Annotated in this window: 56 protein-coding genes (1 of these 56 running past the window's edge); 23 read left to right on the forward strand and 33 right to left on the reverse strand. The window is 73.1% G+C overall.

Going from position 1 to position 55,562, the window contains the following annotated elements; genetic code table 11:
* Positions 1 to 132 precede the first annotated feature (132 nt).
* The 5 genes from ACFWIA_RS07410 to afsQ1 form a co-directional block, all read right to left on the reverse strand.
* Positions 133 to 339 carry a PspC domain-containing protein gene (locus tag ACFWIA_RS07410; RefSeq protein ID WP_387001327.1) on the reverse strand — a complete coding sequence of 69 codons (207 nt, stop codon included), beginning with the start codon at positions 337 to 339 and terminating at the stop codon, positions 133 to 135.
* An 80-nt stretch (positions 340 to 419) separates the two neighbouring features.
* Positions 420 to 1,007 carry a VanZ family protein gene (locus ACFWIA_RS07415; RefSeq protein WP_387001328.1) on the reverse strand — a complete coding sequence of 196 codons (588 nt, stop codon included), beginning with the start codon at positions 1,005 to 1,007 and terminating at the stop codon, positions 420 to 422.
* A 461-nt stretch (positions 1,008 to 1,468) separates the two neighbouring features.
* Positions 1,469 to 2,089: a hypothetical protein gene (locus tag ACFWIA_RS07420; RefSeq protein ID WP_387001330.1), complete on the reverse strand. Its 621-nt coding sequence runs from the start codon at positions 2,087 to 2,089 to the stop codon at positions 1,469 to 1,471.
* A complete protein-coding gene (locus ACFWIA_RS07425; RefSeq protein ID WP_387001332.1) occupies positions 2,086 to 3,822 on the reverse strand; it encodes an ATP-binding protein in 1,737 nt (578 codons plus the stop codon). Before ACFWIA_RS07425 ends, ACFWIA_RS07420 begins: the two co-directional genes overlap by 4 nt.
* Entirely contained in the window at positions 3,819 to 4,496 is a 678-nt protein-coding gene (afsQ1, locus tag ACFWIA_RS07430; RefSeq protein ID WP_385486319.1) for a two-component system response regulator AfsQ1, read from the reverse strand. The genes ACFWIA_RS07425 and afsQ1 overlap by 4 nt, the downstream gene beginning before the upstream one ends.
* Positions 4,497 to 4,677: 181 nt before the next feature.
* On the opposite strand from afsQ1, the gene ACFWIA_RS07435 reads away from it, so the two are divergent.
* Positions 4,678 to 5,427 (forward strand): SigE family RNA polymerase sigma factor, encoded by a 750-nt coding sequence (locus ACFWIA_RS07435; protein WP_387001335.1) that lies wholly within the window; start codon positions 4,678 to 4,680, stop codon positions 5,425 to 5,427.
* Between the two features lie 317 nt (positions 5,428 to 5,744).
* On the opposite strand, the gene ACFWIA_RS07440 is transcribed toward ACFWIA_RS07435, so the two are convergent.
* Entirely contained in the window at positions 5,745 to 6,383 is a 639-nt protein-coding gene (locus ACFWIA_RS07440; protein ID WP_387001337.1) for a uridine kinase, read from the reverse strand.
* A gap of 127 nt (positions 6,384 to 6,510) precedes the next feature.
* Between ACFWIA_RS07440 and ACFWIA_RS07445 the strand changes: the two genes are divergently transcribed.
* Complete coding sequence (locus ACFWIA_RS07445) at positions 6,511 to 6,915, forward strand: hypothetical protein (RefSeq protein WP_387001339.1); 405 nt, start codon at positions 6,511 to 6,513, stop codon at positions 6,913 to 6,915.
* A gap of 396 nt (positions 6,916 to 7,311) precedes the next feature.
* Here the strand turns inward: ACFWIA_RS07445 and ACFWIA_RS07450 are convergent, their stop codons facing one another.
* From ACFWIA_RS07450 to ACFWIA_RS07475, 6 genes are all read right to left on the reverse strand, one after another.
* A complete protein-coding gene (locus ACFWIA_RS07450) occupies positions 7,312 to 8,202 on the reverse strand; it encodes an aldehyde dehydrogenase family protein (protein ID WP_387001341.1) in 891 nt (296 codons plus the stop codon).
* On the reverse strand, positions 8,195 to 9,631 hold the full coding sequence (locus tag ACFWIA_RS07455) for an aldehyde dehydrogenase family protein (RefSeq protein ID WP_387001343.1): 1,437 nt from the start codon (positions 9,629 to 9,631) through the stop codon (positions 8,195 to 8,197). The genes ACFWIA_RS07450 and ACFWIA_RS07455 overlap by 8 nt, the downstream gene beginning before the upstream one ends.
* A gap of 5 nt (positions 9,632 to 9,636) precedes the next feature.
* Entirely contained in the window at positions 9,637 to 10,650 is a 1,014-nt protein-coding gene (gene deoC, locus ACFWIA_RS07460) for a deoxyribose-phosphate aldolase (protein WP_387001633.1), read from the reverse strand.
* Positions 10,651 to 10,782: 132 nt separating this feature from the next.
* On the reverse strand, positions 10,783 to 11,421 hold the full coding sequence (locus tag ACFWIA_RS07465) for a beta-glucanase (RefSeq protein ID WP_387001635.1): 639 nt from the start codon (positions 11,419 to 11,421) through the stop codon (positions 10,783 to 10,785).
* A gap of 254 nt (positions 11,422 to 11,675) precedes the next feature.
* The gene (locus tag ACFWIA_RS07470) at positions 11,676 to 12,326 is read right to left on the reverse strand and encodes a PH domain-containing protein (RefSeq protein WP_387001345.1); all 651 of its coding nucleotides are present in this window, start codon (positions 12,324 to 12,326) and stop codon (positions 11,676 to 11,678) included.
* Between the two features lie 69 nt (positions 12,327 to 12,395).
* Positions 12,396 to 12,806, reverse strand: coding sequence for a hypothetical protein (locus ACFWIA_RS07475; protein WP_387001346.1), 411 nt, complete (start codon positions 12,804 to 12,806; stop codon positions 12,396 to 12,398).
* Positions 12,807 to 12,977: 171 nt separating this feature from the next.
* Between ACFWIA_RS07475 and ACFWIA_RS07480 the strand changes: the two genes are divergently transcribed.
* Positions 12,978 to 13,955 (forward strand): NAD(P)-dependent oxidoreductase, encoded by a 978-nt coding sequence (locus ACFWIA_RS07480; protein ID WP_387001349.1) that lies wholly within the window; start codon positions 12,978 to 12,980, stop codon positions 13,953 to 13,955.
* Positions 13,956 to 14,007: 52 nt separating this feature from the next.
* On the opposite strand, the gene ACFWIA_RS07485 is transcribed toward ACFWIA_RS07480, so the two are convergent.
* From ACFWIA_RS07485 to ACFWIA_RS07495, 3 genes are all read right to left on the reverse strand, one after another.
* Positions 14,008 to 15,669: a phospho-sugar mutase gene (locus ACFWIA_RS07485; RefSeq protein WP_387001351.1), complete on the reverse strand. Its 1,662-nt coding sequence runs from the start codon at positions 15,667 to 15,669 to the stop codon at positions 14,008 to 14,010.
* Between the two features lie 42 nt (positions 15,670 to 15,711).
* The gene (locus ACFWIA_RS07490; RefSeq protein WP_387001352.1) at positions 15,712 to 16,536 is read right to left on the reverse strand and encodes a purine-nucleoside phosphorylase; all 825 of its coding nucleotides are present in this window, start codon (positions 16,534 to 16,536) and stop codon (positions 15,712 to 15,714) included.
* Between the two features lie 464 nt (positions 16,537 to 17,000).
* Positions 17,001 to 17,438, reverse strand: a complete 438-nt coding sequence (locus ACFWIA_RS07495) for a gamma-glutamylcyclotransferase (protein ID WP_351240199.1) — start codon at positions 17,436 to 17,438, stop codon at positions 17,001 to 17,003.
* Between the two features lie 118 nt (positions 17,439 to 17,556).
* On the opposite strand from ACFWIA_RS07495, the gene ACFWIA_RS07500 reads away from it, so the two are divergent.
* Complete coding sequence (locus tag ACFWIA_RS07500) at positions 17,557 to 19,005, forward strand: NAD(P)H-quinone dehydrogenase (protein ID WP_387001354.1); 1,449 nt, start codon at positions 17,557 to 17,559, stop codon at positions 19,003 to 19,005.
* 122 nt (positions 19,006 to 19,127) lie between these two features.
* A complete protein-coding gene (locus ACFWIA_RS07505; protein WP_387001356.1) occupies positions 19,128 to 20,108 on the forward strand; it encodes a DeoR/GlpR family DNA-binding transcription regulator in 981 nt (326 codons plus the stop codon).
* 39 nt (positions 20,109 to 20,147) lie between these two features.
* Here ACFWIA_RS07505 and ACFWIA_RS07510 read toward each other — a convergent pair whose 3' ends face one another.
* The 3 genes from ACFWIA_RS07510 to ACFWIA_RS07520 all read right to left on the reverse strand — a co-directional run bounded on the left by ACFWIA_RS07510 (position 20,148) and on the right by ACFWIA_RS07520 (position 23,949).
* Positions 20,148 to 20,693: a TetR/AcrR family transcriptional regulator gene (locus ACFWIA_RS07510; RefSeq protein ID WP_387001636.1), complete on the reverse strand. Its 546-nt coding sequence runs from the start codon at positions 20,691 to 20,693 to the stop codon at positions 20,148 to 20,150.
* 222 nt (positions 20,694 to 20,915) lie between these two features.
* A complete protein-coding gene (locus ACFWIA_RS07515) occupies positions 20,916 to 22,670 on the reverse strand; it encodes an acetyl/propionyl/methylcrotonyl-CoA carboxylase subunit alpha (RefSeq protein ID WP_387001358.1) in 1,755 nt (584 codons plus the stop codon).
* A 487-nt stretch (positions 22,671 to 23,157) separates the two neighbouring features.
* Positions 23,158 to 23,949 (reverse strand): hypothetical protein, encoded by a 792-nt coding sequence (locus ACFWIA_RS07520; protein ID WP_387001360.1) that lies wholly within the window; start codon positions 23,947 to 23,949, stop codon positions 23,158 to 23,160.
* 101 nt (positions 23,950 to 24,050) lie between these two features.
* Between ACFWIA_RS07520 and ACFWIA_RS07525 the strand changes: the two genes are divergently transcribed.
* A complete protein-coding gene (locus ACFWIA_RS07525; protein WP_387001362.1) occupies positions 24,051 to 24,857 on the forward strand; it encodes a nucleotidyltransferase in 807 nt (268 codons plus the stop codon).
* Positions 24,858 to 24,871: 14 nt separating this feature from the next.
* Here ACFWIA_RS07525 and ACFWIA_RS07530 read toward each other — a convergent pair whose 3' ends face one another.
* From ACFWIA_RS07530 to ACFWIA_RS07545, 4 genes are all read right to left on the reverse strand, one after another.
* On the reverse strand, positions 24,872 to 25,492 hold the full coding sequence (locus ACFWIA_RS07530) for a nucleoside triphosphate pyrophosphatase (RefSeq protein WP_387001363.1): 621 nt from the start codon (positions 25,490 to 25,492) through the stop codon (positions 24,872 to 24,874).
* Positions 25,493 to 25,556: 64 nt separating this feature from the next.
* A complete protein-coding gene (gene mmpB, locus ACFWIA_RS07535; protein ID WP_385486289.1) occupies positions 25,557 to 25,685 on the reverse strand; it encodes a morphogenic membrane protein MmpB in 129 nt (42 codons plus the stop codon).
* Between the two features lie 81 nt (positions 25,686 to 25,766).
* Positions 25,767 to 25,976, reverse strand: coding sequence for an acyl-CoA carboxylase epsilon subunit (locus ACFWIA_RS07540; protein ID WP_387001365.1), 210 nt, complete (start codon positions 25,974 to 25,976; stop codon positions 25,767 to 25,769).
* A 28-nt stretch (positions 25,977 to 26,004) separates the two neighbouring features.
* Positions 26,005 to 27,639 (reverse strand): acyl-CoA carboxylase subunit beta, encoded by a 1,635-nt coding sequence (locus ACFWIA_RS07545; protein WP_387001367.1) that lies wholly within the window; start codon positions 27,637 to 27,639, stop codon positions 26,005 to 26,007.
* 165 nt (positions 27,640 to 27,804) lie between these two features.
* Between ACFWIA_RS07545 and ACFWIA_RS07550 the strand changes: the two genes are divergently transcribed.
* From ACFWIA_RS07550 to ACFWIA_RS07565, 4 genes are all read left to right on the forward strand, one after another.
* A complete protein-coding gene (locus ACFWIA_RS07550) occupies positions 27,805 to 28,689 on the forward strand; it encodes a biotin--[acetyl-CoA-carboxylase] ligase (RefSeq protein ID WP_387001369.1) in 885 nt (294 codons plus the stop codon).
* Between the two features lie 153 nt (positions 28,690 to 28,842).
* Positions 28,843 to 30,024, forward strand: coding sequence for an adenylate/guanylate cyclase domain-containing protein (locus ACFWIA_RS07555; protein ID WP_387001371.1), 1,182 nt, complete (start codon positions 28,843 to 28,845; stop codon positions 30,022 to 30,024).
* Positions 30,025 to 30,160: 136 nt separating this feature from the next.
* A complete protein-coding gene (locus tag ACFWIA_RS07560; protein WP_387001373.1) occupies positions 30,161 to 30,961 on the forward strand; it encodes an enoyl-CoA hydratase/isomerase family protein in 801 nt (266 codons plus the stop codon).
* Between the two features lie 77 nt (positions 30,962 to 31,038).
* Entirely contained in the window at positions 31,039 to 32,202 is a 1,164-nt protein-coding gene (locus ACFWIA_RS07565; RefSeq protein ID WP_387001375.1) for a diguanylate cyclase domain-containing protein, read from the forward strand.
* A gap of 40 nt (positions 32,203 to 32,242) precedes the next feature.
* Here the strand turns inward: ACFWIA_RS07565 and ACFWIA_RS07570 are convergent, their stop codons facing one another.
* Complete coding sequence (locus ACFWIA_RS07570) at positions 32,243 to 33,013, reverse strand: class I SAM-dependent methyltransferase (RefSeq protein ID WP_387001377.1); 771 nt, start codon at positions 33,011 to 33,013, stop codon at positions 32,243 to 32,245.
* 279 nt (positions 33,014 to 33,292) lie between these two features.
* On the opposite strand from ACFWIA_RS07570, the gene ACFWIA_RS07575 reads away from it, so the two are divergent.
* Positions 33,293 to 33,505, forward strand: coding sequence for a DUF4287 domain-containing protein (locus tag ACFWIA_RS07575; RefSeq protein WP_387001379.1), 213 nt, complete (start codon positions 33,293 to 33,295; stop codon positions 33,503 to 33,505).
* Positions 33,506 to 34,180: 675 nt separating this feature from the next.
* Entirely contained in the window at positions 34,181 to 35,719 is a 1,539-nt protein-coding gene (gene hutH, locus ACFWIA_RS07580; protein ID WP_387001638.1) for a histidine ammonia-lyase, read from the forward strand.
* Positions 35,720 to 35,747: 28 nt separating this feature from the next.
* On the opposite strand, the gene ACFWIA_RS07585 is transcribed toward hutH, so the two are convergent.
* Both ACFWIA_RS07585 and ACFWIA_RS07590 read right to left on the reverse strand, forming a co-directional pair.
* Positions 35,748 to 36,143 (reverse strand): MBL fold metallo-hydrolase, encoded by a 396-nt coding sequence (locus tag ACFWIA_RS07585; RefSeq protein ID WP_387001381.1) that lies wholly within the window; start codon positions 36,141 to 36,143, stop codon positions 35,748 to 35,750.
* A 106-nt stretch (positions 36,144 to 36,249) separates the two neighbouring features.
* Entirely contained in the window at positions 36,250 to 36,579 is a 330-nt protein-coding gene (locus ACFWIA_RS07590; RefSeq protein ID WP_387001383.1) for a hypothetical protein, read from the reverse strand.
* 110 nt (positions 36,580 to 36,689) lie between these two features.
* On the opposite strand from ACFWIA_RS07590, the gene ACFWIA_RS07595 reads away from it, so the two are divergent.
* From ACFWIA_RS07595 to ACFWIA_RS07615, 5 genes are all read left to right on the forward strand, one after another.
* A complete protein-coding gene (locus tag ACFWIA_RS07595; RefSeq protein ID WP_385486271.1) occupies positions 36,690 to 37,043 on the forward strand; it encodes a hypothetical protein in 354 nt (117 codons plus the stop codon).
* A 299-nt stretch (positions 37,044 to 37,342) separates the two neighbouring features.
* Positions 37,343 to 38,605 carry an Ig-like domain-containing protein gene (locus tag ACFWIA_RS07600; RefSeq protein WP_387001384.1) on the forward strand — a complete coding sequence of 421 codons (1,263 nt, stop codon included), beginning with the start codon at positions 37,343 to 37,345 and terminating at the stop codon, positions 38,603 to 38,605.
* Positions 38,606 to 38,799: 194 nt separating this feature from the next.
* Positions 38,800 to 42,159, forward strand: a complete 3,360-nt coding sequence (locus ACFWIA_RS07605) for a S8 family serine peptidase (RefSeq protein ID WP_387001386.1) — start codon at positions 38,800 to 38,802, stop codon at positions 42,157 to 42,159.
* A 229-nt stretch (positions 42,160 to 42,388) separates the two neighbouring features.
* Positions 42,389 to 43,429: an NAD(P)-dependent alcohol dehydrogenase gene (locus ACFWIA_RS07610; RefSeq protein WP_385486267.1), complete on the forward strand. Its 1,041-nt coding sequence runs from the start codon at positions 42,389 to 42,391 to the stop codon at positions 43,427 to 43,429.
* A gap of 141 nt (positions 43,430 to 43,570) precedes the next feature.
* A complete protein-coding gene (locus tag ACFWIA_RS07615; RefSeq protein ID WP_387001389.1) occupies positions 43,571 to 43,933 on the forward strand; it encodes a DUF1330 domain-containing protein in 363 nt (120 codons plus the stop codon).
* A 5-nt stretch (positions 43,934 to 43,938) separates the two neighbouring features.
* Here ACFWIA_RS07615 and ACFWIA_RS07620 read toward each other — a convergent pair whose 3' ends face one another.
* Positions 43,939 to 44,823 (reverse strand): helix-turn-helix domain-containing protein, encoded by an 885-nt coding sequence (locus tag ACFWIA_RS07620; protein ID WP_387001391.1) that lies wholly within the window; start codon positions 44,821 to 44,823, stop codon positions 43,939 to 43,941.
* Between the two features lie 77 nt (positions 44,824 to 44,900).
* Between ACFWIA_RS07620 and ACFWIA_RS07625 the strand changes: the two genes are divergently transcribed.
* Positions 44,901 to 45,353, forward strand: a complete 453-nt coding sequence (locus tag ACFWIA_RS07625; RefSeq protein WP_387001393.1) for a hypothetical protein — start codon at positions 44,901 to 44,903, stop codon at positions 45,351 to 45,353.
* Between the two features lie 26 nt (positions 45,354 to 45,379).
* On the opposite strand, the gene ACFWIA_RS07630 is transcribed toward ACFWIA_RS07625, so the two are convergent.
* From ACFWIA_RS07630 to ACFWIA_RS07640, 3 genes are all read right to left on the reverse strand, one after another.
* On the reverse strand, positions 45,380 to 45,655 hold the full coding sequence (locus ACFWIA_RS07630) for a hypothetical protein (RefSeq protein WP_387001395.1): 276 nt from the start codon (positions 45,653 to 45,655) through the stop codon (positions 45,380 to 45,382).
* A 143-nt stretch (positions 45,656 to 45,798) separates the two neighbouring features.
* Positions 45,799 to 46,464, reverse strand: coding sequence for a peptide-methionine (S)-S-oxide reductase MsrA (msrA, locus tag ACFWIA_RS07635; RefSeq protein WP_387001397.1), 666 nt, complete (start codon positions 46,462 to 46,464; stop codon positions 45,799 to 45,801).
* A gap of 435 nt (positions 46,465 to 46,899) precedes the next feature.
* Positions 46,900 to 48,027: a hypothetical protein gene (locus ACFWIA_RS07640; protein ID WP_387001399.1), complete on the reverse strand. Its 1,128-nt coding sequence runs from the start codon at positions 48,025 to 48,027 to the stop codon at positions 46,900 to 46,902.
* A 103-nt stretch (positions 48,028 to 48,130) separates the two neighbouring features.
* Here ACFWIA_RS07640 and ACFWIA_RS07645 point away from each other — a divergent pair, with 103 nt between their 5' ends.
* The gene (locus tag ACFWIA_RS07645; protein ID WP_387001401.1) at positions 48,131 to 49,285 is read left to right on the forward strand and encodes a cystathionine gamma-synthase; all 1,155 of its coding nucleotides are present in this window, start codon (positions 48,131 to 48,133) and stop codon (positions 49,283 to 49,285) included.
* A 70-nt stretch (positions 49,286 to 49,355) separates the two neighbouring features.
* Here ACFWIA_RS07645 and ACFWIA_RS07650 read toward each other — a convergent pair whose 3' ends face one another.
* From ACFWIA_RS07650 to ACFWIA_RS07660, 3 genes are all read right to left on the reverse strand, one after another.
* Positions 49,356 to 49,607, reverse strand: coding sequence for a hypothetical protein (locus ACFWIA_RS07650; protein WP_387001402.1), 252 nt, complete (start codon positions 49,605 to 49,607; stop codon positions 49,356 to 49,358).
* Positions 49,608 to 49,623: 16 nt separating this feature from the next.
* Entirely contained in the window at positions 49,624 to 50,133 is a 510-nt protein-coding gene (locus ACFWIA_RS07655; RefSeq protein WP_387001404.1) for a sigma factor-like helix-turn-helix DNA-binding protein, read from the reverse strand.
* A 284-nt stretch (positions 50,134 to 50,417) separates the two neighbouring features.
* Positions 50,418 to 50,921 (reverse strand): MarR family winged helix-turn-helix transcriptional regulator, encoded by a 504-nt coding sequence (locus ACFWIA_RS07660; protein WP_385486726.1) that lies wholly within the window; start codon positions 50,919 to 50,921, stop codon positions 50,418 to 50,420.
* Positions 50,922 to 51,072: 151 nt separating this feature from the next.
* Here ACFWIA_RS07660 and ilvA point away from each other — a divergent pair, with 151 nt between their 5' ends.
* The gene (gene ilvA, locus ACFWIA_RS07665; RefSeq protein WP_387001406.1) at positions 51,073 to 52,314 is read left to right on the forward strand and encodes a threonine ammonia-lyase; all 1,242 of its coding nucleotides are present in this window, start codon (positions 51,073 to 51,075) and stop codon (positions 52,312 to 52,314) included.
* 68 nt (positions 52,315 to 52,382) lie between these two features.
* Here the strand turns inward: ilvA and ACFWIA_RS07670 are convergent, their stop codons facing one another.
* A complete protein-coding gene (locus ACFWIA_RS07670; RefSeq protein WP_387001408.1) occupies positions 52,383 to 52,793 on the reverse strand; it encodes a VOC family protein in 411 nt (136 codons plus the stop codon).
* 180 nt (positions 52,794 to 52,973) lie between these two features.
* Here ACFWIA_RS07670 and ACFWIA_RS07675 point away from each other — a divergent pair, with 180 nt between their 5' ends.
* The 3 genes from ACFWIA_RS07675 to ACFWIA_RS07685 form a co-directional block, all read left to right on the forward strand.
* Entirely contained in the window at positions 52,974 to 53,438 is a 465-nt protein-coding gene (locus ACFWIA_RS07675; protein ID WP_387001410.1) for a DUF1801 domain-containing protein, read from the forward strand.
* Between the two features lie 335 nt (positions 53,439 to 53,773).
* Positions 53,774 to 54,742 (forward strand): ATP-binding cassette domain-containing protein, encoded by a 969-nt coding sequence (locus ACFWIA_RS07680; RefSeq protein WP_387001412.1) that lies wholly within the window; start codon positions 53,774 to 53,776, stop codon positions 54,740 to 54,742.
* Positions 54,739 to 55,562, forward strand: the 5' portion of a protein-coding gene (locus ACFWIA_RS07685) for an ABC transporter permease (RefSeq protein WP_387001414.1). It continues 28 nt past the right edge of the window; only the first 824 of its 852 coding nucleotides appear in the window; its start codon is at positions 54,739 to 54,741; its stop codon lies beyond the right edge, outside the window. Before ACFWIA_RS07680 ends, ACFWIA_RS07685 begins: the two co-directional genes overlap by 4 nt.

A 55,562-nucleotide genomic window follows, 5' to 3' on the forward strand; every position in this document is an offset into this window, starting at 1 on the left:
CCCGGCCCGCCCGGGGGGGGGGGCCCCCCGGGGGGGCCGGCGGCACCCGGGTACCCGGGGGGGCGCCCCCCCCCCCCCCCCCCCGCGCCCCCCCCCCCCCCGCGGCGGGGGCCCGGGTCGTGCGCTACGGGGCTACCAGGAGGTACGGGCGGCGGCGGCCTTCTCGCTCGGCAGGAAGAACCACAGGGCCAGGTAGAGCAGGAACTGCGGGCCCGGCAGCAGGCACGAGACCACGAAGAACACGCGCATCGTCATCGCGGAGGTGCCGAAGCGCCGAGCCAGCGCCGCGCACACTCCGCCGATCATCCGTCCGTTGGTGGGGCGGGCCAGGGCGGTCATGGGGGGCTCCTTCACGAGGTGTGACGGTCAGGGCCGGCGCGCCGGGTGACTCTCCACCCTGGCGGCCGATGTCCTCCACGCTACGGACGGGAAGCGGGCAAAACATCACTCTGCGGGGCGATACCGACCCTGGTAATCGTCGGGGTCACCCCCTGGGACCGCTCCCCCCGGCAGGTCGACGGGGCGGGGACGGCGGCGGGCGCGGGCGCCCGACGGGGTCGCCGCGCCCGGCGGCGGAGCCCGGCCCGGACGGCCGGCACCACGGCGAGGTGCGTCAGGGCGACGCCCGTCGTGTTCAACAGGAGCGAGTCGATGTCCACGACCTGGCCCGGAACCCCCGTCTGGAACATCTCGATGCCCAAGGACAGCAGTCCCGCCGCGGTCACCGTCCGGAGCAGCGACCACCAAAGGGAAACGTTCAACCTGCCACCCACGGCAGGGAGCAGCACACCCAGCGGAGCCAACAGGGCCAGCGCCTCGCCGATCCGTCGCAGTGCCGCCCGCGGGCCCAGCGCGAGGTCCGCCTCGATGCCCGCCAGGGGGCGGAAGTTCGGTGCGCTGACCCAGGGGACGTCGAGGGGGCGCAGCGTGACCCACCCCACGAGGAGGAGGTGGGCCAGCAGGAGGGTCCCCCCTGCCGCGCGGATGTGGAAGCCTTTGCGCTGCACGCAACCAAGGACGACACCTGCCCGCTCGTCGGTTCCGTCGAGCGGGACGCCCACACCGTGGCCCCCGTCACCCCCTTCGCCGGGTGGCGGGTACGCGGTGGTCACCCGCGCAGTTCCCCGCGCCCCTATCGGGGCCCGTCCCGGCTCGGGTGCGCAGTCGGTTTCGCGCAGTTCCCCGCGCCCCTTATCGGGGCCCGTACGGGCTACGGCCGGTGGCACAGCGCACCCGCACCAGGGGGCGCCCCGTCAGGGGCGCGGGGAACTGCGCGAGCAACCACCGCGCGCCCGCAGGTGACCGGGGTCGAGCGGTGCGCACCGCGCAGTGCAGCGCACCCGCACCAGGGCGCCCCGATAGGGGCGCGGGGAACGGCGCGAGCAACCACAGCGCACCCGCAGAGCACCGCGGTCCGCAGGCCACCGCGGCACAAGCGGATCGCACGCACCCCCCTCCGGACCCCCCGTCAGGGACCGGGCATCAGCACCGTACTCGGCGGCTCATGAGCCGCCGGCCGCGCCCGAACCTCCGGCGTGCACTCGTACGCACGCAACGGCTCGACCCCGGGCCCACCCAGAATCACCCGCCCGTCCCGCGACGCAGCCGCCGAGTTGGCCAACGTGCACACGAGCTGCGCCAGCGCGAACGCCGACAGGTCCTCCGCCGGCGCACTGAGCCGCAACGCGTCGTCGGGGTCACCACTGCGCGGCCCGGACGCGGTCAACCCGTCCGGGACCTCCGTGGAGTACCCCGCCTGCCGCTCCGCCCGGGACAACTGCTGCTCCAACTGGTCGAGGAGCGCCCGCGCCACCCGCCCGCGGTCCTTCTCGGAGGTCTGCCCCACCGGCAGCTCCACCCGCCGGTCCACCGGTACCAGTTCCGCCGCGCACACCAGGAACACCCGTACCGGGACGCCGCCCGTGGACTGCTTGCTCGTGGCGGGCTCCGACACCTTGCACGGTTCCCGGGACGGGGCCGGCCCGAAGTCCGTCGGCACCTCCGTGGGCCGGATGCCGCACGCCGAGGCCACCAGCCCCAGCAGGGACATCGCGATCCCCGCGGTCAGCCGTCGTCGCCGCGTCGTCACCGCACACCCCCCTGCCGTTCCCCGGGCACCCCGGGAGTGCGGGCCGGGTCCGCCTCGGAGACGTCGCGCGGCAGTCGCAGGGTGAACACCGCGCCCCCTTCGTCCGAGTTGGCGGCGGTGATCTCCCCGCCGTGGATGTGGGCGTTCTCCAGTGCGATCGACAGTCCGAGACCACTGCCCTCGGACCGTGGCCGGGACGCGCTCGCCTTGTAGAAGCGGTCGAACACGTGCGGCAGGACGTCGACCGGGATGCCGGGCCCGTGGTCCCGCACCTCGATCAGTACGTTCCCCTCGCGCACCTCGGGGCCCTCCGACTCGTCCGGGTCGTGCACGTCCACCGCGTCGTGCCCGTCCACCACGTGGTGGACCTCCGCCGGGCCCGTGGCCTCCGCGGGCTTGCCCGCGCCCGCCGAGCCGCCCGCCCCGTCCTCGCCCTCCGTGCGCACCGCGACCCGGACCGGGGAACCCCCGTGCTTGAGGGCGTTGCCGATGAGGTTCGCGAGGATCACGTCGAGGCGCCGCGGGTCGACCCGGGCCATGATCCCGCGCTCGGCGTCCAGGTCCACCGCGTCCAGCCAGGCGCGGGCGTCGATGCAGGCGGTGATCTGGTCCGCGATGTCGACGTCGTCCAGGACGAGCCGGGCGGTGCCCGCGTCGAAGCGGGTGACCTCCATCAGGTTCTCGACCAGGTCGTTCAGCCGGCGCGTCTCGCTCACCACCAGGCGCACCGCGGGCTCGATCATCGGGTCCACACTGCCGGTCTCCGCGTCCAGTTCCTCTTCCAGCACCTCGGTGACGGCCGTGATCGCGGTCAGCGGGGTCCGCAGTTCGTGCGACATGTCCGCCACGAACCGGCGGGACGATTCGTCACGGGCGCTCATCTCGGCGACCCGCTTCTCCAGGGCCTGCGCCGCCTGGTTGAACGTCCGCGACAGTTCGGCCAGTTCGTCCGTGCCGGACACCCGCAGCCGGGTGTCGAGCTTGCCCTCGCCGAGTCGTTTCGCCGCGGCGCCCAGCCGGTGCACGGGTTTGAGGACCGTCGTCGCCGCGGCCTGGGCGAGCAGCGCCGCCCCGATCAGCGCCAGCCCCGTCGCGATCCCCAGCGACCAGGCCAGCGAGTTGAGGTCCTTGGCCTCCGGCTCCAGGGACTTGAGCATGTAGCCCGTGGGCCCGCCGCCGATCAGCCGGGTCCCGGCGACCAGGTAGGGGGTGTCGTCGTCGGCCGTGATCCGCTGCCAGTACAGGTGGTACGGGGACCGGTTGGTGGAGGTCAGCGGCTGCTGCTTGTTCACGGCCGCCCGCAGCGAGGGCGGGACGTCGGCCAGGGTGAACGCCTCCAGGTCGGAGTTGCCGACGACGGTGGTGCCGTTCGCGTCCTCGGCCATCAGCAGCACGCTGAAGCGCTGGCTGCTCGTCGCCATCTGCCCGGCGGTGTTCTGGAGTTGGTTCTGGGTGGGACGGCCCGGCAGGATGCCCGCCCGGCTGCGCATCTCCTGCTGGAAGTCGTTGAGCGCCGCGTCCTGGGCACGGGTGAGCACCGCCTCGCGGTTCAGCCAGTACGCGATCCCGGACGCCGCCACCGCCGCCGTCAGCGCCACCAGACCGAACACCAGGACCAGCCGCAGCCGCAGACTGGTGAACCGCAGCGTCGCCGACACCGCGCGCCGGGCCCTGGCCCAGCCGCGGGCCTCCCGATCGACCGTGCGCTCCCGCTCGCCGGGCTCCTCGGTCACTGAGGCGTGTCCAGCCGGTAACCCACGCCGCGCACCGTGCGGATCAGCGTCGGGGAGGACGGGACGTCCTCCACCTTCGCCCGCAGCCGCTGCACGCACGCGTCGACGAGCCGCGAGTCCCCGAGGTAGTCGTGCTCCCAGACCAGCCGCAGCAACTGCTGCCGCGACAGCGCCTGGCCCGGCCGGCGGCTCAGCTCCAGCAGCAGCCGCAGCTCGGTCGGGGTCAGCTGGAGGTCCTCGCCGTTCTTGGTGACGGTCATCGCCGCCCGGTCGATGACCAGGCTGCCGAAGGTCGCCGAGTCCGTGGACTCCCGTTCGCCGCGCCGCAGCACGGCCCGGATGCGGGCGTCCAGCACCCGCCCCTGCACGGGTTTGACCACGTAGTCGTCGGCGCCGGACTCCAGTCCGACGACCACGTCGATGTCGTCGTTGCGCGCGGTCAGCAGGATGATCGGCAGTTGGTCGGTGCGGCGGATGCGACGGCACACCTCGAAACCGTCGATGCCCGGCAGCATCACGTCCAGCACGATCAGGTCGGGCCGCTGTTCACGCAGCAGTTGGAGGCCGTCCTCGCCGGTGGCAGCGGTGGCCACACGGTGCCCCTGGCGCGTCAGCGACAGCTCCAGGGCCGTACGGATGGCGTCGTCGTCCTCGATCAGCAACAGGGAAGGCACGGACGCCATTCTGTCCCATGGCGCCACGGGCTTTCGACGGGTGGGCCCCAGCCGGTCCCCGCCGTGCCGCCCGGACCCCTGTGACAGTGCTGTGACAGTCGGCGGACAACGTCATGAAGTGCCCCCGGCAGGATTCTCGTCATCGCAAGGAACACGGATCGGCACCGACGGGGGGCGCGAGATGAACAAGCTGCACGGCATCACCGCGAGCGCGGTCGTCACGCGTCTTCACGACGGCGGACGGGGGAACGGTTCCAGCGACAAGTCCGGTGCCGTGAGCGGGCGGGGGTGCGCTCGCGGCACCGGGCGTCATCAGCACACCGCGTACATGACGGTGGTCGACGCGCCGCACGGGGGCAGCGCCTCCGCACCGGCCGCGGGGGAGCGGCAGGTCAGGTCCCAGCCGAGCGCCGAAGCGGCGTTCACCGCCTACGTCCAGGAACGCCGGGCCTCGCTGTACGCCACCGCCTACCACCTGACCGGGGACCGCTTCGAGGCGGAGGACCTCCTCCAGAGTGCCCTCTTCTCCACGTACCGGGCCTGGGACAGGATCAGCGACAAGGCCGCCGTCGGCGGCTACCTGCGCCGCACCATGACGAACCTGCACATCAGCGCGTGGCGGCGGCGCAAGCTCAACGAGTACCCGACCGAGGAGCTGCCGGAGACGGCCGGCGACACGGACGCGATGCGCGGCACGGAACTGCGCGCGGTCCTGTGGCAGGCGCTCGCCCGGCTGCCCGAACTCCAGCGGACGATGCTGGTCCTGCGCTACTACGAGGGCCGCACCGACCCGGAGATCGCGGAGATACTCGGCATCAGCGTCGGCACGGTGAAGTCCAGCATCTGGCGCTCGCTGCGCCGGTTGCGCGAGGACGACGTCCTCAGCTTCGGCCGTGACGAGGAGGAGTCCTTCGGGGAGCTGGTCGCCTAACCGCGACCGGGGCTGCCGGGACGCGGCACCGGGCCACTGTGGGGGTGGCGCCGGCGCCGGACGTCCGGGAGCGACGGGGGACGAGGGAGTGCCGCACGGCGGGGGATGCCGGTGGTACGGGCCCGTCGGGGGACGGGCCGCCCGTGCTGGGGGGCACGGGGTACACGGGGGAGAGACCCACCGGGGGGTGGGACACGGGGGAACGGCCCCAACGGGAGAGCGGCAACCACCGGGGGGTGGCACCGCGGGGCCGTGAGAGCAGGACCGAAGGCCGGGGGGTCTTTTCGGTCCTGCTCTTCCGTGTGTCCGGCCCCGGCTCACCCGGTCCGTACGCCGGTGTCCGCGCCGAGCGCCCCGGCCACCCGGGCCGCGGCCTCCGAGGGCCCGCAGGCGTGCGCTCCCAGGCGCACCTGGCGCCCCACGATCCCGCGTTCGGACCGCATCAGCCGCCACCCCCGCCGCAACAGGAACCCGACGGGTTTGCGGGACTCCCGCAGGTCCCGCACCAGCCGTCGTCGGAACGTGGTCGCGGGGCGACCGCGCAGACAGATGGCGTCCGCGAGGAGCCCCCGTTCCCGACAGCGCCCGACGATCTCCGCCGCGAAGATCCCCTCGGCGATGACCAGCGGCGCCCCGGCCAGCGCGACCTCCTTGACCCCGGTACGGGAACTCGTGGAGATGTCGTACACCGGCACCCCGGTCCGGCCCGTCGTGCACAGTTCGGTCAGCGCGGCCAGCGCCGTGTCGGCGTCCCAGGAGCGGGGCGAGTCCCAGTCCACGTCGGAGGTGTCCGGGACGAGCGGCAGGGTGGGGTCGTCGATCTCCTTGTAGAAGTCGTCGAGGCACAGCACGGGCAGCCCGCAGCGTTCGGCGAACGACGACTTTCCGGAGCCGGAGGGCCCGGTGAGCAGCACCACACGGGCCGGTGACGGGGGTATGTCGGGAAGAGAACTCACGAGAGTCCAGTGTGCGGCATCCGGTGGCGCCGGCCGACCCCCGCGGGTCGACTTTGCGGCCCGCCCGCCCACTCAACTACGCTTCGTGAGTCCTCGATTACGCATCTCGCACCCCCAGGCGGCACTCATGGCACGTCACCAGGTCCGTCCGTCCCGTCAGACCCCCACCACCCAGCGGGTGCTGCTGCGCGCGGGCCTCGTGCTCGGCGCGGTCGCCGTGGCGGGCGGCGCGGGGGCGACGACCGCCGCGGCGGCCCCCGGCGCCGTGCCCACCCCGGTCGGTGAGCTCGATGCCCGGGCCGCCGCGGGGGCCCTCACCGACACCGTGGGCTACGTCACGGGCCCGCTCACCGCGCTCCAGGTCAACCCGCTCGCGAAGACCGGGGTCGATCCGTTGGCCAACGGGGTCGGCACTCAGGTCGCGGACTTCAAGCCGCTGTCCACGACGGCGCTCACGGCCCCGCTGGCCCGGGGCGACTCGCTGAGCGACCTGCCGGTCGTCGGGCAGGTCACCGGCCTGCTCACGCGCTGACCGCGGCCCCTGCGGGTGCGTTCACCTGGCGGTGCGCTGTCCCTCTCGGGTGCGCGGTCGGTTCTGCGCAGTTCCCCGCGCCCCTATCGGGGCCCGTCCCGGCTCGGGTTCGCCGTGCTGTGCGGGTGCGCGGTGGTTTTGCGCAGTTCCCCGCGCCCCTATCGGGGCCCGTAACGGGTTACGGCCGGTGGCAGCCGCAGCGCACCCGCACCAGAGCGCCCCGACAGGGGCGCGGGGAACGGCGCGAGCAACCACACCGCACCCGCGGGCGACCACGGCCGAGCAGAGCGCACCGCGCAGTGCAGCGCACCCGCACCAGGGCGCCCCGACAAGGGGCGCGGGGAACTGCGCGGGTGAGCACAGCGCACCCGCAGGGGGCCTACGCGGTGGGGCCGGTCAGTAGGAGGAGCCCGACGCGCCGAGGGAACCGGTCGGGTGCCACACGGTCTTGGTCTCCAGGAACGCGGTGAGCCGGCGGGTACCCGGATCGCCGGACCACTCCTCGGCGCGGGGCCGCAACACCCGCTTGAGGTTGTCGGCCGCCGCGACCTCCAACTCCGTCGCGAGCGCACCCTCCGCACCCGTCAGGTCGATCGCGTTGACGTCGGCGTGGGCGGCGAGCGGGGCCGCGATCTCCCGCGTCCCGCCGGACAGCACGTTGACCGTGCCGCCGGGCACGTCGGACGTGGCCAGCACCTCACCCAGGGACAGCGCGGGCAGCGGGGCCCGCTCGCTGGCGACCAGCACGGCGGTGTTGCCGGTCGCGATGACCGGGGCGAGCACCGACACCAGCCCCAGGAACGACGAGTCCTGCGGCGCCAGCACGGCCACCACGCCCGTCGGCTCGGGCGAGGACAGGTTGAAGAACGGGCCCGCGACCGGGTTGCCGCCCCCCGCCACCTGGGCGATCTTGTCGGTCCAGCCCGCGTACCAGACCCAGCGGTCCACCGCGGCGTCCACCCGGGCGCCGGCCTTCGACTTGGACAGGCCCTCCGCCTCGGCGACCTCCCGGACGAACTGCTCCCGACGGCCCTCCAGCATCTCGGCGACCCGGTAGAGGATCTGGCCCCGGTTGTACGCGGTCGCCCCCGACCACGGCCCGAACGCCTTGCGGGCGGCGACCACCGCGTCCCGGGCGTCCTTGCGGGACGAGCGCGGCGCGTTCGCGAGCCAGGCGCCCTTCGAGTCGGTCACCTCGTACACCCGTCCGCTCTCGCTGCGGGGGAACTTGCCGCCCACGAACAGCTTGTAGGTTTTGAAGACGCCCAGCCGGCCGTTGTCAGACATCGAGGTACGCCTCCAGACCGTGACGGCCGCCCTCGCGGCCGTGGCCCGACTCCTTGTAACCGCCGAACGGCGACGTCGGGTCGAACTTGTTGAACGTGTTGGACCAGACGACCCCGGCCCGCAGCCGGTTCGCCACGGCGAGGATGCGCGAGCCCTTCTCGGACCAGATGCCGGCCGAGAGCCCGTACGGGGTGTTGTTGGCCTTGGCGACGGCCTCGTCCGGGGTGCGGAAGGTCAGCACCGACAGGACCGGGCCGAAGATCTCGTCCCGGGCGACGGTGTGGGCCTGGGTCACGCCCGTGAAGACGGTCGGCGCGAACCAGTAGCCGGCGGACGGCAGCTCGCAGGGCGCGGTCCAGCGCTCGGCGCCCTCCGCCTCCCCGCGCTCGGTCAGGGCGCTGATCCGGGCGAGCTGCTCGGCGGAGTTGATCGCGCCGATGTCGGTGTTCTTGTCCAGCGGGTCGCCCAGGCGCAGCGTGGTCAGCCGGCGCTTCAGCGCGTCGACCACCTCGTCGTGCACCGACTCCTGCACCAGCAGCCGGGAGCCCGCGCAGCAGACCTGGCCCTGGTTGAAGAAGATGCCGCTCACGATGCCCTCGACGGCCTGGTCGATCGGGGCGTCGTCGAAGACGATGTTGGCGCCCTTGCCGCCCAGCTCCAGGGTGAGCTTCTTGTCGGTGCCGGCGACCGTGCGGGCGATCTCCTTGCCGACGCCCGTGGAGCCGGTGAACGCGACCTTGTTCACGTCCGGGTGCGCGACCAGCGCGGCGCCCGCGTCCCCGTAGCCGGGGAGGATGTTGACGACGCCCTTGGGCAGGCCCGCCTGGCGGCAGATGTCCGCGAAGAACAGCGCCGACAGCGGGGTGGTCTCGGCGGGCTTCAGGACGACCGTGTTGCCGGTGGCGAGCGCCGGGGCGATCTTCCACGCCAGCATCAGCAGCGGGAAGTTCCACGGGATGACCTGGCCGGCGACGCCCAGCGGCTTCGGGTCGGGTCCGTAGCCCGCGTGGCCCAGCTTGTCGGCCCAGCCGGCGTAGTAGAAGAAGTGCGCGGCGACCAGCGGCAGGTCGGCGTCGCGGGTCTCGCGGATCGGCTTGCCGTTGTCGAGGGTCTCCAGCACCGCCAGCTCACGGCTGCGCTCCTGGACGATCCGGGCGATCCGGAACAGGTACTTCGCCCGTTCGGCGCCCGGCAGGGCCGACCAGCTCCCGAACGCCTTGCGGGCCGCCTTCACGGCGCGTTCCACATCGGCCTCGCCGGCGCGCGCGACCTCGGAGAGCACTTCCTCCGTGGACGGCGACACGCTCTTGAACACCCGGCCGTCCGCCGCGTCGACGAACTCGCCGTCGATGAACAGGCCGTACGAGGGCGCGAGGTCGACGACCGCGCGCGACTCGGGCGCGGGCGCGTACGCGAACATGCTTGTCATCGTGATCAGTCCACCGTCACGTAGTCGGGGCCGGAGTAGCGGCCGGTCGCCAGCTTCTGGCGCTGCATCAGCAGGTCGTTCAGCAGGGACGAGGCGCCGAACCGGAACCAGTCGTTGTCCAGCCAGTCCCCGCCCACCGTCTCGTTCACCAGGACCAGGAACTTGACCGCGTCCTTCGTGGTGCGGATGCCCCCGGCGGGCTTCACCCCGACCTGGACGCCGGTGCGGTCCCGGAAGTCGCGGACCGCCTCCAGCATCAGCAGGGTGTTCGGGGGGGTGGCGTTCACGGCGACCTTGCCGGTCGAGGTCTTGATGAAGTCGGCGCCGGCGAGCATCCCGAGCCAGGAGGCGCGGCGGATGTTGTCGTACGTCGACAGCTCGCCCGTCTCGAAGATGACCTTGAGCCGGGCTGCTCCGCTGGCCTCCTTCACGGCGCGGATCTCCTCGTACACCTTCAGGTAGCGCCCGGCGAGGAACGCGCCCCGGTCGATGACCATGTCGATCTCGTCGGCGCCCGCGGCGACGGCGTCGCGCACGTCGGCGAGCTTCACGTCGAGCGCGGCCCGGCCCGCCGGGAAGGCGGTGGCCACCGAGGCGACCCTGACCCCGGTGCCCGTGACGGCGGCCTTCGCGGTCTCCACCATGTCCGGGTACACGCAGACCGCGGCGACCCGGGGGGTCGCGGGGTCCGTCGGGTCCGGGTGCGCCGCCTTCGCGCCGAGTGCCCGGACCTTGCCGGGGGTGTCGGCGCCCTCCAGGGTCGTCAGGTCGATCATCGAGATCGCCAGGTCGATGGCGTACGCCTTCGCCGTCGTCTTGATCGAACGGGTGCCGAGGGCGGCGGCGCGGGCTTCGAGGCCCACCGCGTCCACGCCGGGCAGGCCGTGGAGGAAGCCGCGCAGGGCCGTGTCCGATGCGGTGACGTGCGCGAGGGGGTGGTCGTCCGGGGTGCGGGCGGCAGGACCGGCCGGGCTGAGGGGACCGGTGGCCGTCGGCGCTGGCGGCGGAATCGTGGGCATGGTCACGAGCTGAGCATATCTACGCGCGTAGTAGCTGTACAGGTCGGGAGGTAAAGGTCGTGGGGACGTAGTCGGGGCGGTGCAGGACGAGCCCGGATCGGGGCGGGGGCGTGCCCGATCCGGGCCGTCGGCTCAGGGGCGGTACACCCGCAGGTGGGCCACCTCGTACGACATCGTCGAGGTTCCGGGGTCCGGCGCCGGGTGGTAGCGGCCCGCACAGACGGACAGGTTCACGATGAGGTGGGCGTACCACCGCCACCCCACCCCGCGCCGGTCGGTGTACGCGCGCTCCCCGTTCACCCACCACACCACCGACCAGGTCCCGAACTCCACCACCAGGTCGACCCACCGGCCGGGGCCGATCGCGGGGTCGCGGTGGTAGCGGTAGCCGCCGCGCACCCGGTTGGAGAGTTCCAGCAGGTCCGGGTGGTCGGGGTGGTACTCGAAGACGTCGATCTCCTGGCCCCCGTCGCGCCAGGTCCAGATCGCGGGCCAGGCGCCCGTCTCGACCGGGAGGCGCACCCGGGTCTCCAGCACGTCCCCGGCCCGGACCGTGAAGCCCTCCTCGCTGCCCTCGGTGGTCAGCAGTCCCGCGTTCCACAGGCCCTCCAGCCGGCGGGTCGCCCGGAAGGTGCCGGTGCGGCTGTACGAGGGGTCGGCCACCAGGTAGTCGAGCTTGTCGTCGCCCGGGTTGGTGGGGCCGCCGTCGGGATACGCCCAGGAGCGGCCCGCCACCCACTGGGTGGTGGAGGTGAAGTCGGCGGTGAACACGGGGGTGCCGGACGTGGGGGGCCGGCGGCGGTCGCGGTCCGCCCGTGGCTGCTCGGAGGGGTCCGCGCTCGGTCGCCAGCGCGCGCGGAGCCGGGTGAGAACGTTGGTGCGCACGTCACTCCTCTCCGGAACGGGTGCTTCCGGGAGGTTCTGCCCGATGCCGGGGCGCTCATGCGCGTGAGCTCGCATTCCGCACCGGATTCATCACTTAAGGTGATGATCGGCGCGGTGCGGCCTCGCTCGTGCCCCGTGGCTCAGGTGACCGCCAGCAGTACGGCCAGCAGCACCGCGCCCGCCGCCGACGGGGCCAGCACCTCGTACGCCCAGCGCACCACGGGCCGCCCCTGCGCCGACTCGGCGCCACCGCGCCGCTCCGCCAGCTCCCGGAGGTCCTCGACGATCTGGTCGGACGGGGACCGGACGGGTGACGCGGTCAACGAGGTGCGCCCCGACGGGTCGTCCATCGCCGCCCTGCTCTGCTGCCGGGCCGCCTTCTTCCGGGCCCGTAGGGACACCGGAACCGCCCACAGCTGGTACTTCACGCCCGCGTCGTCGAAGACCTCGTTGGAGTAGCCGGCCCGGACGTTGCCCACGCAGCTCCACGGCAGGGTGATCGTCCGGAACGGGTTGCGGACCCGGAGCCGGTCGTCATTCACGAAGACCGCCGGCCGGATCGTGTACGCCACCACCAGCGGGACGAGGAACAACAGCGCCGCCAGCGCCATCCAGGGGGCGCTGCCCTCCCCGTGGGCCACCGCGTCCACGCCCAGCCAGGCGGCCAGCGCCAGCAACAGGACGCCGCCCGCGATACCGGCGGAGGACCGGAAGACCCGGTCCTTGACCGGGGGCTCCGCCGGCGTCCCCGGTGAGGACGGCGCGGGCGTGGGGCGATCGGAACTCGTCATACGAACGATTCTGCCCCACCCGGCCACCCCCCGGCCCGGGGGCCGGGCGGGCCCGGGCCTGAGCGCGGTTCACCAGCCGCGGCCCACGAACGGCTCCACCCGGGACTCCAGCCACAGCAGACAGACCCAGGACACCAGGGAGAGGGCGAGCAGGGCCGCCGTGAGCGAGGCGGCGAGGGCCGCCGCACCGGGCAGGCGTGCGGCCCGGTGCCGGAGCGCGGTGCCCACGAGCGACCAGGCGGCCAGCGTCAGCGCCGGCACGCCGAACAGCATCAGCGGCAGTTCCCCGTACACCAGACTCAGGTCCCGCTCGCCCTCGAAGGCCCCGCTCACCCCCGGAGCCGCGCCGTGCAGCCAGACCGCGAACCCGACCGCCCCCGCCACGACGGCGATCACGCATCCCGCGACGGAACGCGACCGGCTGTAGGGGCGCTGCCCGCCGCCCCCGCCGCCGTCCTCATCCGCCTCGTCTGTGCCCACTGCTTCCGCAGCCCCTTCCCCCGCGGGCCGGAACCCGAAGGGGAAGTGTTCTTTCTGCTCGTTCTGCCCGTGCTCCCGCATGTTCCCGATGACGCCTGAGCCGGTCCGTGAGTTCCTGAAACGCCCGTCCACACGAACCTTCAGGTGAGTTCCTCACTTCAAAGTGCGTTCTTGATCCCCCTGCCGGCCACCGCCAAGGTGGAGGGAACGGCGACCGACGAGGGAGAGGGCCACCGGATGAGGGCGGGGACGGCGTCCGTGCGGGGAGACGTCAGCGTGTGGGGACTCGGGGACATGGGAGCGGCGCTGGCCGAGGCGTTCCTCGGCGCCGGGCGGCGGACCGTGGTGTGGAACCGGACGGCTGCCCGGGCGGACGGACTCGTCGAACGGGGCGCCCTGCGGGCCGCGGACGTCCGGGCGGCGCTGCGGGCCAGCGGGCTGGTGGTGGTCTGTCTGCTCGACTACGCGAGCGTGCGGGACGTGCTGGAACCCGTGGCCGACGAACTGCGCGGCCGGACGCTCGTCAACCTCACCAACGGCTCGCCCGCCGAGGCCGCCGAGTTCGCCGAATGGATCGCGGCGACGGGGGCCGCCTACCTGGACGGCGGGATCATGGCGGTACCGCAGACCGTCGCCACTCCCGGGGCGTTCGTGCTCTACAGCGGCCCCGCGGAGGCGTTCGCCGACTGGCGGGTGGATCTGGAGGTCCTCGGCGCCGCCCACCACCTCGGCGCCGACATCGGACTCGCCCCGCTCTACGACCTGGCGCTGCTCAGCGGCATGCAGCTGATGTTCGAGGGCTTCCACCTGTCCGTCGCCATGGCGACCTCCCGCCCCGGGGGCAGTGCCGCCGCCTTCACCGACCTCCTGGTGCCCTGGCTGACCGGCATGACCGCCCTGCTGCCCACCTTCGCCCAGGAGATCGACGCGGAGGCCGCGCACGGCACCCCGCCCGCGCTCACCCAGGGCATCGACGTCCAGGTGGCCGGGGTGGGCAACATGATCGCGGCGGCCCGGGACGCCGGGGTCGACGCCACCGCCCTGGAACGGTCCCGCACCGCCCTGCGGGCGCTGTCCGCCGCCGGGCACCGGCACTGGAGCGCCCCGCTGTCCGTGCGCGGGCTGCGGACCGGGACGGCCGGACCCTGATCGGCCCGGTTCCGGTGCACCGACCCCCCGGTCGCCGGAACCGGGTCCGCCGTCAGATGCCCGCGGCCTTCGCCAGGTCCCGCTTCAGCTCCGCCAACACGGCCGCAGCCTCGGTACGGGCCCGGGGCAGGTCCTCGTGGGAGGCGACCGGAACGACGGCCTCCAGGTAGCACTTCAGCTTGGGTTCGGTGCCGCTGGGCCGCACGATCACCCGGGCGCCGTCGAGGGCGTAGCGCAGACCGTCGGTCGGCGGCAGCGCCCCGGTCCCCTCGGTCAGGTCCTCGGCCCGGAGCACCGGCCGGCCCGCCAGCGCGGTGGGCGGGTGCGCGCGCAGGGCCCGCATGGCGTCGGCGATCACCGACACGTCCGCCACCCGGACGGAGAGCTGGTCGGTGGCGTGCAGACCGTGTTCCACCGCGAGGTCGGCCAACAGGTCCAGTAGCGTGCGCCCCTGTTCCTTCAGCTCCGAGGCCAGCTCCGTGATGAGCAGCGCCGCCGTGATGCCGTCCTTGTCCCGGACGCCCTCCGGGTCGACGCAGTACCCGAGCGCCTCCTCGTAGCCGTACCGCAGACCCTCCACCCGGGCGATCCACTTGAACCCGGTCAGGGTCTCCTCGTACCCGACGCCGGCCGCCGCCGCGATGCGGCCCAGCAGCGACGAGGAGACGATCGACTCGGCGAACACCCCGGTCGCGCCCCGACGGACCAGGTGCGCGGCGAGCAGCGCCCCGACCTCGTCGCCGCGCAGCATCCGCCAGTCGCCGTCGGGGCCGTCCGGGACGGCCACCGCGCAGCGGTCCGCGTCGGGGTCGTTGGCGATGACCAGGTCAGGGCGGGCGGCGCGGGCCGTCGCGAAGGCGAGGTCCATCGCACCCGGTTCCTCCGGATTGGGGAACGCGACGGTCGGGAAGTCGGGGTCCGGCTCGGCCTGCTCGACGACCAGCACCGGGGCGGGGAAGCCCGCCCGGGCGAACGCGGCCAGCAGGACGTCCTTGCCCACGCCGTGCAGGGCGGTGTAGACGGTGCGCGCGGAGCGTGCGGAGCCCGGGGCGAGGACCGCGTCGGTCCGGGCCAGGTAGGCCGCCACGACCTCGTCGCCCAGGGTCGTCCACCCGTCGTCCGGCCGCGGCACGTCCGCGAGGGCGGCCACCGCCGCGATGCGGTCGGCGATCTCCGCGTCGGCCGGCGGCACGATCTGTGAACCGTCGCCCAGGTAGACCTTGTAGCCGTTGTCCCGGGGCGGGTTGTGGCTGGCGGTCACCTCGACGCCCGCGACCGCCCCGAGGTGACGGATGGCGTACGCGAGGATCGGGGTGGGCAGCGGGTGCGGCAGCACGGCCGCGCGCAGTCCGGCACCCGTCATGACGGCGGCCGTGTCCCGGGCGAAGTCCGCCGACTTGTGGCGCGCGTCGTAGCCGATCACCACCAGGCCGCCCGCGTGCCCCTCGTCCCGCAGGTACGCGGCGAGGCCCGCCGCGGCGCGGATGACCACGGCACGGTTCATCCGCAGGGGGCCCGCGCCCAGCTCACCGCGGAGCCCGGCGGTGCCGAACTGGAGGGTGCCGCGGAAGCGGTCGGCCAGCTCGGCGACGGCCGCCGGGGCGTCCGGGCCGTCCAGTCGGGCCAGCAGGTCGGCCAACTCGTCCCGGGTTTCCGGGTCGGGGTCCTCGGCCAGCCAGGTCCGGGCGCGGGTGATCAGCTCGTCGTGCTGCACGGTTCTGCCTCTCGGTGTCCGGGGTGGGCGGTGCCCACGCTGTCAGATGCGGTCCAGCACCTGGGCGAGCAGCGTGCCCATCCGGGAGGCGGAGTCGCGACCGGCCTGGAGGACCTCCTCGTGGTTGAGGGGTTCCCCCGTCATGCCGGCGGCGAGGTTGGTCACCAGGGAGATGCCGAGCACCTCGGCGCCCGCCTCGCGGGCCGCGATGGCCTCCAGCACGGTGGACATCCCGACCAGGTCGGCGCCGATGGTGCGGGCCATCCGGATCTCGGCGGGCGTCTCGTAGTGCGGGCCGGGGAACTGGGCGTAGACGCCCTCCTCCAGGGAGGGGTCGATCTCCTTGCACAGGGCGCGCAGCCGCGGCGAGTACAGGTCCGTGAGGTCGACGAAGTTCGCGCCGACGATCGGGGAGGTCGCCGTGAGGTTGAGGTGGTCGCTGATCAGGACCGGCTGGCCGGGGCGCATGCCCTCGCGCAGACCGCCGCACCCGTTGGTGAGGACGATCGTCTTGCAGCCGGCGGCCACGGCGGTGCGGACGCCGTGCGCGACCGAGGCGACGCCGCGGCCCTCGTAGTAGTGGGTGCGGCCCAGGAAGACCAGGGCGCGCTTCTCGCCGATCCGGTACGAACGGATCCGGCCGCCGTGACCCGCCACGGCGGGGGGCGGGAAGCCCGGGAGGTCCGTCACCGGGAACTCGTGCTCGGGCTCGCCCAGGGCGTCGACCGCGGGGGCCCAGCCGGAGCCCATCACGAGGGCGACGTCGTGGGAGTCCGCGCCCGTCAGTTCGCGGAGGCGGGTTGCGGCGGTGTTCGCCGCGGTGTGCGGGTCGCCCTGGATGTCGTCCGGAAGAAGAGATGCGTTCACGCGCATGAGCGTAGCTCGATTTCGCCTACGCGCGTAGACCTAATCTTCGAGCGCGCTCCGATCGTTGCCTGGTTGTTTCCGTCCCCGGTTCCGCGGGGTGCGCGGTGGCTTTCGCGCAGTTCCCCGCGCCCCTTCCTGTGCGCTGCGCTCGGGGTGCGCTGCTCTGTGCGGTGCGCTGTCGGTTTGCGCAGTTCCCCGCGCCCCTTGATCGGGGCCCTCGCCTTGTCCGTCAGGTGGCGGTCCGCTGTGGTTGCCCGCGCAGTTCCCCGCGCCCCAGACGGGGCCCACCCAGACGGGGCCCGCCCAGACGGGCGGCAACCGGAGCGCCCCGAAGGGGCGCGGGGAACTGCGCGGATGACGACAGCGCACCGCACAGCGCAACGCACTTGCACCGGAGCGTCCCGAAGGGGGCGCGGGGAACGGCGCGAGCAACCACCACGCACCCGCAGAGCACCGCGCAGCGCTCAGCAGGGACGCTTACGGAGCTCCATGACGTAGTCGTGCGGCGCCCCCGCCGACTCAGCGGCGTCCGCCAGCTCCCCGAGGTACCGGGCGGACGGCAACCCACCCTCGTACCCGTTCAAGACGTACACCCACGCGGGCTCCTCCGCGTCCAACGTGTGCACCCGCACCCGCATCCTGCGGTAGATGTCGAGCCCGACCCCCTCCCACCGGTCCATGGAGTCCTCGTCCATGGGCGCGATGTCGTACAGGGCGACGAAGACCTGCGACCGGGGCGCCTCGACGATCGTCGCGAGGGCGCCCTCCCAGCCCATGTGCTCACCCCCGAAGGTCAGCCGCCAGCCGTTGAGCCATCCGGTGGCGCGCAGCGGCGAGTGCGGTGCGCGGCGCGTCATGAGCCGCGCGTCGAGATTGCCGGCGTACGCGGCGTAGAGCGACATGGAGTCGAGGGTACGGCAGCCGCGCCATCTGCCCCTCCCGTAGCGGAAGTGCCCCTCTGAAGAGGGAGGCTGCGGCAGCCGGCCCCCCGGAGGCGCGGGTTTTGAAGCGTGCGGGACAATGGGGGACGTGACTCGGATCGTGATCATCGGTGGTGGCCCCGGCGGCTATGAGGCGGCGCTGGTCGCTGCCCAGCTGGGCGCGGAGGTGACCGTCGCCGACTGCGACGGTCTGGGCGGAGCGTCGGTGCTGACCGACTGCGTGCCGTCGAAGACGTTGATCGCGACCGCCGAGGTGATGACCACCTTCGACTCGTCGTACGAGGAACTGGGGATCATCGTCGCCGATGACACCCCCCACGTGGACACGCCCGCGCGTGTCGTCGGCGTGGACCTCGGCAAGGTCAACCGTCGGGTGAAGCGGCTCGCCCTGGCGCAGTCGCACGACATCACCGCGTCCGTCACCCGGGCCGGCGCCCGCGTGGTGCGCGGTCGCGGCCGGCTGGAGGGGCGGCAGGCGGCGGACGGCAGCCGTACCGTCGTGGTCACCGCCGCGGACGGCACCGAGGAGCGCTTCGTCGCCGACGCGGTGCTGATCGCCACCGGCGGGCACCCCCGGGAGGTGCCCGACGCGCAGCCGGACGGGGAGCGCATCCTCAACTGGACGCAGGTGTACGACCTGGCCGAACTGCCCGAGGAACTCATCGTCGTGGGCTCCGGCGTCACCGGTGCCGAGTTCGCGGGCGCCTACCAGGCCCTGGGGTCCCGGGTCACCCTGGTCTCCAGCCGGGACCGGGTGCTGCCCGGCGAGGACCCCGACGCCGCGGCCGTCCTGGAGGACGTGTTCCGGCGGCGCGGCATGAACGTCATGGCCCGCTCGCGCGCCGAGTCCGCCAAGCGGGTCGGCGACCGGGTGGAGGTCACCCTGTCGGACGGCCGGGTCATCTCCGGCACGCACTGCCTGATGGCGGTCGGCGCGATCCCCAACTCCCAGGGCATGGGCCTGGAGGAGGCGGGCGTCCGGGTCAAGGACTCCGGCCACATCTGGACGGACCGGGTGTCCCGGACCTCCGCGCCCGGCGTCTACGCGGCCGGTGACGTCACCGGCGTGTTCGCGCTGGCCTCGGTGGCGGCGATGCAGGGACGCATCGCGATGCACCACTTCCTCGGTGACGCGGTGACCCCGCTCAACCTGAAGACGGTCTCCTCGAACGTCTTCACGGACCCCGAGATCGCCACGGTGGGCTACACCCAGGCCGACGTGGACGCCGGCAAGATCGACGCCCGGGTCGTCAAGCTGCCGCTGCTGCGCAACGCCCGGGCCAAGATGCAGGGCATCCGGGACGGCTTCGTGAAGATCTTCTGCCGCCCGGGCACCGGCATCGTGGTCGGCGGAATCGTGGTGGCCCCCCGCGCCTCGGAGCTGATCCACCCGATCTCCCTCGCCGTGGACAACAACCTGACCGTGGAGCAGATCGCCAACGCGTTCACGGTGTACCCGTCGCTGTCCGGGTCGATCGCCGAGGTCGCGCGGCAGCTCCAGACCCGCAAGTCGGAGGGCGAGGGCTGAGCCCCGCCGGTCGGCACCGGGTGCGACCCACCCGGTGCGATGCGGGGCGATCGGGGTTTATACCACTGTGCACGGTCCTGTGCGAACAACTTCCGCTCTTCGCCGCAAACTGCTGAAAGCAGATGGTCGTTGGGGTTACTGTCAGTTTCGTGTTCGCTGCAGAACGTCGTCAGTTGATTCTCGAAATGGTGCGCGCCAACGGAGCCGTTTCGCTCCGTGAGCTCGCCCGCGTCGTCCAGACCTCCGAAGTGACCGTACGGCGGGACGTACGGGCGCTGGAGGCAGAAGGACTCCTCGACCGCCGCCACGGCGGTGCGGTACTGCCGGGCGGATTCACCCGGGAGTCCGGCTTCCCCCAGAAGTCCCACCTCGCGACCGCCGAGAAGACGGCGATCGCCGACCTCGCGGCGGGCCTCGTCGAGGAGGGCGAGGCCATCGTCGTGGGGGCGGGGACCACCACCCAGGAGCTGGCCCGCCGGCTCGCCCGGGTCCCGGGCCTGACGGTGGTGACCAACTCGCTGCTGGTGGCCCAGGCCCTCGCCCACGCCAACCGGGTCGAAGTGGTGATGACCGGCGGAACCCTGCGCGGTTCCAACTACGCCCTGGTGGGCAGCGGGGCCGAGCAGTCCCTCCAGGGGCTGCGGGTGTCCCGTGCCTTCCTCTCCGGGAGCGGGCTGACCGCCGAACGCGGTCTGTCCACCTCCAACATGCTGTCGGCCAGCGTCGACCGGGCCCTGGTGCAGGCCGCCGCGGAGGTCGTGGTCCTCGCCGACCGCACCAAACTCGGCACCGACACTATGTTCCAGACGGTGCCGACCGATGTGATCACCCGGCTCGTCACCGACGAACCGCCCGCGCACGACGACCGGGCCGCCACCGAACTCCAGGCACTCGCCGACCGGGGCGTCCAGATCACCGTCACGGGCGGCAGCGGCGGTGCGGCGGCCGATCCGGCTCCGGCGGGGCGCCAGCCGCGCCGGGACGTCAACCTGCCGGGGCCGCGCCGCGGCCCCCAACTGCGCAGCGCCGCCTCGGTGCTCGCAGAGGGCGGCGGACCGGGCGAGCGAACCGCCGCCCGGGTCGCTGACCTGCGGCGTCGCTGAACCTCTGGGCCGGTCGGGTCCGGGCCGGGCGGCGGACCGTCAGGCGCGGATGCCGCGCAGCGTCAGGGACAGCAGTCGGTCCGCGAGGTGCGGGTCGCCGGGGGTCTCCTCGGCGGCCAGCGCGATCGCGTTGGTCAACTGCATCAGGTCCGAGACCGAGACGTCGGAGCGCACCGCTCCGGAGCGCTGGGCCCGGGTCAACAGGGCCGCGCCGGCCTCCCGCATGGGGGTGCTGCACCGGGCCAGGTCGGAGGTGTCGTCGTGGCACGCCGTCATCAAGGCCCGTGACAGGCCCCGGTACTCACCCGCGTGGGTGATGATCGCGCGCAGCCAGGCGACCAGCGCCGTACACGGTTGGGGGGCGTCCAGGAGGGCCCGGGAACGCGCCAGCAGATCGTCCCTGGCGTCCTCGAACACCGCGCTCATCAGGGCGTTGCGGTTGGGGAAGTGCCGGTACAGGGTGCCGATGCCGACCCCCGCCCGACGGGCCACGTCCTCCAGGGAGGTGCCCGTGCCGTGTTCCGCGAAGGCGGTACGGGCCGCCGCGAGCAGCCGTTCGTAGTTGCGGCGGGCGTCCGACCGCATGGGCCTCGTCTCGTGCCGTCCGGCCAGGGCCACCGGCCCCGGGGCCGTGTGCTCCGCGGCCTCCGGGTGCCGCTCCCCACCACCGTCGTTCATCGGTGCTCCTCCCGTCTCCCGCGCGCGTCCCCAGCATGCCACCCCCCGGCACGAGGACGGGGCGGCAGGGGGAACACGACTGCGGGCCGCCCCGTGGGGGACGGCCCGCAGCGGGTCTCGGTGCCCGGCTCAGTCCTTGATCTCGCAGATCAGCGCGCCGGAGGTGACCGCGCCGCCCACCTCGGCGGCGAGGCCCTTGACGGTTCCCGAGCGGTGCGCGTTCAGCGGCTGCTCCATCTTCATGGCCTCCAGGACGACGACCAGGTCGCCCTCCTTGACCTCCTGGCCCTCCTCGACGGCGACCTTGACGATGGTGCCCTGCATCGGGGACGCGAGGGCGTCCCCGGAGGCCGCGGGACCGGACTTCTTGACGGCCCGTCGCTTCGGCTTGGCACCGGCGGCGAGCCCGGTGCGCGCCAGCGACATCCCGAGGGAGACCGGCAGCGACACCTCCAGGCGCTTGCCGCCGACCTCGACCACGACCGTCTCGCGGCCGGTCTCGTCCTCGGCCTCGGTGTCCGCGGCGGCGGAGAACGCCGGGATGTCGTTGACGAACTCGGTCTCGATCCACCGGGTGTACACGGTGAACGGCGAGGCGGTGAACGCCGCGTCGGCGACGACCTTGCGGTGGAACGGGATCGCGGTGGCCATGCCCTCGACGCGGAACTCGTCGAGCGCCCGGGCGGCCCGCTGGAGGGCCTGCTCACGGGTGGCGCCGGTGACGATCAGCTTGGCGAGCAGCGAGTCCCAGGCCGGTCCGATGACGCTGCCGGACTCGACGCCGGCGTCGAGCCGCACGCCCGGACCGGTCGGCGGCGCGAACAGGGTCACCGTGCCGGGGGCGGGCAGGAAGTTGCGCCCCGGGTCCTCGCCGTTGATGCGGAACTCGAAGGAGTGACCCCGCACCGGCGGGTCGTCGTACCCGAGGGCCTCGCCGTCGGCGATGCGGAACATCTCCCGCACCAGGTCGATGCCGGTGACCTCCTCGGTCACCGGGTGCTCGACCTGGAGTCGGGTGTTGACCTCCAGGAACGAGACGGTGCCGTCGGCGCCCACCAGGAACTCGACGGTCCCGGCGCCGACGTAGCCGGCCTCCTTGAGGATCGCCTTGGACGCCGAGTACAGCTGGGCGTTCTGCTCGTCGGTCAGGAAGGGCGCCGGGGCCTCCTCCACCAGCTTCTGGTGGCGGCGCTGGAGGGAGCAGTCACGGGTGGAGACGACCACGACGTTGCCGTGGGTGTCGGCGAGGCACTGGGTCTCGACGTGCCGCGGCTGGTCGAGGTAGCGCTCCACGAAGCACTCGCCGCGCCCGAACGCGGCGACCGCCTCCCGGACGGCCGACTCGTACAGCTCCGGCACCTCGTCCAGGTTCCGGGCGACCTTCAGCCCGCGCCCGCCGCCGCCGAACGCCGCCTTGATCGCGATGGGCAGCCCGTGTTCCTTGGCGAAGGCGACGACCTCGTCCGCCCCGGACACCGGGTCGGGGGTGCCGGCGACCAGCGGGGCGCCGGCACGCTGCGCGATGTGGCGGGCCGCGACCTTGTCGCCGAGGTCGCGGATGGCCTGCGGCGGCGGACCGATCCAGGTCAGCCCGGCGTCCAGCACGGCCTGCGCGAACTCCGCGTTCTCGGAGAGGAAGCCGTAGCCCGGGTGCACGGCGTCCGCACCCGAATCCGCCGCCGCCTTCAGCACCTTGCCGATGTCGAGGTAACTGGTGGCGGGGGTGTCGCCGCCCAGCGCGAACGCCTCATCCGCCACCCGGACATGCACGGCATCACGGTCCGGCTCCGCGTAGACCGCCACACTTGCGATCCCCGCGTCCCGGCACGCCCGGGCCACTCGAACCGCGATCTCGCCCCGATTGGCGATGAGCACCTTCCGCACGATGGCTCCCTCCTAGCAGTTTCCGCCGGGGGCCGAACCCCGGACCACCGGCCCGGTACCCGGCCCGGTACCACGGCCCGGAGCGGTCTACGGGTTCCCCGTGCCGATCACTTCGCATGACTTTTCCCGGAACACACCGAGTTTAGGGACTGCCGACACGGCCGTACGACCCGTCCCCCTTGGTGAGGTTGCCCACACGGAGCGTGAGAACGGGTCTCGTTCGGTGTGAAGTTCCTAGTCACGGGCGGTGTGCGGAAATCCTCTTCCGAACCCTAGCCCGGTTGTGTGGCCAAGGTCTCTATGAGAGGGCACTGCGGAGGATCGTGAATCTTTGTGGAATCCCTACGAATGGCCCAACGTCCGAAGGGCGCGCCGAACGCCCCACCCGCCGCCGCGCGGGGCAGACCCCGCCCCCCTGGGGTGACAGGGGTGCCCCCCCAGCACGCAGGGGAGGACCCGGACCACGTCGGGACCACCGTGCCCGGCGTTACTTACTGCGGTGACCCGCCCAAGCGTCGGCGGCCGACAGCATGTCCCTGATCCACGCCTCGGCTGGCCGCCGCTTGGCGAACGCCCGGTGCATGCGCTGCTCGGCAACGGCGAACGCCGTGACGGCAGCGGGGTCGGCGTCGACCCATGCCGGGCACTGCGCAGCCCATGCCTCGGCGGCCCGCGGGGTGTGTCCTGCGGCGATCAGTTGCAGGACCAGCCGGGCCGGAGTGATGAACGCCGCGCCGGTCGTGGGCCAGGACCAGTCCACCACCCACGCACGGGTGGAGGCGATCAGGAAGTTGGACGGGGTGATGTCGGTGTAGAGGAGCGCGTCTCCCTCGAATTGACGTGCTTCCTCCTCGGAGGCCGCGAAGCGGTGCCAGCGACGTTCGGCCCAGTCGGCGGCAACGGCGGGTACGGGAAGGGCGGTGATGCGCTGCACGAGCCGAACCACCTGGGGTAGGTCCTGCGAGTCGGGCGGGAACTCGGCGGGACGGGCCTCCACCACCTGGAAGCCGAGGACGAGCCATGCCGCGTCCTCGACCTGCCAGAGCAGTTCAGGGGAGACGGCTCGGACGTGAGGAGCGATGGCACGCTCGCGCACCAGGGAGTCGCGACGGCCCCCGGGCCGGTTCTTCATCGCCTTGATGAAGAAGGGCCCCTTCGCACACTGCACGATCGCGGTCAGGTCGGACCCGTGGCCGTGCTGGGTGGGCCGGATCTCATCGATCGTGCCGGTGTGCGGGGTGATGAGCGGGCGCAGGTCGGCGCCGGGGGCGTCGTTCACCGGTTCCTCAGTTTCGTGGGGTGCAGGAGCTACCGGGGAACCCCGGGGTGCACTCGTCGTCGGGTTCGCAGGGGGCGTGCCGCGCACGGCACAGTGGCCCCATGACGGAACGAGGGCTGGAGCCGGACGGAACGATCGCCCGCGAGGGCGCCCTGGACCGGGTGCCGGCAGCGTTCGTCCCCGTCGTCGACGCGGCCCGCGCCCAGCTCAGCGCCACGTTCGACGGTGCGCGCCTGCACAGCGCCTACCTCTACGGCAGCATTCCCCGCGGCACCGCCACGGTCGGGATCTCGGACCTCGACCTCCAACTCGTCCTCCACGACGAGCCCTCCGACGTCGACCGCGCCGCCGCCCGGGCGACGGAAGCCCGGCTCGACCTCGCGTTCGGGCAGATCGACGGCGTCGGCATCCTGCTGACCAGTGCGCGGGTCCTGCTCAGCGACCTCGAACGGTACGACGGCGGATTCTTCATCGCCTGCCTCTGCACCCCGTTGCTGGGCCCCGACCTCGCCGGGGAACTGCCCCGGTACCGCCCCACGTCCCTGCTCGCGCGGGAGACCAACGGCGACCTCGGGCGCGTGCTTCCGCGCTGGCGGGCCGCCGCGGCCGAGGTCGCCTCGGACGCCGACCGCCGGGCCCTCGGTCGTCGCGTCGGCCGGCGCCTCGTCCGTACCGGCTTCACCCTGGTCATGCCCCGGTGGGGCGGCTGGACCAGCGACCTCGACCGGTCCGCCGAGCTCTTCGGCCGCTACTACCCCGAGCGCGCCCGGCAGATGCGTCTCGCCGCGGACACCGGCCGGGCGCCCGCACCCGATCCGGCCGTGCTCGGGATGCTCATCGACGACCTCGGCCCGTGGCTCGCAGCCGAGTACACGGCCGTGCACGGCGAGAAGGCACCCCGTCCCTGACCGGTGCGCACCCGTCAGCGCGCCGGAGCCACCCACAGGTCCGTGATGCCCACGCCCAGCTCCGCCAACAGGCGCCGCAGCAGCGGCAACGACAGCCCGATGACGTTGCCGTGGTCACCGTCGATGCCGTCGACGAACGGGGCCGACCGCCCGTCCAACGTGAACGCGCCCGCCACGTGCAGCGGCTCCCCCGAGGCGACGTAGGCGGCGATCTCCGCATCGGTCGGCTCGCCGAAGCGGACCACCGTCGACGCGACCGCCGAGGCGTACCGCCCGCTGCGGGCGTCGTACACGCAGTGGCCGGTCTGGAGGGTGCCGGCCCGCCCCCGCATCGCCTTCCAGCGGGCGGTGGCCTCCTCCGCGTCCGCGGGCTTGCCGAGGGCCTGACCGTCCAGGTCGAGCACCGAGTCGCAGCCCACGACCAGCGCCGCCGCCCGGATGACCTCCGGTCGGGCGGCCACCACCGACGCCTTGGCCTCGGCGAGCGCCAGGGCCAGTTCCGCGGGGGTCGGCGCGGTCACGGCGTCCTCGTCGACCCCGCTCACCACCACCTCGGGGTCGAGCCCCGCCTGGCGCAGGAGACCGAGGCGGGCGGGGGACTGGGAGGCCAGGACGAGGTGGCGGGCTGCACTCATGGGCCCAGCGTAGAGGGAGCGCCCGGGCGCGCCGCGCGGGCGGGCCGGGCCCCGGTCGGACCCGTCAGCGCAGGCCGAGCGCCACCATCGCCAGGATCATGGCGAGGGCGAGCACCAGCCCGGCTCTGCGCAGCATGCCCTGCATGGCGCGCATGTCCTCGGGCGGTTCGTTCTCGGGGTCGGACCACAACATGCTTCCGATGCTCCTGCGCCGGGGGAGCCCCCGCCTGAGTACGGGTACCTAACTTGCCGCGGCGGGCGCCCCGGGTCCCGTTCACCCCGGCCAGTAGGTGCGGGTCCAGGCGGACGGGCCGGGCGCGGGCAACCGGGTGCGGGCCAGCCGGGACGGGTGGGACCAGGCGTCCGCACCGGCCGTCGGCTCCCCGGGGGCCGCCGCGGGCGCGGCGGCCCGGGCCCGGACCACCGCGAGGGCCGCGGCCAGCTCCTCCGGCGTGGGGTTGCCCTTCACTACCTTGATCATCACGACGGCTCCTCGGGGTGCGGCGGGGCGACTACAGCGGCATGTTGCCGTGCTTCTTCGGCGGCAGGCTCTCCCGCTTGGTGCGCAGCTGACGCAGGGCCCGCACCACCTGGCGACGCGTCTCGGAGGGGGCCACCACCGCGTCGACGTACCCCCGCTCGGCCGCCGTGTACGGGTTCAGCAGGGTGTCCTCGTACTCCTGGATGAGCTGCTGGCGCACCTCCTCGCGCTGCTCCTCGGGCGCCCCCGCGATGGTGCGCCGGTGCAGGATGTTCACCGCGCCCTGGGCACCCATGACGGCGATCTGCGCGGTCGGCCAGGCCAGGTTGAGGTCCGCGCCGAGGTGCTTGGACCCCATCACGTCGTACGCGCCGCCGAACGCCTTGCGGGTGATCACCGTGATCAGCGGGACCGTGGCCTCGGCGTACGCGTAGATCAGCTTGGCGCCCCGGCGGATGATGCCCTCGTGCTCCTGGCCGACGCCCGGCAGGAAGCCCGGCACGTCCACGAAGGTCAGCACGGGCACGTTGAAGGCGTCGCAGGTGCGGACGAAGCGGGCGGCCTTCTCGGACGCGTCGATGTCCAGACAGCCCGCGAACTGGAGCGGCTGGTTGGCGACGATCCCCACCGGGTGGCCCTCCACCCGGCCGAAGCCGGTGAGGATGTTCGGCGCGAACAGCGGCTGGGTCTCCAGGAACTCCGCGTCGTCGAGGACGTGCTCGACGACCCGGTGCATGTCGTACGGCTGGTTGGCGCTGTCCGGGATCAGCGCGTCCAACTCCCGGTCCTCGTCCGTCAGCTCCAGGTCCGCCGGCTCCGGGAACACCGGCGGCTCGCTCAGGTTGTTCGACGGCAGGTACGACAGCAGCGACTTGACGTACTCGACCGCGTCCTTCTCGTCGCCGGCCATGTGGTGCGCGACCCCGGAGACCGTGTTGTGGGTGCGCGCCCCGCCCAGCTCCTCGAAGCCGACGTCCTCACCGGTCACCGTCTTGATGACGTCCGGTCCGGTGATGAACATGTGCGAGGTCCGGTCGACCATCACGGTGAAGTCGGTGATCGCCGGCGAGTACACGGCGCCGCCCGCGCACGGCCCCACGACCAGCGAGATCTGCGGGATCACCCCGGAGGCGTGGGTGTTGCGGCGGAAGATCTCCCCGTACATCCCGAGCGCCATCACGCCCTCCTGGATGCGGGCGCCGCCCGAGTCGTTGATCCCGACGACCGGACAGCCCGTCTTCAGCGCGAAGTCCATCACCTTGACGATCTTCTGGCCGTAGACCTCGCCGAGGGCACCGCCGAAGACCGTGAAGTCCTGCGAGAACACCGCCACCGGCCGGCCCTCGACGGTGCCGTACCCGGTGACCACGCCGTCCCCGTACGGGCGGTTGTCCGCCAGGCCGAAGGCGGTGGACCGGTGCCGGGCGAACTCGTCCAGCTCCACGAAGGAGCCCTCGTCCATCAGCAGGGCGATCCGTTCACGGGCCGTCAGCTTGCCCTTGGCGTGCTGCTTCTCGACCGCGCGCGCCGACCCGGCGTGGGTGGCCTCCTCGACGCGCCGCCGCAGATCGGCGATCTTGCCCGCGGTGGTGTGGACGTCGATCGCCGGGTCCGCCGCGGGTGCGGGGGCGGACACGGTCGTACGGGGCTCTTCCGGCTTGGACATCGGGTGCGGCTCCCTGCGGAGAAGGGCGGCCGGCGCCCCGGGACGCCGGCGGGTCGTCGCGTCCTCGCGGGGCAGCCGGACGGGTGACCGGGGCTGATTTCTCGTAGCGTAGTGGGGTGGATACCGTTCGGCAGTGCGGCGTTTACCACACCTAGGGTGGGTTGCATGACGCCCCCGGATGCTGAAGCCCACCGCTGGTCCGACCTGGACCGGCCACCCCTGAACGCGGCGGCCCTCCGCCGTGCGCTGGTGCGCCCCGACTCCCTGTGGACCTCCCTGGACGTGGTCCGCGAGACCGGTTCCACCAACTCCGACCTCACCGCCCGCGCGGCCCGCACCGGTTCGCTCCCCGAGGGCGCCGTCCTGGTCGCCGAGGCCCAGCACGCGGCCCGGGGCCGCCTCGACCGCCGCTGGAGCGCGCCGGCGCGCTCCGGTCTGTTCGTGTCGGTGCTGCTCACTCCGGGGGACGAACGGCGCGGCGCGGTGCCCGTGGACCGCTGGGGGTGGATCCCGCTGCTCGCCGGGGTGGCCGTCGCCACCGCGCTGTCCCGGGCCGCCGGCGTCGACACGGCGCTCAAGTGGCCCAACGACCTGCTCGTCACCGTCGACGGCGAGGAGCGCAAGGCGGGCGGCATCCTCGCCGAACGGGCCGGGGACGGTTCCGTCGTCCTCGGGATCGGACTGAACGTCAGCCTGACCGCCGACGAGCTGCCCGTGCCCGGTGCCGGTTCCCTGCTCCTCGCGGGTGCGCGGACCACCGACCGGGACCCCCTGCTACGGGCCGTCCTGCGTTCCCTGGAGCAGTGGTACGGCGACTGGCGCGCGGCCGGCGGCGACCCGGTGGCGTCCGGCCTCCAGGAGACGTACGCGGCGGGGTGCGCGACCCTGGGGCGCCGGGTGCGGGCGCTGCTCCCCGGCGAACGGGAGGTTTCCGGCGAAGCGGTCGCCCTGGACGGGGACGGGCGGTTGGTCATCGCCACCGACGAGGGAGGGCTCCAGTCGGTCGGCGCGGGCGACATCGTCCATCTGCGTCCGGCGGAGTCCGGCTGACGGCTCGTGACTGCGGCGATGGAGGGGTTCCGGGCGGTTCGCGGGAACGGACCGTCCGGTCGGGAGTGAGCCACGGCACAGCTGTCGTACTGTGTGTGTTTGGGTGCTTCCTCGGAAGGCCCTGACCACGCGGCAGATCGGAAGGCAGCAGGCGTGACCGTCGACGACACGGGCTCGGGAGCCGGGAGGGGCAGTGCCCACGACCCGGGCCGCGACCGCCCGGCCGCCCCGCATCCCGGCTCCGGCGGTTCCGGTGGCTCCGGTGGGGCCGATCCTCCCGATGCCGCGGACGGCGCCGACGGGGGTGACGATCCCCTCGCCCTCCGCCTCGAACAGCTGATCCTGGGGGCCGAGCGTCGCTACACCCCCTTCCAGGCGGCCCGTAGCGCCGGGGTCTCGATGGAACTCGCGTCCCGTTTCTGGCGGGCCATGGGTTTCGCCGACATCGGCCAGGCCAAGGCGCTGACCGAGGCCGACGTCCTGGCCCTGCGCCGGCTCGCCGGTCTGGTCGAGGCGGGACTGCTCAGCGAACCGATGGCCATCCAGGTCGCCCGGTCCACCGGTCAGACCACCGCGCGGCTGGCCGAGTGGCAGATCGACTCGTTCCTGGAGGGGCTCACCGAACCCCCCGAGCCGGGGATGACCCGTACCGAGGTCACGTATCCGCTGATAGAGCTGCTGTTGCCGGAGTTGGAGGAGTTCCTCGTCTACGTCTGGCGCCGGCAGCTCGCCGCCGCCACCGGGCGGGTCGTGCAGGCCGCCGACGACGAGGAGATGGTGGACCGCCGGCTGGCCGTGGGCTTCGCCGACCTGGTCGGTTTCACCCGGCTGACCCGGCGCATGGAGGAGGAGGAACTCGGCGAGCTGGTCGAGGCGTTCGAGACCACCGCGGCCGATCTGGTGGCCGCGCACGGCGGGCGGCTCATCAAGACCCTCGGCGACGAGGTCCTGTACGCGGCGGACGACGCGGGCATCGCCGCGGAGATCGCCCTCCGGCTCATCGAGACGATGTCCCACGACGAGACGATGCCCGAACTGCGGGTCGGCATCGCCTTCGGCACGGTCACCACACGGATGGGTGATGTGTTCGGGACCACCGTGAACCTCGCCAGCCGGCTCACCTCGATAGCGCCGCGGGACGCCGTCCTCGTGGACGGGGCGTTCGCCGAGGAGCTGACCCGCACCGGCGAGGCCCCCAAGTCCGAGACGGAGGCCGCGGCGGCCACCGCTGCGGAGGACGCGCCCTCGTACCGCTTCGCGCTCCAGCCGATGTGGCAGCGGCCGGTCCGCGGGCTGGGCGTCGTCGAACCCTGGCTGTTGACCCGCCGCGGCTGACGCTCGCTCAGCGCGCCCCGTCCCCCGTACGGCCTGGGCCCCGTGCCCCGTACCGCTCCGCTGCCCCGTGTCGCGTTCGCCGCCGACCTGGAATGATCCGTTCGAATAACGAGCGTTAACGACCAGGGAGGTCCACGTGGACGAGCGACCGCAGCGGTTCGGGGACTTCGTGGCGGTGCAACGGCACGGCGCCGTCGCGGAGCTGCGACTCGACCGGCCCCGGGCCATGAACGCCGTGTCCACGGAGCTGGCCCGGGCCCTCACCGGCGCCTGCGAGGCGCTGGGCGCCGACCCCGGGGTCCGCGCGGTGGTCATCACCTCCACCCATCCGCGGGCGTTCTGCGTCGGGGCGGACCTCAAGGAACGCAACGCCTTCACCGACCGGGACCTGTTGCGCCAGCGCCCGGTGACCCGGGCCGCGTACACCGCGGTGCTGGACCTCCCGGTGCCCGCCCTCGCCGCCGTGCACGGCTACGCGTTGGGCGGCGGCTTCGAGATCGCCCTGTCCTGCGACCTGATCGTGGCCGACCCCTCGGCCGTCGTGGGGCTCCCGGAGGTCTCCGTGGGAGTGGTCCCGGGCGGCGGCGGCACCCAACTGCTGCCGCGCCGGGTGGGTGCCGCCCGGGCCGCCGAGCTGATCTTCACCGCCCGTCGGCTCCCGGCCGTGGAGGCCCACGCCCTGGGCCTGGTGGACGTCCTGACGGAGGAGGGCGAGGACACCGTCGAGGCGCTGGCGCTGGCCGCCCGCATCGCCGAGAACTCCCCGGTGGGCCTGCGCGCGGCGAAACGCGCGCTGCGCCTCGGTCAGGGGCTGGACCTGCGGGCCGCGCTGGAGGTCGAGGACGCGGCCTGGCGCTCGGTGGCGTTCTCCGGCGACCGGGTGGAAGGGGTGGCGGCGTTCAACGAGAAGCGGTCACCGAACTGGCCCGGCGAGTAGGGCGCCCGCCCGCCACGCGCCCTTTCCGTGGGTACCCCAATGCCCCAAAATATGGCAAACATCCTTAATCTAGTGTGATGGGTGGTGAGGAAGTGCGGCTACGGGGTGTGGTGGAGCTGGCGCAGGGAATGGCGGCGGCCCGCACCCCGCGGGACTCCTGGCGGGCGGCGGCCGAGGGGGCCCGCCGGGCGCTCGCCGGCGACTTCGCCGCCCTGTCGGTGTGGGAACGGGACCTGGGCCGGCTCCGGGTCCTCGTCAACGCGGGCGAGCGGACCCCGGACGAGGAGGAGTTCCCGGAGCACGAGGCGTACCCCGTGCACGAGTTCCCCGAGATCGCGGAGTTCCTGCACGGACGCTGGGCCGGCGGCGGTGAACCCCGGGCCTGGGTGGAGACCGCCGAGGGGTCGACCTCCGGGAGCGCGCACTACTGCCACCAGCGGGTCGCCGCCCTGCGCCGTCGGGGCCGCGGCTGCTGCGTGGTGGCTCCGCTGGTGCTGCACGGCCGGGCCTGGGGCGAGCTGTACGTGGCGCGCACGGCCGGGGCCCCGGTCTTCGGTCCGGCCGACGCGGACTTCGCCACCGTGCTCGCCGCCGTCGTCTCGGCCGGCCTCGCGCAGACCGAGCGGCTGGAGGAGGCCCGCCGCCTGGCGTTCACCGACTCCCTCACGGGGCTCGCCAACCGGCGCGCCGTCGACGAGAGCCTGGACGACGCGGTGGACCGTCACCACGCCGAGGGGATCGTCGTGAGCCTGGTGGTGTGCGATCTGAACGGGCTGAAGCGGGTCAACGACACCCAGGGGCACGCGGTGGGGGACCGGCTGCTGGAACGATTCGGCTCCGTACTGTCCCTGTGCGGGGCGATGTTGCCCGGGACGCTGGCCGCACGGCTCGGCGGCGACGAGTTCTGTCTGCTGGCGGTCGGCCCCCCGGCGGACCGGGTGGTGCGGGTGGCCGAGGAGTTGTGCCGGCGCGCGGCCGGCCTCGGCGACGGGGTGGCCTGCGGGGTCGCCTCCACCGGTGACCCCATCGGCGAGGTGCGCTCCGCCCGCCGGCTGTTCCGGCTCGCGGACGCGGCGCAGTACCGGGCCAAGGCGGCCCGGTCCCCGACGCCCGTGGTCGCCGGCCGCTCCGGGCCCGACGACCCGGTCGTCCGGTTGGCCGACGACACCGCGCCGCCGGCGGGCGAACCGGCTCCCCCCGTCGGTGAACGCCGCCGCTTCCGTCGCTGGCTGGACCGTTAGCGGGCGGCGGGCGCCCCCGGCTCGGCCCGGTGCGCCGCTGTCAGCGCAGGGCCACCAGGACGCTGTCGTCGCCGCACTGCCAGACCGTGGTGACGGTCGCGAAGCCCGCCGCCCGGAGCATCCCGGTCTGCTCGCCCGTGGTCAGGTCGAGGGGCGGGGCGAACGCGCGCCGGGCGATCGGCCGCCGCTCACGGGCCCGTGCCAGGTCGGCGAGTTCCGGAGCGGCGAGGAACGCCTTCCACCAGGAGTCCCAGTCCTCCCGGTCGGCCTTGCCGACCCGTTCGGCGCGGGCGTCCCGCACCCGGCGGGCCAGGGCGCGGGCCGCAGGGGAGCCCTCGGGGGCCCGGTTGTTGGCGTCGACGAAGACGCCGCCCGGCCGCAGCCGCCCGGCCAACAGGCGGTACAGCGCGTCGAGGTCCGCCGGCTCCAACCAGTGCAGGGCCGTCGAGGAGACGACCGCGTCCCAGGGGCCGTCCGGGGCGGCCCGGTCCGCCCAGCCGGGCGAGTTGAGGTCGTCGAGCAGCAGCCGGACACCGGTGCCGGCGACGGCCTCCTCCGCCAGGCCCAGCATCATCGGGTCGGCGTCGACGCCCACCACCTGTGCGTGCGGGAGGGCGCGGGCGAGGCGGCCGGTGAGCGAACCCGTGCCGCATCCCAGGTCCACGATCCGTGGGCGTGCGGGGGAGGCCCGCTCCAGGGACCACCGGGTGACGTCGAGGATCACCCGGAACCGTTCCTCGCGGTCCGGGCTGTAGCGCTCCTGCTGTTCGTCCCACCGTCGTAGCCAGGTGCGGGCCGTTTCGCCGAGCATCGTGGTCCCTTCTCCTGTGCTGCTGTGCTCCTGCGTCCGTCGCTCTGCCAGGACACCCTTCCCGCGGCGCGGTCCGGGTAGCCGCGCGGCGCCGTGCCGAGGTATGACGTGGATCATGTCCGTGTACGGATGAGAAAGCGGGCCGGGGGCGGTCCACCCCGGGACGAACACCGCGCCGGGCAGTTGACGGACGACCACGCACCACGACGACCACGACGACCACGAGCAGATGCGACGCGCGGGCCCGCCCGCCCGGTCCGCGTCCGAAGGGCAGACACCATGACCGCACCCGGGAACGGCCCGGCCAGCTACTTCCCCGCCATCGAGAAGAAGTACGGCCGCCCCGTGGCCGAGTGGCTGGAGCTGATCCGCTCCTCGCCGCTGAGCAAGCACATGGAACTCGTCGCCTGGCTCAAGACCGAGCACGGGCTCGGTCACGGGCACGCGAACGCGCTCGTGGCGTACGTCCGTGCGGAGTCCGACGCCAAGTGACCCCCGGGGGCCCGTTCGTCGGGCCCCCGTCCGCCGGTACCGCCCACCGCGCCGGCTCCGGTCTACCCGGCTCCGGGTCCGCCCCCAGGTCGCGGGGGCCGCGAGGTCGCCGGGCCACCGGTCCGGGGGCGCTTGTTCCGCCGGTCGACGGGGCCCCTCCGCCGGGCCGGCCTCGGCTCGCCTGACTTCGGGTCTGCCTGGCTTCGGTTCACCGGGCCGCAGGTTCACGGGGCTTCGGGTTCAGGGGCCGTGGGGCCGCCGGTCCACCGGGCCTGGCCCGGCCGGTCCTCCGTCCACCGATCCGGGTCCACCCGGCGCCCCGAGCCCCGGGTCCCGGAGCCCCCAGTCCCGTGCCACCGGCTCCGGTTTAAGGGGCACAGGTTCGCCGGGCCGCGGGGGCGCCGGTCCAGTTGGCCGATGATCCGCCGAGTCCACCGGTCCGCCGGGCATCCCAGGCCCCCGTTCGCCGGGACGGGTCCGTCAGGCACACCGGGCCCCGGTTCGTGGGGGCGTCGGGCCCCGGCCCGCCGGTTCGGGTCCGCCGGGTGGTCGTGGCCCCGTACACCGGTGTACCGGTGCCCCGATGCGTCGATCCGGGCCCGCCCCGGCGGACCAGTGGGGCCCGCGGACCTCGTGACAAGCTCCAATTCACTGCGTACGCTCCTGAATATGGATATGCACACTGTGGTGCTGGGGGCCTCGGGGACCACCGCGGCCGATGTGCTCGCCGTGGCCCGCGACGGCGCACGCGTCCGGTTGTCCGAAGAGGCGGAGTCCGCCCTCGCCGCCGCCCGCGGCATCGTCGAGGCCCTCGCCGCCCGACCCGAACCCGTGTACGGCGTCTCGACCGGATTCGGCGCGCTCGCGACCCGGCACATCGGCCCGCACCTGCGCGCCCGCCTCCAGCGCAACATCGTCCGCTCGCACGCCGCCGGGCTCGGCCCCCGGGTCGAACGCGAGGTCGTGCGCGCGCTGATGTTCCTCCGGCTGAAGACCCTGTGCTCCGGGCACACCGGCGTCCGCCCGGAGGTCGCCCACGCCCTGGCCGACCTCCTGAACGCCGGCATCACCCCCGTCGTCCACGAGTACGGCTCGCTCGGCTGCTCCGGCGACCTCGCCCCGCTGAGCCACTGCGCCCTGACCCTGATCGGCGAGGGCGACGCCGAGGGGCCCGACGGAACCGTCCGACCCGCCGCCGAGCTGCTGGACGCGCACGGCCTGCACCCCGTCGAACTGCGGGAGAAGGAAGGGCTCGCCCTCCTCAACGGCACCGACGGCATGCTCGGCATGCTGCTGATGGCCCTCGCCGACCTCGACCGGCTCTACACCTCGGCCGACATCACCGCGGCCCTCACCCTGGAAGCGCTCCTCGGCAGCGACCAGGTGCTCGCCCCCGCCCTGCACGCCATCCGCCCGCACCCCGGTCAGGCCGCTGCCGCCGCCAACATGCTGGCCGTGCTGCGCGGTTCCGGGCTGACCGGCCACCACCAGGACGAGGCCCCGCGGGTGCAGGACGCCTACTCGGTGCGGTGCGCACCCCAGGTCGCGGGCGCCGGGCGGGACACCCTCGCGCACGCCCGTCTCGTCGCGGAACGGGAACTGGCCGCCGCGGTGGACAACCCGGTCGTCCTGCCGGACGGTCGGGTCGCGTCCAACGGCAACTTCCACGGAGCGCCGGTCGGTTACGTCCTCGACTTCCTCGCCGTCGCCGTCGCCGACCTCGCCTCCATCGCGGAACGCCGCACCGACCGGCTCCTCGACAAGAACCGCTCGCACGGCCTGCCCGCCTTCCTCGCCGAGGACCCGGGCGTCGACTCCGGTCTGATGATCGCCCAGTACACGCAGGCCGCGCTGGTCAGCGAACTGAAGCGGCTCGCCGTGCCGGCGTCCGTCGACTCGATCCCGTCCTCCGCGATGCAGGAGGACCACGTCTCCATGGGTTGGTCCGCCGCCCGCAAGCTGCGCACCGCCGTCGCCCACCTCACCCGGGTGCTCGGCGTCGAGCTGTACGCGGCCACCCGCGCGATCGAACTGCGTGCCGGTCTGACCCCCGCCGAAGCGTCCCGCGCGGTGATCGCCGCGGCGCGCGGGGCCGGGGTCGGCGGCCCGGGACCTGACCGGTTCCTCGCCCCCGACCTGGCCGCCGCCGACGCCTTCGTCCGCGACGGACACCTGGTCAGCGCCGCGGAGTCGGTGACCGGCCCGCTGGCCTGACGCCCCGCCACCCCACGGGGGCCTGGTGTCACCCGGCCGCGGCGGCTGCTCCCCGCAGGGCGTCCGCCGCGCCGCCGACGACCGGGTCACCGTGCCCGAAGACAGCCGTGGCGACGCCCAGGGCGGCCATCCGGTGCAGTGACTCCACGGCCCGGGTCCGGTCGGCGTTGAAGACGCCCAGCGAGGTCCGACCGACGTGGTGGACGGTGTGCCCGGTGAACAGCACGTCGGGGCTCGGCAGATGCCGTGCGAACGACCCGTCGGTGTGCCCGGGCACGGCGACCACCACGGCCCCGCCGCCGAACGCCAGCACCTCGCCGTCCTCGACCTCCCGGTCCACCCGGCACGGCGGAGCCGGCGGCAGCTGCGGCACGCCCGCCTTGATCGGCGCCTCGAACTCCTCCAGCACCGGCGGCGCCGCCACCGCCTCCCCCGGATCACCGGGGCCTCCAGCCGGTGGGCCACCACCTCCGCCCCGTGCCGACCGGCGAGTTCGGCAGCCGACCCGGTGTCTACCCGGGTGCGGTGCCTCAGGGGGCGGTGCGGCTCCGGCGGACCGAGTAGACGACGAATCCGGCGCCCACGCACAGGAACGCGGTGCCCCCGTAGACGTACGGGGCGGTGTCGAAGGCACCCGTGTCGGCGAGACGTGCGCCGTCCTCCGCGCCCTTGGTGCTCGGCGCCCGGTACGTGACGGGAGAGAGGGGGGCGCCCTCGGATCTGACGGACGCGTCGGCGGCCGACCGGGGCGGGGTGAGGGGCTCTCCGTCGGTCGCGTTGGCGGAAGGGACGAACCACAGGGCGCCGAGGAGGGTTCCGGCGGCGGTTGCGGTCAGCAACGAGCGGCGGGCGGCGGACACGGAATATCGATCCCCTTGTGACGCTGGCGAATTGGCCGGGTGGACCGATGCTAGTGAACCCCGCGGGTCGCAGGAAAGTCGCGGGGCTCCTCGGCCTTACGCTCCGAACCATGACCAACACCGAAACATCCCACTATGTGCGCCTGCACGCCGATCTGCTGGTGGAAGTCCGCGACGGGGACGCGCTGACCGGCGGCGCTCTCCGGCTGATCGCCCGGGACGATCACATCGACCCCACCGAGCGGGCCCGCGCCGAACTCGCTGTGAAACAGGACACAGCGGAGGCGCTCGCCTATCTCGTGGACCCGTTCGACCTGGTCAGGGAGGTGCCCGGGATCGATCTGCTGCGGGCCTCCTGGAGCAGCGAGGAAGTCGCGGAGGCCGAGTACGACCCCGAAGGAACGGACTGGGACGAGGACGACGATGATGGGGGGAGCGAGGACGCGGGCGGCGACCTCCGGTAGGACCCGACGGCGTGCGCCGATTCGGGTCCGGCTCCGGCCGACCACGGACGGACGAGGCCCCGGACGGCATCCGCCGCCGGGGCCTCGCGCCCTTTCCGGGGGAGCCGCCCCGGGGTGAACGGGGCCGCTCGTGCGGCGCGCCGGAGCACGGGGAACGAGCCCCGTACGGGCCGGTGTCGGCGGACGTGGTGTGCCCCACAGCTTGATCGACGCTGGAACCGGAAGGCGTGGTCAGCGCGTTGTACTTGGACAGGGCTGCCGTGTGTGCGGGGAAATCGGTGACGAGGGAAAGGCTTGTGATGACGGACAGTAGGCGGCGCAGGGGAGTCATGGCCGCGTCCGCGCTGCTCAGCGGGGTGTTGGTGCTCACCGCGTGCAGTGACGGGGGATCGGGGGACGGCGGCGGTGACGCGGGGGCGAACGCGTCGGGCAAGCCGCAGGCACAGGTCGACAAGGCAGCGGCGGAGAAGGCGTCCGAGGCGAAGATCGTCATCCTTCCCAAGGACGGCGCCGGGAACGCCAGCATCAACAACGCCGCCAAGGTCTCGGTGACCGACGGCACCCTCACCAAGGTCGCGATGACCACGGGCGACGGCAAGGCCGTCGCCGGGCAGATATCGGCGGACAAGAAGTCCTGGAAGCCCGACGCCCAACTCGAACGGGCCACCCGCTACAAGGTCACCGCCACGGCCGCCGACGCGGAGGGCCGCGCGTCCCACGAGAACGCGTCGTTCACCACCGTCGCGCCGAAGAACAGCTTCATCGGCTCGTTCACCCCGGAGGACGGTTCGACGGTCGGCGTCGGCATGCCCGTCTCGCTGAACTTCGACAAGGCGATCACCGACCGCAAGGCCGTGCAGGAGGCCGTCACGGTCTCCACCAGCAGCGGTGAGGAGGTCGTCGGGCACTGGTTCAACCCCCAGCGCCTCGACTTCCGCCCCGAGAAGTACTGGACCGAGAACGCGACGGTCACGCTGAAGCTCGCCCTCGACGGCGTGGAGGGCGCGGACGGCGTCTACGGCGTCCAGCAGAAGACCGTCACCTTCAAGGTCGGCCGCAACCAGGTCTCCATCGTCGACGCCAAGACGAAGCAGATGAAGGTCACCCAGGACGGCAAGGTCGTGCGCACCATCCCGATCTCGGCCGGTGCGCCCACCACGAAGACGTACGAGGGTCAGATGGTGATCTCCGAGAAGTTCAAGGAGACCCGGATGAACGGTGCGACGGTCGGCTTCACGGACGACGACGGCAAGGGCGAGTACGACATCAAGGACGTGCCGCACGCGATGCGCCTGTCCACCTCCGGCACCTTCATCCACGGCAACTACTGGGGCGCCAAGTCCATCTTCGGCAGCGTCAACACCAGCCACGGCTGCATAGGGCTGTCCGACACGAAGGGCGCCGGCGACCCGAACACCCCCGGCTCCTGGTTCTTCAAGAACTCGCTGCTCGGTGACGTGGTGGTCGTCAAGAACACCGGTGACTCGACCATCAAGCCCGACAACGGCCTCAACGGTTGGAACATGGGCTGGGCGCAGTGGAAGGCCGGCTCGGCCGTCTGACGCCGGCTCGGCCGGTGCCGTGCCCGGTGCACCGGTACGCCTGCGGCACAGGGCCGTCGTTCCCCGAACCAGGGGAGCGGCGGCCCTTTCCGCTGCCCCTGGCTCCGCCCCTGCGTGTCGGCCGTAACATCTGCGACCCGTCCGGCGTGTGTATGACGTGAGCTCATCCGCTCCGTGCACTTCCAGGGGGGAACGTGAACAGGCGTCAGAACGGGTACTGGCCCTCGGTCGCCGCCGCCGCGGCGGCCGTGGCCCTGACAGCGGGGCTGACCACCCCGGTGTCGGCCGCCCCGAGCACGACCGCGGGGGCCGTCGCCCCCGCCCGGGCCGCCGCAGGGCCCGCGTCCACGGAACGCATCACCCTGATCACCGGCGACCGGGTGGTGATCGGCGCCGGTGGCCGGGTCCTCGGCTTCGAGGCCGCGAGGGGGCGGTCCCACGTCACCGCGCACAGCCGGCACGTCGGGGGGCGCACCCTCGTCGTCCCGGCCGATGCCCAGCGCCTCCTGGACCGCGGCGTCCTCGACCCGCGGCTCTTCGACACCGGTGAGCTGACCCGGGCCGCCGCACACGGCGCACCCGCGGGCCGGGGGAGCCGCCTCAAGGTGATCGTCAGCTACCGCGGTGCCGCCGCGGAGGCCCGCTCCGCGGCCCGTTCGGCCGGCGGCACGACCCTGCGCCGCTCCCTGCGCACGCTGAACTCCGATGCGCTCACCACTTCGGAGGGAGGCGCAGCGAAGCTGTGGGAGGCCCTCACCGACGAGCGGGCCGGCGGGCGGTACGCGGCCCGGGGCGTGAGCCGGGTCTGGCTCGACGGGGTCCGGGCGCCGGCCCTGGAGCGGAGCGTGCCACAGATCGGCGCCCCGAAGGCGTGGTCCGCCGGGCTCACCGGCAAGGGCGTCACGATCGCCGTCCTCGACACCGGAGTGCACGCCGCCCACCCCGACCTCAGGGACCGCCTCGTCGGCGAGAAGAACTTCACCGACTCCCCGGACACCGAGGACCGCTACGGCCACGGCACGCACGTCGCGTCCATCGCGGTGGGTACCGGCGCCGCCGCGCCTCCGGGCCGCAGCTTCAAGGGGGTCGCGCCCGGTGCCGGTCTGCTCAGCGGCAAGGTCATGAGGGACCACGACGGGTACGGCGAGGACTCCGCCGTCCTCGCCGGGATGGACTGGGCGGTCCAGCAGGGCGCCGATGTGATCAACCTCAGCTTCGCCAGTCTGGACACCCCGGAAACGGACCTGCTGGAGGCCCACATCAACCGGCTGACCGCGGAGCGGGACGTCCTGTTCGTCGCGGCGGCGGGCAACGGCGGTGAGTCGGCGCTCGGTTCCCCGGGCAGCGCCGAGTCCGCCCTCACCGTCGGGAACGTCGACCACGAGGACCGGCTGGACCCCCTGTCCAGCACCGGCCCCCGCGTCGGTGACGGCGGCATCAAGCCGGACGTCACCGCCCCCGGTGTCGCCGTCACCGCGGCCGCCGCACCGGGCAGCTCGCTCGAACGGGACCTCGGCCAGGACCCGGTGGGGTACCTCGCCAGCACCGGCACCTCCATGTCCGCCCCGCACGTGGCGGGCGTCGCCGCGCTGCTCAAACAGCGCCACCCCGACTGGACGGCCCCCCAGCTCAAGGCCGCGCTGGTGGCCTCCACCGAGAGCGGACCGTACTCCCCGGTGCAGCAGGGATCGGGTCGGGTCCGGGCCGACCGGGCGATCGAGCAGACCGTGATCGCCGAGCCGGTCTCCCTGGCCTTCGGTACCGCGTCCTGGCCGCACACCGACGACACCCCCGTCACCCGGGAGTTGACGTACCGCAACCTCGGCGACCGGGACGTCACCCTCGACCTCGCGCTCAGCACCCGGGACCCGGCCGGCCGGCCCGCCCCGGACGGCTTCTTCGCCCTCGGCGCCCAGCGGATCACCGTCCCGCGGGGCGGCACCGCCGCCGTCCCGCTCACCGCCGACACCCGGATCGGCGGTGACAACAACGGGACGTACGGCGCGTACGTCGTCGCCACCGGTGGTGGGCAGCGCGTGCGGACGGCCGCCACCGTGGACCGCGAGGTGGAGTCCTACGAGGTGACCGTCAAGGCCATAGGCCGGGACGGCGCCCCCGCGACGGACCACTGGGGTTCGATCAACCGGATCGGCGGACCCGTCCACACCGCCCGGACCGGGATCTCCAGCCCGACCGGTACCACCACCGTGCGGCTGCCCAAGGGCCGTTACTCCCTGGAACACACCTTCTCCACCCCCGACGGGCCGTTCCGGGGCACCGACCGCGTCTTCCAACCGCAGTTCGACCTCAGCCGCCGCACCACCCTCACCGTGGACGCCCGCACCGCCGAACCGATCGACATCACCGTGCCCGACCGTGCCGCGCGACAGACGTCCGTCTTCCTCACCCTCTCGCTCGGGGGCGACGACAGGCGTCCGCACTTCCTGGGGGGAGACAGTTGGGAGGACGTGCGCATCGCCCACGCGGGCCCACCGGCCACCGCCCACCCGGTCCGCAGCCAGTGGAACACCCACTGGGTGAAGGGCACGACCACCCAGTACGCCACCGCACAGGTGGTGACCGGGAAAAAGGCACCGACCGGCCACATCCGGCGCCACCGGGCATCCGACTTCGCGACGGTGAAGCTCGCCGTGGGCTCCCCCGGCCGGGGCGAGCAGGCACTGATCGGCGTGCGGTACGAGTCGCCGAACGCCCTCCAGCCCTCCGTGTCCGAAGCCGCGCAGCCGCTGCCCGGCACCCGCACCCTGCGACTGTCGACCGGGCAGCGCGCCACCTGGGGCTTCGACGTCACCCAGTTCTCCGCCCGGGACGCCGACGGGCTCCCGATCGTGGAGGCCGTCCAGACCCTCGGCGCGACGCAGTCCTTCGCGGCCGGACGCGTCCACACCAGGAGGTTCAACACCGGGATCTTCGGCCCCCGGCTCGGCGGTGCCCACGGCCTCACCCGGAACGGCAACCAGCTCAGCGCCGCCGTCCCCCTCTTCAGTGACGGCCAGGGGCACGCCGGCACCTCGACGCTCACCTCGGCGCGGACCACCCTCCACCGGGGCTCCACCGAGATCGCCGAGAGCCGTGACTCCCTCCAGGCCGCCCGGCTGACCCTCCCCGCGGCGGAGGGCAGGTACACGCTCGCGTCCTCGGCCGTCCGCTCCGACCGCATCGCCGGGGTGTCCACCCGCATCGACACGCGCTTCACCTTCCGCACCCGGCGGACCACCGGGGCCACTCCGATCGCCGCCTCCACGGTCCGCTTCGGCGCGGTCCTCGCCCCGGACAGCACCGCACCGGCCGGCCGCGTCCAGTCCGTGCCGGTGACCGTCCAGGGCTCCGCGGCCGGCAGCAACCTCGCCTCGCTGGACGTGTACGCCTCGTACGACCGGGGCCGCACCTGGCGACGGCTCACGATCCGCGACGGCGCCGTGTCGGTGCAGAACCCCGCCGCGGGCCGGGGCGTCGCCTTGCGGGCGAAGGTCACCGACCGGCAGGGCAACACCTCGACGGTGTCCCTCCACGACGCGTACCTCGGCAGATGACCGCGGGCGCCCCCACGGCACGGTTCGGAGGGGGGCGCCCACGAACCGACGTTCGGCCAGGTGTTCTATGGGGGAGGGTCATCCCTGACTCCGCACATGAACACCACGAACACCACGAACTTCGTGAACCCCACGAACACCGCGGCCCCCGTACGCGGTGCACCTACCGAACGCGCACGACAGCGCGGACCGCCGGAACCGATGGCCCGCGCCGGACCGAGGAGACGCCATGACCACCGTTCCCGCCTACGCCGCTCCCACGCCCAAGGCCCCGCTGGAGCGCACCACCGTCCCGTTGCGCCCCCTCGGCGAGCACGACGTCCTCATCGACATCCAGTACGCCGGCATCTGCCACTCGGACATCCACCAGGTCAACAACGGCTGGCAGGAGGGCATCTTCCCGATGGTCCCCGGCCACGAGATAGCCGGCACCGTCGCCGCCGCCGGAGCCGGGGTCACCCGCTTCGCCGTGGGCGACCGCGTCGGCGTCGGCTGCCTCGTCGACTCCTGCCGCACCTGCGACAACTGCCGCGCCGGCCTCGAACAGCACTGCGCGAACGGCCCCGTCGCCACCTACAACGACCGCGACAAGAACGGCGACCCCACCTACGGCGGCTACGCCCGACAGATCGTCGTGGACGAGAACTACACCCTCCGCATCCCCGACGCGCTGCCCCTCGACACCGCGGCACCCCTGCTCTGCGCCGGCATCACCACGTACTCCCCGCTGCGGTACTGGAACGCCGGCCCCGGCCAGCGGGTCGCCGTCATCGGCATGGGCGGCCTCGGCCACCTCGCCGTCCGGATCGCCCACGCACTCGGCGCCGAGGTCACCGTGCTCAGCCAGACCCTCGGCAAGCGCGAGGACGGCCTGCGGCTCGGCGCCACCGACTACCACGCCACCAGCGACCCGGAGACCTTCGAGAAGCTGCGCGACCGCTTCGACCTCATCGTCTCCACGGTGTCCGCACCCCTGGACTTCGGGAAGTACCTCTCCCTGCTGCGCACCGGCGGCACCCTGGTGAACGTCGGCGCCCCCGAAGAGCCGGTCTCCCTGGACCTGTTCGCCCTGATCGGCGGGCGCAGGTCGCTCGCCGGGTCGAACATCGGCGGCATCCAGGAGACCCAGGAGATGCTGGACTTCTGCGCGGAGCACGGCATCGCATCGGAGATCGAGGTCATCCCCGCCGACCAGGTCAACGAGGCCTACGAGCGGGTGCTGCGCAGCGATGTGCGCTACCGGTTCGTCATCGACACCACCACGATCTGACGGCCTCTCGCCGCACCGGCGACACCCCTTACCTCCGGGGTAATCGACCGGGCCGCGACCCCGTACGAGTATCGACACCGAAGCAGTCGCCCGCTCCGACCCGCGGTCGGGGCGGGCGGCCCGAGCTGCAGGGACGGGACCATGACCACGTACGCCATCTGCCACCTCCAGCCCCGTGAGACCCCGCCCGACATGGCCGAGATCGCCGACTACATCGAGCGCATCCAGGCCACGATGGACCCCTTCGGCGGACGCTTCCTGGTGCACGGCGTCGAGCCCGAGGTCATCGAAGGACCCTGGCCCGGTGCGATCGTGATGATCGGGTTCCCCGACACCGCCGCCGCCCGCGACTGGTGGGACTCCGACGCCTACCAGGAACTCCTGCCGCTGCGCGTACGCAACTTCGACTGCCGCACCGTGCTGGTGCCGGGCGTTCCGGACGGCTACGACGCTTCGACCACCGCCCGCAAGCTCCGCCCCGCGCCCGCCCCGCTCACCGACTGACCCGCCTACTCGGCCCGGTCACCCTGGTTGATCCGGGTCTGCACCAGCACGCTGAGCCCGCCGCCCCCCACCGCCGGGGCGACCAGGGAGAGTTCCCACTTGACCGGGTCGCCCCGGCCCCCCGCGGCGAGCCGCACCGTGCGCGGCGCGAAACTCGCCACCTCGCGGCACCGCCACCAGTGCGCGAGGTCGGGCCGCAGCGACGCCAACCGCCCCGACACCTCCCGCACCCGCCGATCGTCGGGCGCCCCGTCCGCGAACGCCCGGAAGTGCCGGTGCAGGTCCCGCCCGACCTCCTCCCAGTCGAGCAACAGCCGTTGGTGGGCCCCGTCGCCGAGCAGGAGCAGCAACAGGTTCCGCCCGCCCTCGGGCACCCCGCCCGGGTCGGGCCAGACCCGCAGGTACGCGGAGTTCCACGCGACGATCCCCAGCACCGGATCGAGCACCAGCGCGGGTGACCCCTCCCAGGCGTCGATCATCCGCCGCAGCGCACCGGGCACCCCGCCCGCCCCGCCGAACCGCCCCGTGCCCGCAGCGCCCTCGGTGCCGTCGGCGCCGTTCGGGGGTTCGGCCACCGTCAACGGTGCGTAGCCGCCGAGCCGGAGCACGTGCCCCCGCTGCTCCGCGTCCAGTCGTAGCGCCCGCCCGACCGACTCCAGGACCTCCCGCGAGGTCTCCACCCGCCCCTGTTCGAGCCAGGTGTACCAGGCGACGCCGACCCCGGACAGCGCCGCCACTTCTTCCCGCCGCAGCCCCGGCGTCCGACGGCGCGCACCGCTCGGCAGCCCGACCGCACCGGGGGCCAACCGTTCGCGATGGGCCCGGAGGAACGCGCCGAGCTGTCGGCGGCGCAGGACGGCGGGACTGGACTGCGCACCGTTCGACGTCATGCGCCGAGCCTATGACCTGTGGTCACCGTAGGAACGGGCCACTGGCAGGCCCGCGCCCCGGCGGCGAGGCTGACGCCATGACCCAGCACACCACGACACCGCACACGACGCCGGACACCGTCCTGGAGCGCCGCTCCCCCGACTCCTCACACCTCACCGAACCCCGGGTGTTCCTCCGGGTGTTCACCGGCCCCGGCACCCTGGAAGCGTTGACGTCCTCCTACGAACGGCTGCTCGACACCGAGCGGGACCTGTGGTTCACCTACCCGGAGAAGCAGTTGGCGCTGTCCGCGGTCGGCGCCTTCCTCCTGATCGAGGGGACCGACGAGGTGCTCGCGCCGTTCCGTGCGACCCACGGGACCCTGCTGGTCGACTCGGTGTCCCCGTACCTGGCCCGGCTGGAGGCGGAGGGCGCGGAGATCCTCGTCCCCGTGCACCGGGTGCCCACGGGCTCCGGCTTCACCGCCCGGCACGCGGACGGCCTCGTCGTCGAGTACGTCGAGCACCGCCCCGACGAGTACGGCCGCTGAACCGCACGGCACCGGGGCGGCGGGGCTCACTCCCACACGTAGAGCAGGGTGACCCACGGGCCGTCGTCACACCAGTAGGCGGTGGTCCACCCCGAGGCCACCAGTGCCTGGCCCGCCCGGATGCACTCACCGAGGTTCGGACGGTAGCCGTAGTACACCCAACCGGCCTCCGCCGCCTGTGCGTTCGCGGCGGGGATCGGGGCGGCCGTCGCGTCCGCCTGCGCGGTCGGGGCGAGCGTCATCCCGGCGCCGGCCACGAGTGCGGCCACGGCCGCGGTGGAGAGCAGTCTGCGCACTGCCATGATGCGGTGTCCTCTCCTGACGAGAGCACCGGGACCCGCGCCCCGGCCATCGGGCCGAGCCTCCCCGTTCCCCCGCCGGAATCAACGCAGTGCCCGCACTCCGGCGTGAACTGGTCGGCGGTCGGGGGTGGGATCGTGGCGGTTCAGCCGTCGGCCGGGGCCACCCCGATCGGGCAGGCGACGCCCGTGCCGCCGATGCCGCAGTACCCGTTCGGGTTCTTCGCGAGGTACTGCTGGTGGTACCCCTCGGCGGGGTACAGTTCGCGGCCCTCGGCCGGCAGGATCTCGGTGGTGATGGTGCCGTGGCCGGTCGCGGACAGGACCCGCTGGTAGGCCTCGCGGGAGCGCTCCGCCGCCGCGGCCTGCGCGGGGGAGTGCGGGTAGATCGCCGAGCGGTACTGCGTACCGACGTCATTGCCCTGACGGAAGCCCTGCGTGGGGTCGTGGGACTCCCAGAACAGCTTCAGCAGCGACTCGTACGACACCACGGCCGGGTCGTACACCACGCGCACCGCCTCGGTGTGACCGGTCACACCGGCGCACACCTCCTCGTACGTCGGGTGCTCGGTGTAGCCGCCCTGGTAACCGACGAGGGTCGTCCAGACACCCTCCGTCTGCCAGAACTTGCGCTCCGCCCCCCAGAAACAGCCGAGGCCGAAATCAGCGACCTCCAGGCCCTCCGGGTAGGGGCCGAGCAAGGGGTTGCCGAGGACGGTGTGGCGCTCGGGCACGTCGTAGGCCGGCTCCGGGCGTCCCTTCAGGGCCTGCTCCGGCGTCGGCAGCTGCGGGGTACGGCTGTGCAGGAACATGGGTCTCCTCCGGGGGCTGCCACTTCCTCCGGTCCAACGACCGGCACCACCCAACCATTCCCCTGCCGCGTACGACCACCTCCCGGTGCGCTGTCCTGCGCGGGTGCGATCACCTGGCGGTGCGCTGTTCTGCTCGGGTGCGCTGTCGTTTCGCGCAGTTCCCCGCGCCCCTGTCGGGGCGCCCTGGTGCGGGTGCGTCGTCACCTGCGGGTGTTGCGCTCCGTGACCCGCAGATCCCCACCCCACCGGCGGAGCGCCCCGACAGGGGCGCGGGGAACTGCGCAAAACCACCGAGCACCCGAGCAGGACAGCGCACCCCTAGGCGATCGCACCCGATAGGGGGCGCGGGGAACTGCGCGGAACGACAGCGCACCCGAGCAGGGCAGCGCACCGCAGGCTCCGGGCGGGCCCGACCAGGAACCGCCCGGACCGCGCTCAGCGCGGAAGCGTCGCGGGACTGCCCCCGTTCGCCTCGTAGCCCGCGACCGCCAACGCCCGGTACACCGCGTAGTCCGCAGCCGGATCAGCCGCCACCGTCCAGGGCATGGCCCCGACGTGCCCGTCCACGTGGACCAACTGCTGCATGGCCTCGCCCCACCGCTCCGAGCGGACCAGGAAGAACACCAGCAGGTGCCGCACGTGCGGCAGCATCGGGTCGTCGGGGCGCGCCGAGTGAGCCGCGAAGAGCGCGCCCTCGATCGCGTTGCGCACGACCTCCGTGCCGTAGAAGTCGTTGACCAGCGCCAGCTCGGGCAGGTGCTGGTACACCGCGAACAGCGGCAGCGCCGACAGCAGCGAACCCCGGGGCGCCCGGGCCGCCGCGGCCTCCGCGAAGGAGTGCGCCAGCTCACGCGAGCCGTGCCACTTCTCACCCCAGTAGTGCAGCGCAGCGAGATGCGCCCCCATGTGCGCGGGCGCACGGTCGAGGATCTTCAGCCACAGCTGCTCGAACTCCGGCCGCGAGTAGCCGAGGCCCCGCGCGATGCTCAGCTCGATGACGTACGGGACCGGGTCGCCGGGGGCCAGCAGCGCGGCCTGCCCGCAGGCCGCGCGGGCCTCCTCCAGGATGATCCGGAACTCGTCGGTGCCGGGCGTCGCCGTACGGAACGCCTGCTGCACCAGGAACTCGGCCTGCACCGCCGCGCCCCCCGCGTCCTTCGGCGCATCCGTGCGCCAGGACCGCAGCCACTGCGCACCGGCACCCGCCCCGCCGGTGCCGCCGGGCCGCTGCTGGAGTTCCAGGGACGCGGAGCCCGCGAACGCCTGGACGCGCTGCCAGCGCCGCTCGCCCTCGGCACCGGTGCCCGCGAGCAGCTGGGACGCGGCCCGCCAGTCCTGGGTGCCGCGCACCACGTCCAGCACGTCGACCAGATCGGTGTCCGGGCCGGGCATGCGCACGTCGAGCTGCTCCTGGAGCAGGAAGCCGTAGGACGCCGGGTCCGCGGCGTCCGGCGCGTCGGGGCTGACCAGCTGGATGCCGCCGCCCCCGCGCCCGCGGCGCAGGAACGGCACCAGCACCGCCGTCAGCAGGGCCAGCGCCATCAGGAACCAGAGAATCTCCATGCGTACAAGCGAACCAGACGCGTCCGACAATTGGCGAACCTGTCACATGACGGACCCCGTCCCGGTGACCCGTCCGGTCCGCGCCGCATTACGCTCGGTGCCCATGAGCGACTCGCACTCCACGCATTCCTTCGAAACCGTCGCGATCCACGCGGGCAACACCGCCGATCCGCTGACCGGGGCGGTGGTCCCGCCGATCCACCAGGTGTCCACGTTCAAACAGGACGGTGTGGGCGGGCTGCGGGGCGGCTACGAGTACAGCCGCAGCGCCAACCCGACCCGGACCGCGCTGGAGGAGAACCTGGCGGCGCTGGAGGGCGGGGTGCGCGGTCTCGCCTTCGCCTCGGGGCTCGCGGCCGAGGACTGCCTGCTGCGCACCCTGCTCTCGCCCGGGGACCACGTGGTGATCCCGGACGACGCGTACGGCGGGACCTTCCGGCTGTTCGCGAAGGTGGCCGCGCGCTGGGGCGTGGAGTTCTCCGTCGCGCACACATCCGACCCGGAGGCGGTCCGTGCCGCGCTCACCCCGAAGACCCGGGTGATCTGGGTGGAGACCCCCTCGAACCCGCTGCTCGGCATCACCGACGTCCCGGTCGTGGCGCAGATCGCCCGGGAGGCCGGGGCGCGGCTGGTGGTGGACAACACCTTCGCCACGCCGTACCTCCAGCAGCCGTTGGCGCTCGGGGCGGACGTGGTCGTGCACTCGCTGACCAAGTACATGGGCGGTCACTCGGACGTCGTCGGCGGCGCCCTGGTCACCGGGGACGCGGAGCTGGCGGAGGAGTTGGCGTACCACCAGAACGCGATGGGCGCGATCGCCGGTCCGTTCGACTCGTGGCTGGTCCTGCGCGGGATCAAGACGCTGCCGGTGCGGATGGACCGGCACAGCGAGAACGCCGGGCGGATCACCGAGATGCTGACCCGGCACCCGCGGGTCACCAAGGTCCTGTACCCGGGGCTGCCCGAGCACCCGGGGCACGAGGTCGCCGCGAAGCAGATGAAGCGGTTCGGCGGCATGGTGTCGTTCCAGGTGGCCGGCGGTGAGGAGGCGGCCGTCGCGGTGTGCGACCGGGCCCGGCTGTTCACGCTGGGCGAGTCGCTGGGCGGGGTGGAGTCGCTGATCGAGCACCCGGGCCGGATGACCCACGCCTCGGCCGCGGGTTCGGCGCTGGAGGTGCCGGCGGACCTGGTCCGGCTGTCGGTCGGCATCGAGAACGTGGACGACCTCCTCGCCGACCTCCAGCAGGCGCTCGGCTGAGCCCGTCGGGCCGGGCGAGCACCCGCTCGCCGGGCGCCCGCGCAGCTCACCCGCTCGACCCTTCCGCCGCTCACCAGCCGGTGAGCGGCGGAGTGGTGTCCGCCGGCCGTCCGGTGGGCTCGTCGGCCACCGCCGCCCACACCGCGACCGCCGTCACGGTGGCGCACAGCAGCAGCCACAGCGCCCGCCGGACGGCCCGGTTGCGGCGCAGGAGCCGGCCGCCGCGCTCCGCCGCCTCCGCACGCAGTTGCCGGGGCACGGGAGGCGGGGGCGCATCGAGGAGCCGTCGTACGGCGGCCTCGTCCCGTTCGGCGCGGCTCACGGCCCCGTCCGGGGGGTCATGAGGGTGCCGCCTCGGGCAGGGCGACGGGACTTCCGCGGCGGGGGCGCAGCACTTCGGCGACGGCGCCCGCGCACAGTGCCCGTACCCGGTGTTCGGACAGCCCCAGCAGTGCGGCGGTCTGTTCCTCGGCGACCCCCTCGTGCAACCGCATTACCACGACGAGCCGTTCGTGGGTGGTCAGCCGGGCGAGGACGGCGCCGCTCCGCTGTGTCCCGGCAGGGGGCAGCGGTGCCTTGGCGCGCCAGAGGTGCCAGGCGTCCCCGGCGAAGCGGACGACGAGTCGGTCACGGGCGTGGGCGTACGGATCGTCGCCGCGCAACTGCCGCCAGGCGGCGTAGGTGTGGGCGAGGGCGTCGACGAGCAGGCGTCGGGCGCGCGGGTTGGCGTCCGGGGGTTCGGCCGTCAACAGGGTCGCGAGGTGCAGCAGTCGTCCGCCGGCACCCGCGGCGAACGCCTCGAATTCCGCGGCCCGTTGGGCATCGTGGGCGGAACGCCGGTGCCGCATCGCATCGTGCCTCCTGACCGGACGTTCCGTCGGCGGGTGCGTCGGCCGGTGCGGGGAGGCGGTCCCCGGCCCGCCCGCCGGGCCCGTGCTCCCACTATCGGGCCGGGTGCGGGGCCGGGGTCAAGAGGGCGACGGTCGGCCCGGGTTCCTTCGTCGGACCTCCGGGTCCAGTCGGCGTCGGCTCCGGAGGGGGTGGCGAGGAGAACCCGGGTCGGGTGAACGGGAGTTGCCGCCCGTCGCACGGTTGCGCGTGGCGGACCCGTCGAGGCGGGCCGCGCGGTGGTTCAGGAGCGGCTGATGACCTCCGTTTCCGGTGCGGGCGCGGCCATCCTGGTGGAGAGCGCGGTGTTGAAGCGCGTGAGGAGGGCGCAGAAGACCTCACGCTCGGTGGGTTCCCAGTCCTCGGTGAGCTGGGCCATCAACTCCCGGCGCGAGGAGCGCACTTCGCTGAGGCGGGCGTGCCCACGCGGTGACAGTTGGAGGACGACCGCACGGCCGTCCTCGGGGTGGGAGGTGCGCTTGACGAGTCCGGTGTCGACGAGCGGGGCGACCTGGCGCGTCACCGTCGAGGAGTCGATGCCCATGCTCGACGCGAGTGCCTTGACGCCCATGGGTCCCTCCTTGTCCAGGCGGTTGAGCAGCAGGTACGCGGCACGGTCCATGGAGTTGCGCACTTGCCCGACGCCGCCGAGGCGGGTCTGCTCCGCCCGGCGGGCGAAGAGGGCCACTTCGTGTTGAAGCGCGTCGAGAAGACCGGTGTCGCCGGAGGTCATCATGTCCATCGACATTTCTGGTGTTGTGGGCATGGCCGAAGGCTCACTTCATGCGTACGGAAAGAATTGGGGGACACAGTACGCGGAGCGGGGGTCCCCCGTACGGGCGCTGGGGAAACCCGTCGCGCCCGCCGGGACGCCCGGCGTGAGCTGCGAGACTTGCGTCATGAGCTATGCCACCGCTGACTCCTTTCTCCCCGGCGATCCGCCCGTCACGCTGGACGACGTCCGCGGCGCCCGGAAGATGCTCCAGGGGATCGCGCGGATGACCCCCATAGAGGGCAGCCGCCATCTGTCGTCGCTGGTCGGTGCCCCGGTTCACCTCAAATGCGAGAACCTCCAACGCACGGGCTCGTTCAAACTCCGCGGCGCCTACGTGCGCATCGCGGGTCTGCTGCCGGAGGAGCGCGCCGCGGGGGTCGTCGCGGCGAGTGCCGGCAACCACGCGCAGGGCGTCGCGCACGCCTCGGAGTTGCTCGGCGTCCGCGCCACCGTTTTCATGCCCGTGGGTGCACCGCTCCCTAAGATCGCTGCGACCCGCGAGTACGGCGCGGAGGTGAGGCTGCACGGTCAGGTCGTCGACGAGACCCTGGCCGCTGCCGAGGAGCACGCCCGCCGGACGGGCGCCGTCTTCATCCATCCGTTCGACCACCGGGACGTCGTCGCGGGGCAGGGCACGGTCGGGCTGGAGATCCTGGAGCAGTGCCCCGAGGTGCGGACCGTGGTCGTCGGCATGGGCGGCGGCGGGTTGGCGGCGGGCATCGCGGTCGCGGTGAAGGCGCTCCGGCCCGATGTGCGGATCGTCGGCGTCCAGGCGTCGGGTGCGGCGGCGTACCCGCCCTCGCTGGCGGCGGGCCGGCCGGTGTCGATCGGGTACCAGGCGACGATGGCCGACGGCATCAAGGTCGGGCGCCCGGGCGAGGTGCCGTTCCGCATCGTCGCCGACTTGGTGGACGAGGTGCGCACGGTCTCCGAGGACGAACTGTCCAGCGCGCTGCTGCTGTGCCTGGAGCGGGCCAAGCAGGTCGTGGAGCCGGCGGGGGCGTCGCCGGTGGCCGCGCTGCTGGGCGAGCCGGGGGCGTTCGAGGGGCCGGTGGTGGCGGTGCTGTCGGGGGGCAACGTCGATCCGGTGCTGTTGCAGCGCATCCTGCGGCACGGGATGGCGGCGGCCGGGCGCTACCTCGCCGTCCGGCTGCGGTTGACGGACCGGCCGGGGGCGTTGGCCACGCTGCTCGGGGTGCTGTCGGCGGTGGACGCGAACGTGCTGGACGTCAGTCACGTACGGACCGATCCGCGGCTCGGGCTCACGGAGGCGGAGGTCGAACTGCACCTGGAGACCAAGGGCGGTGACCACTGCACGGAGGTCCGCGAGGCGCTGCGCACCGCCGGGTACAAGATCATCGAATGAACGTTCCCGCCGGCGGGGCCGACGGGGCTGCGACTCGTGGCCGGCCCCGTCGCTCCCGTACGTGAACGTCAGACGAGCTGGTTGACGCGGATGATGTTGCCCGTGGGGTCGCGGAAGGCGCAGTCACGGACCCCGTAGTCCTGGTCGACGGGTTCCTGGACGACCTCGGCGCCGGCGGCCCGCAGCCGCTCGAAGAGCCCGTCGAGGTCGTCGGTGGCCAGGGTGATCGGGGTGTGGGCGCCCTTGCCGATGAGGTCCAGGACGGTGTGGCGCTCCTCGTCGGTGAGGCCGGGGTCGACGGCCGGCGGGTGCAGCACGATCGAGGTGCCCTGCTGGCCGGCCGGTCCGACGGTGATCCAGCGCAGGTCCTCGTAACCGACGTCGTTGCGGACCTCGAAGCCCAGGACGTCGCGGTAGAAGCCCAGGGCCGCTTCGGCGTCGGTGTGCGGGAGGAAGGCGTAGTGGATGGTGATGTTCATGCGCCTCACGCTAGGCGGGTCCACCGGGCGCGGGCTTCTCGATTCCTGACCGGTTCGACGAGGCTCCGACCGGCCCCGATCCGTCGACCCGAACCGGTCAGGAATCGAGAAGCGGGGCTCTCCCCCCACGGTTAGCGTCGACGTCACTTCCCACCGATCACGAGCAGGAGAGTGACAGCGATGAGCGCGGACGGCAGCACCCACGAGGAGCGGACCACGGGTGGCTTCTCCGAGCAGGAACGTGCTGCGATGAAGGCGCGCGCCGCGGAGCTGAAGCAGGAGAAGAGCCGCGGCGGTCGCGGCAAGAAGGCGGCGGCCGAGGAACTCGACGTGCTGTCGAAGATCGCGGAGATGGAACCGGCGGACCGTGTCCTGGCCGAACGCCTCCACCTCGTCGTCACGAGCAATGCCCCGGAGTTGTCGCCGAAGCTGTGGTACGGACAGCCGGCCTACGCCCACCAGGGGAAGGTCGTGTGCTTCTTCCGCAGCGGGCACGTCGACAAGGAGCGCTACTCGACCTTCGGCTTCACCCCCGCGGCCAACCTGGACGACGACGGCCTGTGGCCCACGTCGTACGCCGTCACCGAGCTGAGCGAGAGGGCCGAGGCGGCGCTCGCCGCGCTCGTCCGGCAGGCCGTGGCCTGACGCCCGGAGCGGCTCCCGCCCGCACGCGCCGGGCCCGTCATACGGATGACGGGCCCGGCGCGTGCGTGTGTCCACCCGTCACCGCCGATCCCCTGCGCCGTCCCCCGTTTCGCCGACGGTCGCGGAAAACCAGTTGAGCAAACGCGATACATCGCGTTATGGTGCGTGTCCTGGGTCACTCGCGGCGACTCCGCAGAGTAGGGCTGCGCAGCGCTGTGTCGCACGGGGATTTTCCACGCCCCGCGATCGTGCACACTTGGGCATCTCGGGCATTTCATGTTTTTCGTTTGATGCGTCACCCGGCCACGGGCGACCGAACCACTGGGAGTAACCACATGCCAGGCGCCATCTACGCCGAAGGTCTGGTCAAGACCTTCGGTGACGTCAAGGCGCTGGACGGTGTCGATCTCGACGTCCCCCAAGGCACCGTCCTCGGCCTGCTCGGCCCGAACGGCGCGGGGAAGACCACCACCGTCCGCTGCCTGACGACACTGCTCCGACCCGACAGCGGTCGTGCGGTCGTCGCGGGCATCGACGTCCTCAAGCACCCGAACGACGTCCGCCGCTCGATCGGCCTCTCCGGCCAGTTCGCCGCCGTGGACGAGTACCTGACCGGCCGCGAGAACCTCCAGATGGTCGGCCAGCTCTACCAGCTCAAGGCGAAGGCCGCCAAGGTCCGCGCGGGCGAACTGCTCGACCGGTTCGGCCTCGCGGAGGCCGCCGACCGCCCGGCCAAGACGTACTCCGGCGGCATGCGCCGCCGGCTCGACCTCGCCGCCGCCCTCGTCGTCTCCCCGCCCGTGATGTTCATGGACGAGCCGACGACCGGCCTCGACCCCCGCAACCGCCAGGCCCTGTGGGAGGTCATCCAGGAACTCGTCACCGGCGGGACGACCCTCCTGCTCACCACGCAGTACCTGGAGGAGGCCGACCACCTCGCGCACGACATCGCCGTGGTCGACCACGGCAAGGTCATCGCCCGCGGCACCTCCGACCAGCTCAAGGCCCGCACCGGCGGCGAGCGGGTCGAGGTCGTCGTCCACCAGCGCGAACACATAGCCGACGCCTCCGGCGTGCTCGCCGCGCTCGGCAAGGGCGAGGTCACCACCGACCAGCACACCCGCAAGCTCACCGTGCCCGTCGTCGGCGGGGCCAAGCTGCTCGCCGAGGTCATCCGGGAGCTGGACGTGCGGGGCATCGAGATCGACGACATCGGGCTGCGCCGCCCCACCCTCGACGACGTGTTCCTCTCCCTGACCGGCCACGTCGCCGCCACCACGACCGCCCAGGAGGCCGACCAGTGAGCGCCGTGACCGAAGCGGTGGAGATCGCCGCACCGAAGGGCACCGGCGGGGCCCTCCAGTCCGTCCGGGACTCCCTGGTCATCGCCAAGCGGAACCTGATCCGCATGTCCCGCATCCCCGAGATGATCATCTTCGGGATCTTCCAGCCCGTCATGTTCGTGGTGCTGTTCTCGTACGTGTTCGGCGGCTCCATGAACATCGGCGGCTCCACCAGCCCCGAGGTGTACCGCGAGTTCCTGATGGCCGGCATCTTCGCCCAGACCGTCACCTTCGCCACGGCGGGGGCCGGCGCGGGCATCGCCGACGACATGCACCGCGGACTCGTCGACCGCTTCCGTTCGCTCCCCATGGCGCGCGGCGCGGTCCTCACCGGGCGGACCCTGGCCGACCTGGTCCAGACGGCGCTGACGCTGCTCGTCCTCGCGATCGTGGCGCTGCTCGTCGGCTGGCGCACCCACACCAGCGTCCCCGAGGTGGTGGCCGGGTTCGCCCTGCTGCTCCTGCTCGGTTACGCGTTCACCTGGATCGGTGCGCTGATCGGCCTGTCCGTCCGGACCCCGGAGGCCGCGACCTCCGGCGGGCTGATCTGGCTCTTCCCGGTGACGTTCATCTCGACCGCCTTCGTGGACAGCAGCAAGATGACGCCGTGGCTCCAGCACGTCGCCGACTGGAACCCGTTCAGTGCGACCGTGCAGGCGTGCCGTGAGCTGTTCGGCAATCCCGGGGTGGTCGAGTCCTCGGCCTGGCCCATGCAGAACCCGGTCTGGGCGTCCCTGCTCTGGTCGGTGCTGATCATCGTGGTCTTCCGTACGCTCGCCGT

The organism is Streptomyces sp. NPDC127068 (genome assembly GCF_042724695.1).
Classification (GTDB): Bacteria; Actinomycetota; Actinomycetes; order Streptomycetales; family Streptomycetaceae; genus Streptomyces.

Coding starts and splice junctions, on each gene's coding strand:
- deoC (WP_387001633.1), bottom strand. CDS start 10,650: ATGCCCACGATTCCGCCGCCAGCGCCGACGGCCACCGGTCCCCTCAGC.
- ACFWIA_RS07500 (WP_387001354.1), top strand. CDS start 17,557: ATGGGGGACGTGACTCGGATCGTGATCATCGGTGGTGGCCCCGGCGGC.
- ACFWIA_RS07545 (WP_387001367.1), bottom strand. CDS start 27,639: ATGTCCAAGCCGGAAGAGCCCCGTACGACCGTGTCCGCCCCCGCACCC.
- ACFWIA_RS07525 (WP_387001362.1), top strand. CDS start 24,051: ATGACGGAACGAGGGCTGGAGCCGGACGGAACGATCGCCCGCGAGGGC.
- ACFWIA_RS07530 (WP_387001363.1), bottom strand. CDS start 25,492: ATGAGTGCAGCCCGCCACCTCGTCCTGGCCTCCCAGTCCCCCGCCCGC.
- ACFWIA_RS07640 (WP_387001399.1), bottom strand. CDS start 48,027: ATGGAGATTCTCTGGTTCCTGATGGCGCTGGCCCTGCTGACGGCGGTG.
- ilvA (WP_387001406.1), top strand. CDS start 51,073: ATGAGCTATGCCACCGCTGACTCCTTTCTCCCCGGCGATCCGCCCGTC.
- ACFWIA_RS07470 (WP_387001345.1), bottom strand. CDS start 12,326: ATGACGAGTTCCGATCGCCCCACGCCCGCGCCGTCCTCACCGGGGACG.
- ACFWIA_RS07495 (WP_351240199.1), bottom strand. CDS start 17,438: ATGTCGCTCTACGCCGCGTACGCCGGCAATCTCGACGCGCGGCTCATG.
- ACFWIA_RS07410 (WP_387001327.1), bottom strand. CDS start 339: ATGACCGCCCTGGCCCGCCCCACCAACGGACGGATGATCGGCGGAGTG.
- ACFWIA_RS07675 (WP_387001410.1), top strand. CDS start 52,974: ATGAGCGCGGACGGCAGCACCCACGAGGAGCGGACCACGGGTGGCTTC.
- ACFWIA_RS07505 (WP_387001356.1), top strand. CDS start 19,128: ATGGTCGTTGGGGTTACTGTCAGTTTCGTGTTCGCTGCAGAACGTCGT.
- ACFWIA_RS07630 (WP_387001395.1), bottom strand. CDS start 45,655: ATGGCAGTGCGCAGACTGCTCTCCACCGCGGCCGTGGCCGCACTCGTG.
- ACFWIA_RS07600 (WP_387001384.1), top strand. CDS start 37,343: ATGACGGACAGTAGGCGGCGCAGGGGAGTCATGGCCGCGTCCGCGCTG.
- ACFWIA_RS07670 (WP_387001408.1), bottom strand. CDS start 52,793: ATGAACATCACCATCCACTACGCCTTCCTCCCGCACACCGACGCCGAA.
- ACFWIA_RS07615 (WP_387001389.1), top strand. CDS start 43,571: ATGACCACGTACGCCATCTGCCACCTCCAGCCCCGTGAGACCCCGCCC.
- ACFWIA_RS07510 (WP_387001636.1), bottom strand. CDS start 20,693: ATGCGGTCGGACGCCCGCCGCAACTACGAACGGCTGCTCGCGGCGGCC.
- ACFWIA_RS07625 (WP_387001393.1), top strand. CDS start 44,901: ATGACCCAGCACACCACGACACCGCACACGACGCCGGACACCGTCCTG.
- hutH (WP_387001638.1), top strand. CDS start 34,181: ATGCACACTGTGGTGCTGGGGGCCTCGGGGACCACCGCGGCCGATGTG.
- ACFWIA_RS07610 (WP_385486267.1), top strand. CDS start 42,389: ATGACCACCGTTCCCGCCTACGCCGCTCCCACGCCCAAGGCCCCGCTG.
- ACFWIA_RS07450 (WP_387001341.1), bottom strand. CDS start 8,202: ATGTCTGACAACGGCCGGCTGGGCGTCTTCAAAACCTACAAGCTGTTC.
- ACFWIA_RS07620 (WP_387001391.1), bottom strand. CDS start 44,823: ATGACGTCGAACGGTGCGCAGTCCAGTCCCGCCGTCCTGCGCCGCCGA.
- mmpB (WP_385486289.1), bottom strand. CDS start 25,685: ATGTTGTGGTCCGACCCCGAGAACGAACCGCCCGAGGACATGCGCGCC.
- ACFWIA_RS07570 (WP_387001377.1), bottom strand. CDS start 33,013: ATGCTCGGCGAAACGGCCCGCACCTGGCTACGACGGTGGGACGAACAG.
- ACFWIA_RS07660 (WP_385486726.1), bottom strand. CDS start 50,921: ATGTCGATGGACATGATGACCTCCGGCGACACCGGTCTTCTCGACGCG.
- ACFWIA_RS07435 (WP_387001335.1), top strand. CDS start 4,678: ATGAACAAGCTGCACGGCATCACCGCGAGCGCGGTCGTCACGCGTCTT.
- ACFWIA_RS07655 (WP_387001404.1), bottom strand. CDS start 50,133: ATGCGGCACCGGCGTTCCGCCCACGATGCCCAACGGGCCGCGGAATTC.
- ACFWIA_RS07680 (WP_387001412.1), top strand. CDS start 53,774: ATGCCAGGCGCCATCTACGCCGAAGGTCTGGTCAAGACCTTCGGTGAC.
- ACFWIA_RS07565 (WP_387001375.1), top strand. CDS start 31,039: ATGGGTGGTGAGGAAGTGCGGCTACGGGGTGTGGTGGAGCTGGCGCAG.
- ACFWIA_RS07575 (WP_387001379.1), top strand. CDS start 33,293: ATGACCGCACCCGGGAACGGCCCGGCCAGCTACTTCCCCGCCATCGAG.
- ACFWIA_RS07455 (WP_387001343.1), bottom strand. CDS start 9,631: ATGACAAGCATGTTCGCGTACGCGCCCGCGCCCGAGTCGCGCGCGGTC.
- ACFWIA_RS07645 (WP_387001401.1), top strand. CDS start 48,131: ATGAGCGACTCGCACTCCACGCATTCCTTCGAAACCGTCGCGATCCAC.
- ACFWIA_RS07445 (WP_387001339.1), top strand. CDS start 6,511: ATGGCACGTCACCAGGTCCGTCCGTCCCGTCAGACCCCCACCACCCAG.
- ACFWIA_RS07595 (WP_385486271.1), top strand. CDS start 36,690: ATGACCAACACCGAAACATCCCACTATGTGCGCCTGCACGCCGATCTG.
- msrA (WP_387001397.1), bottom strand. CDS start 46,464: ATGTTCCTGCACAGCCGTACCCCGCAGCTGCCGACGCCGGAGCAGGCC.
- ACFWIA_RS07550 (WP_387001369.1), top strand. CDS start 27,805: ATGACGCCCCCGGATGCTGAAGCCCACCGCTGGTCCGACCTGGACCGG.